Origin of the sequence: Pseudomonas nitroreducens TX1, assembly GCF_000313755.1 — a bacterium.
GTDB lineage: Bacteria > Pseudomonadota > Gammaproteobacteria > Pseudomonadales > Pseudomonadaceae > Pseudomonas > Pseudomonas nitroreducens_A.
In genome coordinates, this window is the sequence record NZ_AMZB01000100.1 from 1 (window position 1) to 56341 (window position 56341).

At 63.7% G+C, this 56341-nt stretch carries 56 protein-coding genes, 1 other RNA gene and 1 riboswitch (1 of these 58 cut by a window edge); of the genes, 13 read left to right on the top strand and 44 right to left on the bottom strand.

The genetic code is table 11. The features are described 5' to 3' along the window. Nucleotides 1-160 precede the first annotated feature (160 nt). The 12 genes from C167_RS0109650 to C167_RS0109705 form a co-directional block, all read right to left on the bottom strand. Nucleotides 161-1645 (bottom strand): helicase HerA-like domain-containing protein, encoded by a 1485-nt coding sequence (locus C167_RS0109650; protein WP_017518069.1) that lies wholly within the window; start codon nt 1643-1645, stop codon nt 161-163. A 78-nt stretch (nt 1646-1723) separates the two neighbouring features. Next, nucleotides 1724-2923, bottom strand: a complete 1200-nt coding sequence (gene pncB / locus C167_RS0109655; protein ID WP_017518070.1) for a nicotinate phosphoribosyltransferase — start codon at nt 2921-2923, stop codon at nt 1724-1726. Between the two features lie 89 nt (nt 2924-3012). Then, a complete protein-coding gene (locus C167_RS0109660; RefSeq protein ID WP_026078929.1) occupies nt 3013-3237 on the bottom strand; it encodes a hypothetical protein in 225 nt (74 codons plus the stop codon). Next, complete coding sequence (locus C167_RS0109665) at nt 3234-3938, bottom strand: lipopolysaccharide kinase InaA family protein (protein ID WP_017518072.1); 705 nt, start codon at nt 3936-3938, stop codon at nt 3234-3236. The genes C167_RS0109660 and C167_RS0109665 overlap by 4 nt, the downstream gene beginning before the upstream one ends. A 3-nt stretch (nt 3939-3941) precedes the next feature. Continuing rightward, complete coding sequence (locus C167_RS0109670; protein WP_017518073.1) at nt 3942-4613, bottom strand: class I SAM-dependent methyltransferase; 672 nt, start codon at nt 4611-4613, stop codon at nt 3942-3944. A gap of 81 nt (nt 4614-4694) precedes the next feature. Further along, entirely contained in the window at nt 4695-5969 is a 1275-nt protein-coding gene (locus tag C167_RS0109675; RefSeq protein WP_026078930.1) for a sensor histidine kinase, read from the bottom strand. Then, the gene (locus tag C167_RS0109680) at nt 5959-6642 is read right to left on the bottom strand and encodes a response regulator transcription factor (RefSeq protein WP_017518075.1); all 684 of its coding nucleotides are present in this window, start codon (nt 6640-6642) and stop codon (nt 5959-5961) included. Before C167_RS0109680 ends, C167_RS0109675 begins: the two co-directional genes overlap by 11 nt. Before the next feature lie 134 nt (nt 6643-6776). Further along, complete coding sequence (gene crcB / locus C167_RS0109685) at nt 6777-7160, bottom strand: fluoride efflux transporter CrcB (RefSeq protein ID WP_017518076.1); 384 nt, start codon at nt 7158-7160, stop codon at nt 6777-6779. A 65-nt stretch (nt 7161-7225) separates the two neighbouring features. After that, a riboswitch (Fluoride riboswitch) is annotated at nt 7226-7288 on the bottom strand. A gap of 64 nt (nt 7289-7352) precedes the next feature. Next, complete coding sequence (gene groL / locus C167_RS0109690) at nt 7353-8993, bottom strand: chaperonin GroEL (protein ID WP_017518077.1); 1641 nt, start codon at nt 8991-8993, stop codon at nt 7353-7355. Between the two features lie 49 nt (nt 8994-9042). Next, nucleotides 9043-9336, bottom strand: a complete 294-nt coding sequence (locus C167_RS0109695; protein WP_009617968.1) for a co-chaperone GroES — start codon at nt 9334-9336, stop codon at nt 9043-9045. 239 nt (nt 9337-9575) lie between these two features. Further along, complete coding sequence (locus C167_RS0109700; RefSeq protein WP_017518078.1) at nt 9576-10043, bottom strand: FxsA family protein; 468 nt, start codon at nt 10041-10043, stop codon at nt 9576-9578. 86 nt (nt 10044-10129) lie between these two features. Next, nucleotides 10130-10867 (bottom strand): HugZ family protein, encoded by a 738-nt coding sequence (locus tag C167_RS0109705; RefSeq protein ID WP_017518079.1) that lies wholly within the window; start codon nt 10865-10867, stop codon nt 10130-10132. Between the two features lie 107 nt (nt 10868-10974). On the opposite strand from C167_RS0109705, the gene C167_RS0109710 reads away from it, so the two are divergent. Continuing rightward, a complete protein-coding gene (locus C167_RS0109710; protein ID WP_017518080.1) occupies nt 10975-11733 on the top strand; it encodes an SDR family oxidoreductase in 759 nt (252 codons plus the stop codon). Nucleotides 11734-11874: 141 nt separating this feature from the next. On the opposite strand, the gene C167_RS0109715 is transcribed toward C167_RS0109710, so the two are convergent. Then, nucleotides 11875-12876 (bottom strand): DUF481 domain-containing protein, encoded by a 1002-nt coding sequence (locus C167_RS0109715; protein WP_026078931.1) that lies wholly within the window; start codon nt 12874-12876, stop codon nt 11875-11877. Nucleotides 12877-13069: 193 nt separating this feature from the next. Here C167_RS0109715 and C167_RS0109720 point away from each other — a divergent pair, with 193 nt between their 5' ends. Both C167_RS0109720 and C167_RS0109725 read left to right on the top strand, forming a co-directional pair. Further along, complete coding sequence (locus C167_RS0109720) at nt 13070-13444, top strand: MGMT family protein (protein ID WP_037006090.1); 375 nt, start codon at nt 13070-13072, stop codon at nt 13442-13444. Nucleotides 13445-13486: 42 nt separating this feature from the next. Further along, on the top strand, nt 13487-15295 hold the full coding sequence (locus C167_RS0109725; RefSeq protein WP_017518083.1) for an AmpG family muropeptide MFS transporter: 1809 nt from the start codon (nt 13487-13489) through the stop codon (nt 15293-15295). 69 nt (nt 15296-15364) lie between these two features. Here the strand turns inward: C167_RS0109725 and C167_RS0109730 are convergent, their stop codons facing one another. Together C167_RS0109730 and C167_RS0109735 are read right to left on the bottom strand one after the other, a co-directional pair. Continuing rightward, nucleotides 15365-16210, bottom strand: coding sequence for a mechanosensitive ion channel family protein (locus C167_RS0109730; protein ID WP_026078932.1), 846 nt, complete (start codon nt 16208-16210; stop codon nt 15365-15367). A 128-nt stretch (nt 16211-16338) separates the two neighbouring features. Beyond that, complete coding sequence (locus C167_RS0109735; protein ID WP_017518085.1) at nt 16339-16818, bottom strand: YajQ family cyclic di-GMP-binding protein; 480 nt, start codon at nt 16816-16818, stop codon at nt 16339-16341. A gap of 160 nt (nt 16819-16978) precedes the next feature. On the opposite strand from C167_RS0109735, the gene C167_RS0109740 reads away from it, so the two are divergent. The 4 genes from C167_RS0109740 to C167_RS0109755 are packed head-to-tail and all read left to right on the top strand — an operon-like array spanning nt 16979 to nt 21581. After that, complete coding sequence (locus C167_RS0109740) at nt 16979-17944, top strand: response regulator (protein WP_017518086.1); 966 nt, start codon at nt 16979-16981, stop codon at nt 17942-17944. Between the two features lie 37 nt (nt 17945-17981). Continuing rightward, nucleotides 17982-18893, top strand: coding sequence for a putative 2-dehydropantoate 2-reductase (locus tag C167_RS0109745; protein WP_017518087.1), 912 nt, complete (start codon nt 17982-17984; stop codon nt 18891-18893). A 60-nt stretch (nt 18894-18953) separates the two neighbouring features. Then, the gene (locus tag C167_RS0109750; protein WP_017518088.1) at nt 18954-21005 is read left to right on the top strand and encodes an ATP-binding protein; all 2052 of its coding nucleotides are present in this window, start codon (nt 18954-18956) and stop codon (nt 21003-21005) included. A gap of 3 nt (nt 21006-21008) precedes the next feature. Then, nucleotides 21009-21581: a cob(I)yrinic acid a,c-diamide adenosyltransferase gene (locus tag C167_RS0109755; RefSeq protein ID WP_017518089.1), complete on the top strand. Its 573-nt coding sequence runs from the start codon at nt 21009-21011 to the stop codon at nt 21579-21581. 4 nt (nt 21582-21585) lie between these two features. Here C167_RS0109755 and C167_RS0109760 read toward each other — a convergent pair whose 3' ends face one another. From C167_RS0109760 to secA, 4 genes are all read right to left on the bottom strand, one after another. After that, nucleotides 21586-22536 carry a Nudix family hydrolase gene (locus tag C167_RS0109760; protein ID WP_017518090.1) on the bottom strand — a complete coding sequence of 317 codons (951 nt, stop codon included), beginning with the start codon at nt 22534-22536 and terminating at the stop codon, nt 21586-21588. 71 nt (nt 22537-22607) lie between these two features. Continuing rightward, on the bottom strand, nt 22608-23237 hold the full coding sequence (locus C167_RS0109765; RefSeq protein WP_017518091.1) for a glutathione S-transferase family protein: 630 nt from the start codon (nt 23235-23237) through the stop codon (nt 22608-22610). A gap of 148 nt (nt 23238-23385) precedes the next feature. Next, complete coding sequence (gene argJ, locus C167_RS0109775) at nt 23386-24603, bottom strand: bifunctional glutamate N-acetyltransferase/amino-acid acetyltransferase ArgJ (RefSeq protein WP_026078933.1); 1218 nt, start codon at nt 24601-24603, stop codon at nt 23386-23388. Nucleotides 24604-24712: 109 nt separating this feature from the next. After that, nucleotides 24713-27463 (bottom strand): preprotein translocase subunit SecA, encoded by a 2751-nt coding sequence (secA, locus tag C167_RS0109780; protein ID WP_026078934.1) that lies wholly within the window; start codon nt 27461-27463, stop codon nt 24713-24715. Between the two features lie 290 nt (nt 27464-27753). Between secA and C167_RS0109785 the strand changes: the two genes are divergently transcribed. After that, nucleotides 27754-28221 (top strand): DUF721 domain-containing protein, encoded by a 468-nt coding sequence (locus tag C167_RS0109785; protein ID WP_017518094.1) that lies wholly within the window; start codon nt 27754-27756, stop codon nt 28219-28221. 70 nt (nt 28222-28291) lie between these two features. Here C167_RS0109785 and lpxC read toward each other — a convergent pair whose 3' ends face one another. From lpxC to rsmI, 18 genes are all read right to left on the bottom strand, one after another. Continuing rightward, on the bottom strand, nt 28292-29203 hold the full coding sequence (gene lpxC, locus C167_RS0109790) for a UDP-3-O-acyl-N-acetylglucosamine deacetylase (RefSeq protein ID WP_015475884.1): 912 nt from the start codon (nt 29201-29203) through the stop codon (nt 28292-28294). A gap of 112 nt (nt 29204-29315) precedes the next feature. Further along, entirely contained in the window at nt 29316-30500 is a 1185-nt protein-coding gene (gene ftsZ, locus C167_RS0109795; RefSeq protein WP_017518095.1) for a cell division protein FtsZ, read from the bottom strand. Nucleotides 30501-30553: 53 nt separating this feature from the next. Then, nucleotides 30554-31801, bottom strand: a complete 1248-nt coding sequence (gene ftsA, locus C167_RS0109800) for a cell division protein FtsA (protein ID WP_017518096.1) — start codon at nt 31799-31801, stop codon at nt 30554-30556. Between the two features lie 21 nt (nt 31802-31822). After that, entirely contained in the window at nt 31823-32686 is an 864-nt protein-coding gene (locus C167_RS0109805) for a cell division protein FtsQ/DivIB (RefSeq protein ID WP_017518097.1), read from the bottom strand. 3 nt (nt 32687-32689) lie between these two features. Further along, nucleotides 32690-33637, bottom strand: coding sequence for a D-alanine--D-alanine ligase (locus C167_RS0109810; RefSeq protein ID WP_017518098.1), 948 nt, complete (start codon nt 33635-33637; stop codon nt 32690-32692). Next, nucleotides 33634-35088: a UDP-N-acetylmuramate--L-alanine ligase gene (gene murC / locus C167_RS0109815; RefSeq protein ID WP_017518099.1), complete on the bottom strand. Its 1455-nt coding sequence runs from the start codon at nt 35086-35088 to the stop codon at nt 33634-33636. Before murC ends, C167_RS0109810 begins: the two co-directional genes overlap by 4 nt. Continuing rightward, nucleotides 35081-36154 carry an undecaprenyldiphospho-muramoylpentapeptide beta-N-acetylglucosaminyltransferase gene (gene murG, locus C167_RS0109820; RefSeq protein WP_017518100.1) on the bottom strand — a complete coding sequence of 358 codons (1074 nt, stop codon included), beginning with the start codon at nt 36152-36154 and terminating at the stop codon, nt 35081-35083. The genes murC and murG overlap by 8 nt, the downstream gene beginning before the upstream one ends. Then, on the bottom strand, nt 36144-37343 hold the full coding sequence (ftsW, locus tag C167_RS0109825) for a putative lipid II flippase FtsW (RefSeq protein ID WP_017518101.1): 1200 nt from the start codon (nt 37341-37343) through the stop codon (nt 36144-36146). Before ftsW ends, murG begins: the two co-directional genes overlap by 11 nt. After that, on the bottom strand, nt 37343-38689 hold the full coding sequence (murD, locus tag C167_RS0109830; protein ID WP_017518102.1) for a UDP-N-acetylmuramoyl-L-alanine--D-glutamate ligase: 1347 nt from the start codon (nt 38687-38689) through the stop codon (nt 37343-37345). The genes ftsW and murD overlap by 1 nt, the downstream gene beginning before the upstream one ends. A 13-nt stretch (nt 38690-38702) precedes the next feature. Beyond that, entirely contained in the window at nt 38703-39785 is a 1083-nt protein-coding gene (gene mraY, locus C167_RS0109835) for a phospho-N-acetylmuramoyl-pentapeptide-transferase (RefSeq protein WP_017518103.1), read from the bottom strand. Then, nucleotides 39786-41150, bottom strand: a complete 1365-nt coding sequence (locus C167_RS0109840) for a UDP-N-acetylmuramoyl-tripeptide--D-alanyl-D-alanine ligase (protein ID WP_017518104.1) — start codon at nt 41148-41150, stop codon at nt 39786-39788. Beyond that, on the bottom strand, nt 41143-42606 hold the full coding sequence (locus C167_RS0109845; RefSeq protein ID WP_017518105.1) for a UDP-N-acetylmuramoyl-L-alanyl-D-glutamate--2,6-diaminopimelate ligase: 1464 nt from the start codon (nt 42604-42606) through the stop codon (nt 41143-41145). Before C167_RS0109845 ends, C167_RS0109840 begins: the two co-directional genes overlap by 8 nt. After that, entirely contained in the window at nt 42606-44357 is a 1752-nt protein-coding gene (locus C167_RS0109850; protein ID WP_017518106.1) for a peptidoglycan D,D-transpeptidase FtsI family protein, read from the bottom strand. The genes C167_RS0109845 and C167_RS0109850 overlap by 1 nt, the downstream gene beginning before the upstream one ends. Next, nucleotides 44354-44647 (bottom strand): cell division protein FtsL, encoded by a 294-nt coding sequence (gene ftsL, locus C167_RS0109855; protein ID WP_017518107.1) that lies wholly within the window; start codon nt 44645-44647, stop codon nt 44354-44356. Before ftsL ends, C167_RS0109850 begins: the two co-directional genes overlap by 4 nt. Continuing rightward, on the bottom strand, nt 44644-45585 hold the full coding sequence (gene rsmH / locus C167_RS0109860) for a 16S rRNA (cytosine(1402)-N(4))-methyltransferase RsmH (RefSeq protein ID WP_026078935.1): 942 nt from the start codon (nt 45583-45585) through the stop codon (nt 44644-44646). The genes ftsL and rsmH overlap by 4 nt, the downstream gene beginning before the upstream one ends. Before the next feature lie 8 nt (nt 45586-45593). Further along, the gene (mraZ, locus tag C167_RS0109865) at nt 45594-46049 is read right to left on the bottom strand and encodes a division/cell wall cluster transcriptional repressor MraZ (RefSeq protein ID WP_026078936.1); all 456 of its coding nucleotides are present in this window, start codon (nt 46047-46049) and stop codon (nt 45594-45596) included. 307 nt (nt 46050-46356) lie between these two features. After that, nucleotides 46357-46713, bottom strand: an RNA gene (rnpB, locus tag C167_RS33255) — RNase P RNA component class A. A gap of 40 nt (nt 46714-46753) precedes the next feature. Beyond that, on the bottom strand, nt 46754-47602 hold the full coding sequence (rsmI, locus tag C167_RS0109870) for a 16S rRNA (cytidine(1402)-2'-O)-methyltransferase (protein WP_026078937.1): 849 nt from the start codon (nt 47600-47602) through the stop codon (nt 46754-46756). Nucleotides 47603-47728: 126 nt separating this feature from the next. Between rsmI and C167_RS0109875 the strand changes: the two genes are divergently transcribed. The 4 genes from C167_RS0109875 to C167_RS0109890 are packed head-to-tail and all read left to right on the top strand — an operon-like array spanning nt 47729 to nt 51114. Next, complete coding sequence (locus C167_RS0109875) at nt 47729-49543, top strand: penicillin-binding protein activator (protein ID WP_017518111.1); 1815 nt, start codon at nt 47729-47731, stop codon at nt 49541-49543. Beyond that, entirely contained in the window at nt 49540-49917 is a 378-nt protein-coding gene (locus C167_RS0109880) for a YraN family protein (RefSeq protein ID WP_017518112.1), read from the top strand. The genes C167_RS0109875 and C167_RS0109880 overlap by 4 nt, the downstream gene beginning before the upstream one ends. 28 nt (nt 49918-49945) lie before the next feature. After that, nucleotides 49946-50539: a phosphoheptose isomerase gene (locus tag C167_RS0109885; protein ID WP_017518113.1), complete on the top strand. Its 594-nt coding sequence runs from the start codon at nt 49946-49948 to the stop codon at nt 50537-50539. Further along, nucleotides 50536-51114: a BON domain-containing protein gene (locus tag C167_RS0109890; RefSeq protein ID WP_017518114.1), complete on the top strand. Its 579-nt coding sequence runs from the start codon at nt 50536-50538 to the stop codon at nt 51112-51114. The genes C167_RS0109885 and C167_RS0109890 overlap by 4 nt, the downstream gene beginning before the upstream one ends. Before the next feature lie 49 nt (nt 51115-51163). On the opposite strand, the gene C167_RS0109895 is transcribed toward C167_RS0109890, so the two are convergent. The 7 genes from C167_RS0109895 to rplM form a co-directional block, all read right to left on the bottom strand. Next, entirely contained in the window at nt 51164-51568 is a 405-nt protein-coding gene (locus C167_RS0109895) for a ClpXP protease specificity-enhancing factor (protein WP_017518115.1), read from the bottom strand. A gap of 11 nt (nt 51569-51579) precedes the next feature. Further along, nucleotides 51580-52197, bottom strand: coding sequence for a glutathione S-transferase N-terminal domain-containing protein (locus C167_RS0109900; RefSeq protein ID WP_017518116.1), 618 nt, complete (start codon nt 52195-52197; stop codon nt 51580-51582). A gap of 93 nt (nt 52198-52290) precedes the next feature. Continuing rightward, nucleotides 52291-53073, bottom strand: a complete 783-nt coding sequence (locus C167_RS0109905; protein ID WP_017518117.1) for a cytochrome c1 — start codon at nt 53071-53073, stop codon at nt 52291-52293. Then, on the bottom strand, nt 53073-54284 hold the full coding sequence (locus C167_RS0109910; protein ID WP_017518118.1) for a cytochrome b: 1212 nt from the start codon (nt 54282-54284) through the stop codon (nt 53073-53075). Before C167_RS0109910 ends, C167_RS0109905 begins: the two co-directional genes overlap by 1 nt. Then, nucleotides 54284-54874, bottom strand: a complete 591-nt coding sequence (gene petA / locus C167_RS0109915; protein ID WP_024764049.1) for a ubiquinol-cytochrome c reductase iron-sulfur subunit — start codon at nt 54872-54874, stop codon at nt 54284-54286. Before petA ends, C167_RS0109910 begins: the two co-directional genes overlap by 1 nt. A 249-nt stretch (nt 54875-55123) precedes the next feature. Beyond that, the gene (gene rpsI / locus C167_RS0109920) at nt 55124-55516 is read right to left on the bottom strand and encodes a 30S ribosomal protein S9 (RefSeq protein WP_017518120.1); all 393 of its coding nucleotides are present in this window, start codon (nt 55514-55516) and stop codon (nt 55124-55126) included. A gap of 14 nt (nt 55517-55530) precedes the next feature. Continuing rightward, complete coding sequence (rplM, locus tag C167_RS0109925; protein ID WP_015475857.1) at nt 55531-55959, bottom strand: 50S ribosomal protein L13; 429 nt, start codon at nt 55957-55959, stop codon at nt 55531-55533. Nucleotides 55960-56204: 245 nt separating this feature from the next. Between rplM and C167_RS0109930 the strand changes: the two genes are divergently transcribed. Beyond that, nucleotides 56205-56341: the start of an NADP(H)-dependent aldo-keto reductase gene (locus C167_RS0109930; RefSeq protein WP_017518121.1), read on the top strand. It continues 901 nt past the right edge of the window; 137 of the gene's 1038 nt are visible here — the first part of the coding sequence; the start codon lies at nt 56205-56207; its stop codon lies off the right edge, out of view.

The window sequence follows — 56341 nt, forward strand, 5'->3', positions numbered from 1 at the left end:
GGCGCCTTCGGGCGCCTTTTTTGTTCGTGAGCGAGCTTGCTCCTACGAAAAGCCGCGGTCCCCTGTAGGAGCGAGTTTGCTCGCGAACCACCCCCACACGGATTTCATCGCCGACCGGGTACGTAGGGCACGTAACCCTGGCGCTACGCGCCCCCGGCTTTCACCGCCGCTTGCTCCCGCCCAGCAGTGCCCCCATCAGACCGCGCACCAACTGCCGGCCGATCTGGTTCGCCGCCTGGCGTACCACGGTCTTGCTGACCTGGCTGGCCAGTGATCCCAGGATCTCGCCGGCAATCCCGCCAAAATCGGTACCGCTGCCCTTCGCGTCCTTCTGCTCGGTGGGCGCCATCTTGCCGTCAGCGCGACCGGTCAGCTTCTCGTAGGCGGACTCGCGGTCGATCGGCTGGTCGTAGCGACCGGCCAAAGGCGAACGACGGATGACATCCGCACGCTCGGCGTCGGTCAGCGGGCCGATGCGCGACTGCGGCGGCGCGACAGCCACGCGCTGGACCATCGCCGGCGTGCCTTTCTCTTCCAGCGTGCCGACCAGCGCCTCGCCAATGCCCAGTTCGGTGAGCACGTTCAGGGTGTCGAACGCCGGGTTGGGCCGGAAGCCATCCGCCACCGCACGCAAGGACTTCTGCTCCTTGGCGGTAAAGGCGCGCAGGCCGTGCTGGACGCGCAAACCCAGCTGCGCCAGCACGTCGTCAGGCAGATCGCCGGGCGACTGCGTGACGAAATAGACGCCAACGCCCTTGGAACGAATCAGCCGCACCACCTGTTCCAGGCGGTCCTGCAGGGCCTTGGGCGTGCCGTTGAAGAGCAGGTGCGCCTCGTCGAAGAACAGCGCGAGGATCGGTTTGTCGGCATCGCCGCGCTCGGGCAATTGCTCGAACAGCTCGGCCAGCAGCCAGAGCAGGAAGGTGGCGTAGACCTTGGGGGCGTCGTGCACCAACTTGCTGGCATCCAGCAGGTGGATGCGGCCGCGGCCGTCGGCTTCGGGGCGCAGCAGGTCTTCCAGTTGCAGCGCCGGCTCACCGAAGAAGTCCTCGGCGCCCTGCTGTTCCAGCAGGGCCAGGCGCCGCAGCAGCGCCTGGGACGAGGCGCTGGTGAACAAGGCACGGTCCTCGCCGAGGATGTCCGGATTTTCCTTGAAGTGATTGAGCAGCGCCTTGAGGTCTTTCAGGTCGAGCAACAACAGGCCTTCGCGGTCGGCCACCTTGAACGCGGCGAACAGCGCCGCCTGCTGGCTTTCGGTCAGCTCCAGCAGGTTGGCCAGCAGCAGCGGGCCCATCTCCGACAGCGTGGTGCGCAGCGGATGGCCGGTCTTCCCGGCCACGTCCCAGATGCTCACCGGGTAGGCCTGGGGCTTGTGGTTCAGCCACGGCATGCTCGCGATGCGCTCGGCCACCTTACCCTGCGGGTTGCCAGCGGCGGCGATGCCGCAAAGGTCGCCCTTGATGTCGGCGGCGAATACTGCGATGCCGGCATCGCTGAAGGATTCGGCGAGGTGTTGCAGCGTCACTGTCTTGCCGGTGCCGGTGGCACCGGCGATCAGGCCGTGGCGGTTGGCAAGTTTCCAGGACTGGCCGACGGGCTGCCCGTCGGGCCCTGCGCCGATGATGAGTTCGTTCGTGGTTGACATCCGTTGTTCCCCTTCAATGGGCGTGTCGCATTGGCTGCTTGAGCAAGAGTGGCCGGTCCCGCTGCGCTGTGCAATCGGCTAGCCCGGTACTTTGAAGACGTGCTTGAGGTAACGCAGGAAGTTCTCGTCCTTGCACTGGGTCTTGCCCGGCGCATCGGAGATCTTCGCCACCGGGTGCCCGTTGCAGGCGGTCATTTTCAGCACGATGTTCATCGGCTCCACGCCCGGCACATCACAGGTGAAATGGGTTCCGATGCCGAAGCTGACGTCGATGCGCTCGCGTAGCGCCCGGTAGATTTCCAGGGCACGCGGCAGGTTGAGACCGTCGGAGAACACCAGAGTCTTGGTCAGCGGATCGATGCCCAGGTGCTCATAATGCCGGATGGCCTTTTCCGCCCACTCCAGCGGGTCGCCCGAGTCATGGCGCAGGCCATCGAAAAGCTTGGCGAAGTACAGGTCGAAGTCCGCGAGGAAGGCATCCATGGTGATGCAATCGGTCAGCGCGATGCCTAACTGGCCGCGGTATTCGCGCACCCAGGCGTCCAGTGCGGCGGCCTGGCTGTCGATCAGGCGCGGACCGAGCTGCTGATGCGCCATCAGCCACTCGTGGGCCATGGTACCGAGCGGCTTCACCCCCAGCTCACGCGCCAGGTGCACGTTGCTGGTGCCAACGAACCGGCCGGGGAAACCATCGCGCAGGTCGCGTACCACTACTTCCTGCACCGGATAGGAGAAGCGCCGGCGGGTGCCGAAGTCGGCCATCTTGAAACCGGCCAGTTCTTCAGCGCTGGCTTCCTGGCGTAGCCAGTCGAACTTTTCCTGGAGGCGCTCGCGGACCATCGTCAGCGTCGTGCGCGGATGGCGATGCCGGTTGCGCACTTCGCTGATGGTCGCCAGCAGCGGCACCTCGAAGAGGATCACGTGCAGCCACGGGCCTTTCAGGCGCAGGAACAGCTCTTCGCTCTCCACGCCCAGTTGCACGTAGCAAGGATTGAAGCGGAACAGGCCGAGAAAGCGGATGAAGTCGGGTTTGAAAAACGGGATGCGTTCGAGGAAAGCCAGATCCTGGGGCGAGAAGCAAAGCTCTGCCAGACGCTCGATCTGCTCACGCAGCGGGTCCAGGTAGGCGCGCAGGTCCTCCTCGTTACGGCAGCGGAACTCCCACTCCACCTCGGTGTTGGGATAGTTGTGCAGCACCGCCTGCATCATGCTCAGCTTGTAGAAGTCGGTATCCAGCAGGTTCTGCACGATCCGCCGGGAAAATGCGCTGTCGCTCATGCTCATCTCATTGCAGGCTTGAATCGGCAGTCTAAACCCGTGGCCCACAAAAAACCCCGCCGAGGCGGGGTTTTGTCTGGAATCAGAAATCAGCGTGCTTTGCTCTGCGACATCCCGAACAGGAAAAGCAGCAGGTCGTCATCCGGACGGACGTCCTGTTGCTTGGCGCGCAGGTTGGGCGGGATGGGACAGCTGTCCAAGCCGCCTTTTCCGGAAATGACCGAAGGGCCCGGCTCATGCCAGGCCGCCGCCGCCAGGGTTGCTACCCCGAGCGCGCCGACGAGGAGCAAACCTCGCGTAATTTCTAACTTCATGTCTGCAACCCTTTGATGGCGCTGCCAAACGCCGCTTGGTAACCATAGACAAAGGCCTGCCATTGCGCCTCTGTCCACGACGAGCGGCGCTTCACTTGGCGAAGATCGTGACGCGCAGCACGCTGAGCGCTGAAACGCTGGCGGGCTTTTTCCATGTCGATGAGGGCCACTTCGATCTTGTCGCCGTCCACCTTCACGAACACGTGCTTGAGGTAGAGGCAGCCATGCTGCCAACGGCCGGCGTTAAGCTTGGCAAGGGTACTGCCGTAATGTTGCAGAATTCTTTGATGCAGCGCTTCACCCCATTTTTCCTGGTCGCCGCGGGCATAACAGTCTTCCAGGCTGCTGAAACCGTCCAGAGACTCAGTGACCAGCAGGGCCTGCCATTCGCCATCCACCTTGCGGCAACCGGCGTAGACCAGGGTGGGCACGCGCACGCCCAGCGCTTCGGCGGCCTTGAGCGCGTTACGCTCGCGAATGGCGGTGGGGTAGCCGAAGGGATGCAGCAGGTCACGGTAGATGTGACCCATCTGCTGCTTGCGATAGAGCATACGGCCGTCGGAGGTCAGGACTCGCTGCACGCCACTCTCACCGCCGCGCCGACGGTTGGGTTCTTCCACCCACTTGCCGGGCACCTGGAGCCAACGGTCGATGGCGTTCTCACCGGAAATTTGCTGCAGCGACGCCAGATCAACGGCCATCCATCACTCCTTACGCAGAATGTAGACCCGCCACATATGGATGAGCGGGACGAAATCAATGTGATCCTGAACCTTGAAACCAGCCTGGCGGAACTCCGCCTCGATGGTCTTGGCAGGAATCACGAAGCGGTTCTGGTAGGCGTGTTTCTTGCGAGTTGCCTCGGCGCGTGCACGTTTCCAGGACTTGAAGTTGCCATCGACCCACATCGACAGGATGACCGAATCGCGGGTTACGCGATGAAATTCGCGCAACATCGTCAGACGGTCATCGGATTCGCCGATGTGGTGCATCAGGCGCATCGAGAAGATGCTGTCGACAGCATTGTCGGGCAGATCAATGGCAAACGCGGAAGTCTGCAAAGGTCGGACGCGTTTTACAACCTCATTCGGCTGCCCGGCGCAGGCAACGGCAATCATGTCGGGCGAATTATCCGCGCCGATGATCACCCGGTTCTCCTTCTCAGCCAGCATCGGCCAGAAGCGACCGGCGCCGCACGGCAGGTCGAGCACCAGGTTGGGCTGGCCGGCGAGCTTGAGTGCCTGGCGGCCTATCTGGACATCGCGCCAGTGGGAAAGTTTCCGAGACAGACCGGCCTGGTGTTTACGCAGATAACGCTCTGCGTGCTGGCGGTCATACTTCTGGGAGAACTCCAGGTCGACGGATTTTTCAGTCATCGGATTATTACCTTCCCGAATTCAGGGCGAACGATACGAACCAGCCTGTCACAGCCGGGTCATGCACTTGTGAAGATTTTGTCAAACGACGGCTAGGCGAACTTCGAAGCGGCAACCGTGCGGTTCAGCTGGGCGCAGCGTGACATCCCAGCCCTCGGAAGCGCAGATCCGCTTGACCAGCGAAAGCCCCAGCCCAAGCCCCTCGCCACGCGGGTTCTGGCCGCGAACGAATGGCTGGAAGACGGCCTCGCGCTGTTCTTCCGGGATACCTGCACCGGTGTCCTCGACCCAGAATCCGTTGGGTCCAAGTTGTAAGCGGATGCTGCCGCTTTCGGTGTAATGCATGGCATTGCGCAATAAATTGCTCATCACCGAGCGCAAGAATGGCGCATTGAACTGCCCGGGCATTTCCTGGCTCGCGTCGTATTCCAGTGTCAGGCCTTTCGCTTCAATGGGGCCACGCCACTGCGCCACGAGTTCGTCACCAATCTGCCGCAACCCTGCCTGGGAAACGATCGCCATGTCCTTGCGCTGGGCGCGCGCCAGCATCAGGAAGGTCTGCACCAGATCGCGCATTTCCTCACATGCGCTGTTCATGCGCGCCAACTGGGCTTGCGCCCGAGGGCTGAGGCCCGGTTCTTCAGCCAGCAACTCGCAACTGGTGGCGATCACCATCAGCGGCGTCCGCAATTCATGGCTGACGTCGCTGGTAAAAAGCTTTTCCCGGGTCAGCACATCGTGCAGCCGACCCATGGCGTAATCGAATGCTGCCGCCAGTTCGCCCACTTCATCATTGGCGTAGTCAGGCGACATCGGCGGAGCCAGGTCGAGCAACTGGTCACGATGACGGACCTGCCGCGCCAGGCGCGACACGGGCTCCATGACCTTGCGCGACAGCAGCCAGCCCAGCAGCCCGGAGAGCGTCAGGCTGAGGACATAGCCCGTGACGACCGCAGCGTAGAGGATCTGCTCGCGCGCCTCGAAGTCGCTCTGGTCCTGCAGCAGGACGAAACGGCGGCCATCGATATCACGCGTCAGCGCATGGAACGACAGCTCACCGTCGAAGACCTCGTGGAAGCCAGTATCCAGACGGCGAAGCGCCGGCGGCATGGCATAAACACCGACACCATCGCTGATGAAGAAACGCATGCCTGGGTCGAGCTTGGGTGCCTGGCCGTTCCCCAGGTCCTCATTGATGATGCGATCCAGCTCGCCACCCAGGTCGCGGGAAATCAGGCGCTCTTCGACGACATGGACGACGCCGACGATTCCCACCGAGAACAGGCCGCCAACGGCGGCGGTCATGAGTACGAAGGCAAAGACAATCCGTCGGGAAAGGCTCTGCTTATACTCCATGCGCTTCCTCCGCCAGCTTGTAGCCGACGCCATGCACGGTGTGCAGCAGGGAGGAACCAAAGGGCTTGTCGATCACTTGGCGCAACTGGTGAACATGGCTGCGCAGGCTGTCGCTGTCGGGGCAGTCGTCGCCCCACACGGCTTCCTCGAGCACGTCGCGGCGTACCACGTGGGGGCTCTTCTGCATCAGTACCGCCAGCAGTTTGAGGCCGATGGGGTTGAGCTTGAGCGGCTTGCCGGCGCGGTTCACTTCGAGGGTATCGAGGTTGTAGCTCAGGTCGGCGACCTGCAGCTCGCGGCGCCCGCCGCCCTGGCTGCGGCGCAGCACGGCTTCGATGCGCGCGGCCAGCTCGGACAGGGCGAAGGGTTTGAGCAGGTAATCGTCGGCGCCGGAGCGGAAGCCTTGCAGGCGGTCGTCCAGCTGATCGCGGGCAGTGAGCATGATCACCGGGGTGTCGCGGCGCGCGTCTTCGCGCAGGCGGCGGCACAGGGTGAAGCCATCCAGGCCCGGGAGCATCACATCCAGCACGATCAGGTCGTAATGGGAAGTTGCCGCCAGGTGCAATCCGGACAGGCCGTCCTGGGCACAATCCACCGTGTAGCCCTTCAGCCCCAGGTAGTCGGCCATATTGGCCAGGATGTCCCGATTGTCTTCAACCAGCAAAATGCGCATAGGCTCTCCTCGAACGCGATGCATCCTAGCGTAACCAGCTTAAATGGAACTTAAGCGCCTTTGACGGAATTTTCACACTCTTCCGGTGAATCCCTCGTCACTGTATCGCGCCAGGCTTCGGTCCTTGCCCGGTCCTATCGCCCCATCAGCGCCTGGACCGACCAGAGCCCGGCCAGCGTCATCAACAGGGAGCCGGCCAGGTGCGTGGCGATGGTGCCCATCGCCCAGGCCAGGCGCCCTTGCTGCAGCAGCACGACGACTTCGGCGGAAAAGGTCGAGAAGGTAGTGAGGCCACCGCAGAAGCCAGTGATGATCAGCAACCGCCATTCTGGCGCCAGGCCCGGCGAGTTGGCGAAGAAGGCAATGGCCGCGCCGATGATGTAGCCGCCGAGCAGGTTGGCGACCACCGTACCCGGCGGCATGGAAGGCAGGAGAGTATTGAGCTTGAGCCCGAGCACCCAGCGCAGCAGTGCGCCGAGAGCAGCGCCGAGGGAAACGGCGAGAATGGATTTCCACATGGTCCTGTCCTGGAAGTGAGAAGTTTGGACAGGCTGCAGGCGAGCGCCTACGCGCCTTTCCAGGTCTATGCGTAGGCATCATCAGCCACGAGGGCGGTTGAAGGAGGAATGCCATCTCCTGCGGCGCAGTCTGGCATATCCGCCGCCCATGAAAAAGCCCCGCCTAGGCGGGGCTTTTTCGTACAGCAGGGGTTACATCATGCCGCCCATGCCGCCCATGCCGCCCATGTCCGGCATGGCCGGAGCAGCCTTGTCATCAACCACTTCAGCAACCATGGCCTCGGTGGTGACCATCAGGCCGCCGATGGAAGCAGCAGCTTGCAGAGCCGAGCGGGTGACTTTGGCCGGATCGAGGATACCCATCTCGATCATGTCGCCGTACACGCCGGTAGCAGCGTTGTAGCCGAAGTTGCCAGAACCCTGCTTGACCTTGTCGACCACGACGCTCGGCTCGTCGCCGGAGTTGGCAACGATCTGGCGCAGCGGAGCTTCAACGGCGCGACGCAGCAGAGCGATACCGACGTTCTGGTCTTCGTTGTCGCCCTTCAGGCCTTCGATGGCTTGCAGAGCACGAACCAGAGCGACGCCGCCGCCAGGAACCACGCCTTCTTCCACCGCAGCACGGGTAGCGTGCAGGGCGTCTTCAACGCGGGCTTTCTTCTCTTTCATCTCGACTTCGGTGGCAGCGCCAACCTTGATCACGGCAACACCGCCAGCCAGCTTGGCCAGACGCTCTTGCAGCTTCTCACGGTCGTAGTCGGAGGAAGTCTCTTCGACCTGCTTGCGGATCTGCAGGACGCGAGCTTCGATGTCGGCTTGAGCGCCAGCGCCATCGATGATGGTGGTGTTTTCCTTGCTCAGGACGACGCGCTTGGCGTTGCCCAGGTGCTCCAGGGTGGCGCCTTCCAGGCTCAGACCGACTTCTTCGGAGATGACGGTGCCGCCGGTCAGGATGGCGATGTCCTGCAGCATGGCCTTGCGGCGGTCGCCGAAGCCCGGCGCCTTGACGGCCGCGACCTTGACGATGCCACGCATGTTGTTGACGACCAGGGTAGCCAGGGCTTCGCCTTCGACGTCTTCAGCCACGATCAGCAGCGGACGGCCGGCTTTGGCAACGGCTTCCAGGACCGGCAGCATTTCGCGGATGTTGGAGATCTTCTTGTCGACCAGCAGCAGCAGCGGGCCGTCGAGCTCGGCCACCATGGTGTCCGGCTTGTTGATGAAGTAGGGGGACAGGTAGCCGCGATCGAACTGCATGCCTTCCACGACGGACAGTTCGTTTTCCAGGCCCGAGCCTTCTTCAACGGTGATCACGCCTTCTTTACCGACTTTTTCCATGGCTTCGGCAATGATGTTGCCGATGGAGTCGTCGGAGTTGGCGGAGATGGTGCCGACCTGGGCGATGGCCTTGGTGTCGGCGCACGGCTTGGCCAGGTCCTTAAGCTGGGCAACGATGGCCACGGTGGCCTTGTCGATGCCGCGCTTGAGGTCCATCGGGTTCATGCCGGCAGCGACGGCCTTCAGGCCTTCGTTGACGATGGCCTGAGCCAGAACGGTAGCGGTGGTGGTGCCGTCACCGGCAGCGTCGTTGGCCTTGGAGGCAACGTCTTTCACCAGCTGGGCGCCCATGTTCTCGAACTTGTCCTTGAGTTCGATTTCCTTGGCAACGGAAACGCCGTCCTTGGTGATGGTCGGAGCGCCGAAGCTCTTGTCCAGGATGACGTTACGGCCTTTCGGGCCCAGGGTGGCTTTGACGGCGTCGGCCAGGACGTTTACGCCGACCAGCATTTTCTTGCGGGCGGAATCGCCGAACTTAACTTCTTTAGCAGCCATGTTCTGTTTCCTCTAAATCGAATTCAGTGGGTTGGATAGGACGCGGGAATCAGTCTTCCAGGACAGCGAGGATCTCGGACTCGCCCATCACCAGCAGTTCTTCACCGTCGACCTTGATGGCGTTGCTGCCCGAGTACGGGCCGAAGACCACCTTGTCACCCACTTTCACGGCCAGGGCGCGAACTTCGCCGTTGTCCAGGACACGGCCGGCACCAACAGCAACCACTTCACCGCGGTTCGGTTTCTCGGCGGCGGAACCGGGCAGCACGATGCCGCCTGCGGTCTTGGTCTCTTCCTCGCTGCGACGGATGACGACGCGGTCATGCAGAGGACGAAGCTTCATAGTCGTAACTCTCCCAAACTGTGATTTCCAACGGCCGGATCGATGCCCGGCAGGTTTTATTGAATCCGGCGGTGCCGGTTTGCGACCCGACAGGCGAATCGCGAAATAGAGCAGCCTGTCGTACTGACAGGGACCTTGCGGTGACCGGTACATAAGGTCGCTACAAGGCATTTCAAGGGTGTGACGGAAAATTTTTTGCAGAAAGGTCGGAGCCATGGGCGATCGAAACCGCCCCGACCTCAATGCAGACGGTCGCGGTCTTCCTCGCGGCGCTGGTATTCGCCTTCGATCACGCTGGGGCCGCTGCGGTGCTGGGCGGCCGGATCGTCGGCAAAGGCGCGGCGGCGCTCGGCCTGCTCCTGCATACGCTGGCGCACACGGCCGAGCATCAGGCGGCGGGTGAAGGGGATCAGGCAGAGCAGACCGACGAAGTCGCTGATGAAGCCCGGCAGCATCAGCAGGCCACCGCCGAGGGCGATAACCAGCCCCTCGAGCATTTCCTGCTCGGGCAGCTCGCCGCGATTGAGCCGTTCGCGGGCACGCAGCGCAGTGGCGACACCGGCTACGCGCAGTACTGCGGCACCGATGAAGGCGCCGGCGATGATAAGCAGCAGGGTCCAGCCCACACCGATCACGCTGCCGACCTTGATCATCACGGCCAGCTCGATCAGCGGGAACAGAAGAATCAGAAACAGGGGAACTCGCATCGATGAATCCTTGGCGGGGTCGTTGCCCGGGTAGAAAGCTAGGTGGTGACGCCCCGCGTCCTTTTCAAGGGAAACGCCGAGGGCTGCTAGGCCTGGATCACTTCATTGCCCGGCCAGACATCCGCCTTGGCCAACTGCACCAGTGCCTGGCGCACCGCGCCGGGATTGCCGCACGGCGCGGGGAACGGCAGCCAGTGCAGGCCCTGGCCGATACGCAGGTGGAAACCTTCAGTATCAATTCCCGCCATCTGCGGGCCCTTGCCGGCAGGCAACCCGGCCAGTTCGACGTAGTGCTCGATGGCATTGGCGTGGTCGCTGTTCATGTGCTGGACCATGCTTTTTTCTGCCTCGCCGACGAAGGGGTTGGCCAGCGGCACGCTGTCCGCACCCAGCCAATGAATGTCGCCGAAGCCACCGATGAAACGCCACTGCACCGGCTCCAGCACCCAGAAATCGAAGTCGTGGACGATGTGGTAGTCCTGCGAACCTGGGAAATAGCGGTAGTAACGCTCGGCGGCGCCAGCGATGGCGTCGACGTCCTCGATCAGCAGCGCCTCGGCCAGCAGGGTCAGGCGACCGGCGGCCTGGATGTCATCGACACCGCGCTCGCCGATGAGCAGCGAGCACTTGCCGTCCATCTGCAGGTTATGGGTGTGCTGGGCAATGCGGCTGATCAGGATCAGCGGGCGCCCTGCCTCATCCACGCAGTAGGGCACAACGGAGCCAAAGGGGAACCCCGGCCACTTCTTCGAGTGGGTGGAGAGGACGCCGCGGTATTCCTTGAGCAGCAGTTCTCGGGCATGCTTGGCAGCTTTCACGCTCAACTTATGACTCCTCGCAAAGAATCCGTCGTAAACGGACGGGCAGGACTGACTCTGTGCACAGCTGCCGGCGGGGCCTTTCACCAGAAACTGTTCGTGGGGTTGTTCCGATGCAATTGAAAGACAAGGTCATCATCATCACCGGTGGCTGCCAGGGCCTGGGCCGCGCCATGGGCGAGTACCTCGCCGGCAAGGGCGCGCGCGTCGCGCTGGTTGACCTCAATGCCGAAAAACTGGACGAAGCCGTGACCGCCTGCAAGGCCGCTGGTGGTGACGCCCGCGCCTACATCTGCAACGTCGCCAATGAAGAACAGGTTACCCACATGGTGGCCCAGGTCGCCAGCGACTTCGGCGCCATCAATGGCCTGGTCAACAATGCCGGCATCCTGCGCGACGGTCTGACCATCAAGGTCAAGGACGGCGAGCTGAGCAAGATGAGCCTGGCTCAGTGGCAGGCGGTGATCGACGTCAACCTGACCGGCGTGTTCCTGTGCACCCGTGAAGTGGCGGCGAAGATGATCGAGCTGAAGAACGAAGGTGCGATCGTCAACATTTCCTCCATCTCCCGCGCTGGCAACATGGGCCAGGCCAACTATTCCGCGGCGAAGGCCGGCGTCGCCGCCGATACCGTGGTGTGGGCGAAGGAACTGGCACGCTACGGCATCCGCGTGGCAGGCGTGGCGCCAGGCTTCATCGAGACCGACATGGTCGCCAGCATGAAGCCCGAGGCCCTGGAGAAGATGACCTCGGGCATCCCGCTCAAGCGCCTGGGCAAGCCGCTGGAAATCGCCCACTCGGTGGCCTACATCCTCGAGAACGACTACTACACCGGTCGCGTGCTGGAGCTGGACGGCGGCCTGCGTCTGTAATCCGCCCGCCCATGAAAAAGCCCCGCCAGTGCGGGGCTTTTTTGTGCTTTTCGTAGGAGCGAGCTTGCTCGCGAACTCTTTCCCGGCGGCACCGGTGCCATGCGGTTCGCGAGCAAGCTCGCTCCTACACTCCGGGGCGGCTTACCAGCCCACACCCAGGCCCACGGTATAGCGACGCTCGTTGACGTCGCCGTCGTTGCCGCTGAGCTTGTCCCACTCGGCCTTCAGGCTCAGGGACGCCCAGGAGGTCAGCTTGTAGCGGATGCCTGCCTCGCTCTCCAGTTCGTACTCCACATTGGATTCCAACGGCTTGCTCACTTCGCCATTGGTGAACAGCTCGAACTGCTTGGCCAGCAGGTAGCGGTTGTAGTCCCACTTCAGACTGGTGCTATAGAAGTGCGACTTCTCATCGTCGACGAACTCGTAGTCGTTGCGATTGACCAGCGTGGCCAGGGAGAACGCCCCCAGTTCGTTGTCCCAGAACTGGTAGCCCGGACCGGTACCGATGGTGCGCTTCTTCTGCAGGTCTTCGATCCAGTCGCGCTTGTACTGGGCCTGCCCCTGCCAGAACCAGTGCTCGTCGAGGAAGCGGTCCAGGGCATACTGCGCCGAGTAGTTGTTGGTGCTGACCGCGTCATCCTTCTTTTCGCGGTTGTATTCGCCCTGAAGGTTATGGCGCCAGCGACCGTGGCGGGCGTTGGTCTTGAAGTCGATGTCGTAGTCTTCGACGTCGTTTTCAGCCTGTTTGTGATCCAGGGAAAAATCGACGTTGCCGGTCCATACCCAGTCTTCGAGGATCGGCTTGGGCGGCATCATCTGCTGGATCTGCGCCAGCTCCACCGTACGGGGCTGACCATTGACCAGTGTCACCTTGCCCTGTTCGGACGCTTTCAGCCCCTTGGAGTGCTCACCGGTTTCCTCGTCGTACTTCACCAGCAGATTCTGATCGGTTTCGAGCGTCTTGATCTTGTCCGACTTCAGCGTGATTTCTCCGCCGTAATCGGTCGCGAACAGGAGCTTGCCGCCGTCATACAACTTGATGGTGCCGGTGAGTCGGTCACCATTCTTCAACCAGACGGTATCGGCGAAAGCGGACAAGGAGCAGGATGCAAGGGCGACACAGAGCAGGTTTCTGGAAAACATGAGTCGAATTCAACTGGATTGAATGGGCAAAAAGCCGGGCATTATCCAGATACCCGACACTAGAGCAACGAGTGACAGACCCACGTGCAGAGAGTTCACAATGACTGACAGATGGGTCTGACAAAGAACCCAACTTGTCAGCTCGCCGCCAGCCGATATCCTGAGCGTCAGCCCCTCTATCGCGGTACCTTCGATGCCCAAGCCCAACCCCAGTGCCAGCGCACCAATGACCGACCTCGGAGTGGAAAGCCTGGAGGTAAGGCGTGAGGCAATTTACCTGGTCATCGCCCAAGTGCCCGAAGGCTGCGTCATCACCTATGGCGATGTCGCCCGCCTGGCTGGCCTGGGCCGTTCCGCGCGGCTGGTCGGGCGTATCCTCGGACAATTACCCGAAGACACCCGCCTGCCATGGCACCGGGTAATCGCCGCGGGCGGGCGCATCAGCCTGCCGCTGGGCACTGTCTCGGGTAACGAGCAGCGCGCACGATTGCGTGCGGAGGGTGTCAGAATCCATAACGATCGGGTGGACATACGTCGGCACGGCTGGCCTAGCGGCGAGCAGTCCTAGTAGAGTTCGCGTAATTTTTCGTCCTGCTGGAAAACACCCCCCATGAAAGAGCATTCCTGGCGAGAGGCATGGATTGCCTATAAGTCTCCCGCCAGCCTCGCGCTTTTGCTGCTGGGTTTCGCCGCCGGCCTGCCTTATATGCTGGTGCTCTCCACCCTCTCGGTGTGGTTGCGTGAAGCAGGCGTCGCTCGGGAAACCATTGGATTCGCCAGCTGGATCGGGCTGGTGTACGCCTTCAAATGGGTGTGGTCGCCCATGCTCGACCAGTGGCGCCTGCCCTTCATCGGTCGCCTGGGCCGCCGCCGCTCCTGGCTGGTGTTTTCCCAGGGGCTGATCGCCATCGGCCTGCTCGGCATGGCCCTGTGCAACCCGCAATCGCACCTGAACTGGCTGATCGCCCTGGCAATGGTGGTGGCTTTCGCCTCCGCCACCCAGGACATCGCCATCGACGCCTACCGCCTGGAAATCGCCGAAAACACCCGTCAGGCCGCGCTGGCTGCCTGCTATATGACCGGCTACCGGGTCGCCGTGCTGTTCGCTACCGCCGGGGTGCTGTTCCTCGCCGAATGGGCCGGCTCCAGCGCTCTGCACTACAGCCAGTCGGCCTGGGCGCTGACTTACGCGGTGTGCGCCCTGGCCATCCTGCCCGGGTTGATCACCACGCTGCTGATGAAAGAGCCGCCGGTGAACGTGCAGCCGCAGGCTGGCAGTTCGGCCTTCGCCTTCAACCACCAACTGCTCTCGGTGCTGACCCTGCTGGTACTGCTGATTTCCGTGCCGGCCATGCTGACTGCGCTGACCGCCCAGGCGTGGCCGCGCGCTGCGCTGTATGCGATCTTCATCGGCGTCTGCATGACACCCCACGGCCGCCGACAGATTCGCCCGGTACGCGAGCTGCTGTCGAAAGTACGCCGCCCGCTGCTGCTGGCCGTGCATGGCCGCGGCCTGCCGCAGTTCGACTTCGTCCACCAGGCCGTGTCGGTGATCGTGTTGATCATCCTGCTGGTAACCGGCACCGCGTTCATCAACATGACCGAGGCCGGCAAGTGGTGGCTCGCCATCCTCTACCTGCTGATCGCCCTGAGCTGTATCTCGGCGCCTGGTCGCCTGCTGATGGCGCCGGTGCTGACGCCGATTACCGAGTTTGTCCGCCGCTATCGCTGGCAGGCGCTGCTGCTGCTCGGGTTGATCTCCACCTATCGCATGTCGGACACCGTCATGGGCACCATGGCCAGCGTGTTCTATATCGACATGGGCTTCACCAAGGACACCATCGCCACCGTCAGCAAGCTGTTCGGGGTGATCATGACGCTGGTCGGCGCCGCGGCCGGCGGCGTGCTGATCGCCCGCTTCAGCATCCTGCCAATCCTTTTCATCGGCGGCGCGGCCTCGGCCGCGACCAACCTGCTGTTCGCCATGCTGGCGCAAATGGGGGCAATCGACGATCCGCACCTGATGGGCCAGAACGTGTTCGCCCTGCTCAAGGTGCTGGAGCCGCACGTCACCATGCTGGTGGTGACCATCATGCTCGACAACTTCAGCGGCGGCCTCGCCACCTCGGCCTTCGTCGCCTACCTGTCGAGCCTGACCAACCTGAAGTTCTCCGCGACCCAGTACGCCATGCTCAGCTCCACCATGCTGTTGCTGCCGCGCTTCATCGGTGGCTATTCCGGCGCCATGGTCGAGGGCATGGGCTACGAGCGGTTCTTCTTCTTCACCGCCCTGCTCGGCGTGCCCACGCTGCTGCTGATCGGCTGGCTGTGGCTGCAACGCAAGAACGACATGACCAATGGCGCCGCCGAACCTCCTGCGCAAACGCCAGCGCAGCAGCCGAGCGCCGAACGTCACTGACTTGCCGGTGAAACAGCGCTCATGAAAAAGGCCGGCAATTGCCGGCCTGTTTCATGGCGGTTGGTCAGATCAATCGGTGAGCACCGAGCCCTCTTCGCCCTTGACCACACGCACCACCTTGTTCGGCGCCAGGTCGATGCCGGCGTCGCGCAGACGCAGGCGCACCTGCTCGTTGAGCATGAAGGTGACGGCCCAGTAGTCGGAATTGGCAGTCCACAGGCGCAGCGACAGAGTCACCGAGTTTTCACCCAGGCCCGCGACCACCACCACTGGCGCCGGGGATTTGAGCACACGCGAATCCTCGGCGAGTTCCTTGAGAATCGCGCGGGCGCCATCCAGGTCGGCGTCGAAGGCCAGCTTCACGTCGAAGGTCACCTGACGGGTCGTCTGCGTCGAGGTGTTGGTGATGATGCCGTTGGACAGTGCACCGTTGGGCACGATCACCGTACGGTTGTCACCGGTGCGCAGCACGGTATGGAAGATCATGATGTTGTCCACGGTGCCGGACACGCCCTGGGCCTCGATCCAGTCGCCGATCTTGAACGGGCGGAACAGCAGGATCAGCACGCCGCCGGCAAAGTTCGACAGGCTGCCCTGCAGCGCAAGGCCGATGGCCAGGCCGGCGGCACCGATGGCTGCGACGAAACTGGTGGTCTGGATGCCGATCATCGACGCCACGCTGACCATCAGCAGGATCTTCAGGATGATGTTCACCATGCTGCCGATGAAGCCCTGCAGCGCCTTGTCCACGTGCTTGGTCGACAGGACGCCGCCCACGCGGCGGGTCAGCAGGTTGATCACCCACCAGCCGATCAGCAGGGTCAACAGCGCCAGCACGGCGTTGCCCAGGTAAGCCAGGACGACAGGCGCCCAGGCCTCCGCACTGTTGACGATGTGCTCGTAATTCATATCCATGGATGCAGGCCCCTTGTCTATTGCCATTGCTAAAAACAAAACCGCCATGGCAAGCCATGACGGTCGGGTGTTCGCCGAGCGACTCTTAATTGCGACGTCGCCCGGGCGACGAGGTTCCGCTGAAGGGGTCAGTCGCGGAAGTTGTTGAACTGCAGCGGCATGCCCAGGGACTCGCCACGCAGCAGCGCGATGGCTTCCTGCAGGTCGTCGCGCTTCTTGCCGGTGACACGTACCTGCTCGCCCTGGATGGCGGCCTGAACCTTGAGCTTCTTGTCCTTGATCAGGGCGACGATCTTCTTCGCCAGATCCTTGTCGATGCCCTCGCGGAAGTCGACTTCCTGCTTGACCACCTTGCCAGAGGCGAAGGAGTCCTTGACCTCCATGCACTGCGCGTCGATCTTGCGCTTGACCAGGCTGGAGCGAAGAATGTCGAGCATCTGCTCGAGCATGAAATCCGCCTCGGCGGTCAGGGTGATGGACTTGTCCTTGGCCTCGAAGCTGCACTTGCCCTTCAGGTCGAAACGGCGGTCCAGTTCCTTGGCAGCGTTATCCAGGGCGTTGGTCAGTTCGTGTTTGTCCAGTTCGGACACCACGTCGAACGAAGGCATGACATCTCTCCAGATGGACGGCGCGATGCGGTTCACAGTCAGCATCGAGCCTGGCTTGACGATAAAAATGCGCGGTCATTATAACTGACAGACAAGACCGCGCCCGGCCTCTGACAGTGAGAGTCGGCATTTCCCACCCGTTTGCGAGACATTCCTTTTCATGCCAACCAACCATCTCAGCATCCTGGTGGTCGACGACGCCAAGTTCTCCAGTGCCATGATCGGCCGCGCGCTGAGCCAGGCCGGCTACCAGAACGTGCGCTTCGCCAGCAGTGCCAGCGAGGCGCTCGAGCTGCTGGAAAAGGAGCCGGTGAGCGTCCTCCTCGCCGACTGGCTGATGCCCGAGATGGACGGCCTGGAGCTCACCGCCCGGGTGCGCCAGCTCGACGAGAGCGGCGACCACTACACCTACATCATCCTGCTCACCGGCAAGGAGGGCGACAACGCCCTGGCCGAGGCCTTCGACCGAGGCGTGGACGACTTCGTCAGCAAGTCCTCGATGAACGAGCAACTGGTGCCGCGCGTGCTGGCCGCGGACCGCCTGAGCAACACCCTGCAGCGCCTGCTGATGGAAAACCGCCTGCTCACCGAGAACATCACCAGCCTGGAGGAGCGCAACCTGGTGGACAGCGCCACCGGCCTGGGCAACCAGCGCTACCTCAAGCAGAAGATGGCCGACAGCATCCGCCAGGTGGAGTCCCGTGGTGGTGCGGTGTGCTACATGCTGATCGGCCTGCCGGAGCTGGCCGAACTGGGGCACAGGCACGGCCAGCCGTTCCAGAACGAACTGCTGCATGGCGTCGCCCGCCGACTGCAGCAACTGGTGCGCCCGCTGGACGTCCTGGCGCGCCTCGACAGCCAGCACTTCGCCCTGATCACCCTGCTCGAAGACCTGCAGGAATGCTCGCCCAGCAGTTTCCGCCGCCTGCATGAAGGCTTGAACCTCAAGGCGTTCAAGACCAGCGAAGGCTTCATCACCCTCAAGGCCGGCATCAGCCTGGTCGGCGTCGATGCCAAGGCGCTGCCCCTGGAGGTTGAACAAGTGATGCAGCAAGGCCGTGCGCTGCTGCCCGATGCCTTCGCCAGTGGGCGAATCAACGCCAGCCGGCTGACCGGCCTGCGCTAAACTTCGCGGTAAGCCCTCGACCCGCGAAGTTCTTCCCATGACCTGGACCATACTCGGCGCCGGTAGCCTCGGTTGCCTGTGGGCCGCGCGCCTTTTCCGCGCCGGCCTGCCGGTACGCCTGCTGCTGCGCGACCGCAAGCGCCTCAACGCCTACCGCGCTCTGGGTGGCGTCACCCTCGTGGAAAACGGCCGCGAGAGCCTTTACCCCATCCCGGCGGAGACTGCCGCCCAAGGCGCCCCGATCCAGCGCCTGCTGCTCGCCTGCAAGGCCTATGACGCCGAATCCGCCGCTGCCAGCGTAGCCGCACGGCTGGCCCCCGGCGCCGAGCTCGTCCTGTTGCAGAACGGCCTGGGCAGCCAGCAGGCGGTCAGCTCCCACCTGCCGCGCGCCCGCTGCCTGTACGCATCCAGCACCGAAGGCGCATTCCGCGAGGCCGACTTCCGCGTAGTCTTCGCCGGCCAGGGCCAGACCTGGCTGGGCGACGAACAAGGTGGTACCGAACCCGACTGGTTGTCCGATCTGCGTCAGGCCGGGATCCCCGTGCAATGGAGCGCCGACATCCTCGAACGTCTGTGGCGCAAGCTCGCGCTGAACTGCGCCATCAATCCGCTCACCGTGCTGCATCAGTGCCGCAACGGCGAGTTGGCGGGCCATCCCAGCGAAGTCGCCGGGCTTTGCGACGAGCTGGGCCAGTTGCTGCATGCCGTCGGCTATCCCGTCGCCGCCAGGGAGCTGCAAAGCGACGTGGAGCGGGTGATTGCCGCCACCGCGGCGAACTTCTCCTCGATGTACCAGGACATCGCCAAGGGCCGGCGCAGCGAGATTGCCTATCTGCTTGGCCACGCCTGTCGCGAGGGGGATCGCCTGCACCTGGCGCTGCCGCTGCTGCGCGCCCTGCACGAGCGCCTGCGCAGCGACCTGGTGGCGCGCGGATTGCCCGACAACTGATGGCGGGCTACCCTGGCCGCTTCCCCTGTTTTTCTCTTTGACGCGCCCATGCCTTCTCCCATGAACCTGCGCCAGCGCCTGGAAGACCTGCCGGTCGGCCAGAAGATCCTCGCCGCCCTGCTGGTGCTGCTGGCGACCGTGATGCTGGTGGCCAACCTGGCCTTCATCAGCGCGGCCTACTGGATTTCCCAGGACAGCGTCGCGCCCCAGGCCCTGCAGACCATCGGCAGGCTGATCGCCAATCCGGCGCTCAGCGAGCCGGCGCTGTCCTCGCCGACCCAGGCCCAGGTGCTGCTGCGCCAGCTCGACGACTACCAGCCGCTGCGCGCCGCCGCGCTCTATGACAGCAATGGCGAGCGCATCGCACAGACGCCGAGCAATGGGCCGGTGGCCCTGCCCGAGCGCCTGGACCACTTGGAGCGCTGGCGCCAGCACGAATATCGCCTCAACGCACTGTTCGAGCTGCCCCAGGCCGGCCGCAACAGTGGCTACCTGCTACTGGTGGCCAGTAGCGAGCTGCCCGGCGCCTTCTACACCGGTACGCTGACGGCCAGCCTGGTAATCCTCTCCGTTTCGGTACTGCTCTGGCTGCTCATCGCCCAGCAGATCCGCCGCCTGATCACGCGGCCGATCCGCAGCCTGGAGGAGCTGTCGCGCCAGGTCACCCGCGAGGAGAACTACGCCCTGCGCGCCGAGCGCGGCAATGCCGACGAGATCGGTCGCCTCGCCGACGCATTCAACACCATGCTGACCCGTATCGAGGCCCGCGAGCAGCAGCTCAAGCGCGCCCGCGACGATGCCCAGGAGGCCGTCGAGCAGGCCCAGTCGCTGGCCGAGGAAACCCGTCGCTCGAACCGCAAGCTGGAGCTGGAAGTCCAGGTGCGCGGCAAGATCGAGAAGAAGCTCACCGGTTTCCAGCACTACCTCAACAGCATCATCGACTCCATGCCCTCGGCGCTGATCGCGGTGGACGAGCAACTCTACGTCACCCAGTGGAACCAGGAAGCCAGCCAGCTTTCCGGTACCAGCCTGGACGACGCGGTGAACCAGCCGGTGTTCCTCGCCTTCCCCTCGCTCAAGCCCTTCCTGCCGCAGCTCACCCGCGCCGCCGAGCAGCACAAGGTCGAACGCGTCGAACGGGTTACCTGGGCCCTCACCGACGCCCCGCGCCACTATGCCCTGACCTTCTACCCGCTGATGGGCGGTACCGGCCGTGGCGCGGTGATCCGTATCGACGACATCACCGACCGCCTGGGGATGGAAGAGATGATGGTGCAGTCGGAGAAGATGCTCTCCGTCGGCGGTCTCGCCGCCGGCATGGCCCATGAGATCAACAACCCGCTGGGCGCGATCCTGCACAACGTGCAGAACATCCGCCGGCGCCTGTCGCCGGACCTGCCGAAGAACCTCGAGGTAGCCGCTGAAGTGGGCGTGCGCCTGGACGACCTCAACCACTACCTGGAGGCGCGGGAGATTCCCAAGCTGATGGACGGCATTCAGTACGCCGGCTCCCGCGCGGCGAAGATCGTCACCCACATGCTCTCCTTCAGCCGCCGCAGCCATCGCCAGATGGCCGCCTGCGAGTTGCCGGCACTGCTGGAACAGGCCGTGGAGATCGCCGGCAATGACTTCGACCTCACCGGCGGCTTCGACTTCAAGTCGCTGCAGATCGTCCACGAGTATGACCAGCGCCTGGGGCCGGTACCGGTGATCGCCAACGAAATCGAACAGGTCCTGCTCAACCTGTTGAAGAACGCCGCCCAGGCCATCCACCTTCGCGACGACGAAGAAGAAGGCGAATTCGGCCGCATCATCCTGCGCACCCGGCTCAATCCGCCGTGGGCGGAAATCCAGGTGGAGGACAATGGCTGCGGCATGCCGGAGAAGGTGCGCAAACGCATCTTCGAGCCTTTCTTCACCACCAAGGAAGTCGGCCAGGGTACGGGCCTGGGCCTGTCGGTCTCGTACTTCATCGTCACCAACAACCACAAGGGGCAGATGGAGGTACAGTCCGAGCTGGGTCAAGGCACCTGCTTCACCCTGCGCCTGCCGCTGACCACCGAAGTTTCCCCGCCCTTGCCGCTATTGGCGCAAGGCGACAAGGAGCATTGAGCCATGGGCAATCGCCTGTCGAAGATCTACACCCGCACCGGCGATGCCGGAGAAACCGGCCTGGCCGACGGACGCCGGGTACCCAAGCATCATCCGCGGGTGGAGGCCATGGGCGCGGTGGACGAACTGAACAGCCACCTCGGCCTGCTGCTGGCCGGGCTGCACGAAGCGCGCAGCAGTGCGCTGGAAGAAGTGATGGGTGTGTTGGCGCCGATCCAGCACCGCCTGTTCGACCTGGGCGGCGAGCTGGCGATGCCGGAATACCGCGCGCTGAACGATGCCGAAGTAGAACGTCTGGAGCAGGTGATCGACCGCTGGAACGAGGAGCTCGGGCCGCTGAAGAACTTCATCCTGCCGGGCGGCTCGCGTCTGGTCGCCCTCGCCCATCTGTGCCGCGCGCAGGCGCGCAACGCCGAGCGCCGCTGCCAACAGCTCAATGCCGAGGAGCCGCTGGCAGGCGCGGGCCTGCGCTACCTGAATCGCCTGTCCGACCTGCTGTTCGTCGCCGCACGCTTCATCGCCCGCCGTCAGGGCGTGGAAGAGATTCTCTGGCAAGCCGCGGAAAAGCCCGCCTGATCTGTCAGCCTTCGTTTTTCGGCCAGAACGCCCGAATACCCGCCACGCCCTGCGCACCGGCCTGCCAGGCACGCTCGACGTCCTGCGGACCGACGCCGCCGAGCAGGAACACCGGCTGGTTGAAGCCATCGATCAGCTCTGCCGCCGTCTCCCAGCCCAGCGCCGGTTCCCCCGGATGGCTCTCGGTGGGCTGCACCGGCGACAGGGTGACGAAGTCCACACCCATGCGCGCCGCCAGTTCCAGTTCCTCGGCGCTATGGCAGGAAGCCGCCAGCAGGCGCTCGCGGGGGAACGGCCGGCCATTGGGCGCGTACTTGCGCAGTTGCTCGGAAGTCAGGTGCCAGCCGGCCGCCGGGAAATCGCCCAGCCATTCCAGCGGGCCCTTGAGCATCAGCTGCGCCTTGCCGGCGCACAGGCCTTGTACGTCGACAGCGAGGTCGCGGTACTCGGGGCTGTACATGTTCGGCGCGCGCAGCTGGATCAGGCGGATGCCACTGGCGATAGCCGCACGAACGCCCTGCACCAGTTGCGGGATTTCCAGCCCATCGGGCGTGATCAAGTAGCGATCAGGCAGGCGCGCGGCCTGCACGATAGGCTCGTTGGCGGCCGGGAAGTCGTAATCCGGCAGGTCGCGCGGGGAGACCCAGGCCAGCGGCTGGCCCTCGGCACCATGGGGCGCGCCGGAGAAGACGGAGACCTCCCACACATCCAGCAGTACATGCTTGTCGCTGTAGTCGTGCTGCACGCGGATCAGCGGGCGCGCCTGCTCGACGTCGATGCCGAGTTCTTCCTTCAGCTCGCGGGCCAGGGCGACCTGCACCGCTTCGCCCTCTTCCACCTTGCCACCGGGAAACTCCCAGAGACCGCCCTGGTGCTTGTCGTCCGGACGGCGGGCGATCAGCACCCGGCCATCGAGTCCGCGAATCACGGCGGCGGCGACATGTACTCGTTTCACAGTGCTACTCCTCAATCCGATTCAGGCAGGGCCCGCGCAGACGGGCATTCTACCGTCATTGCCGGCCGGATTCAGGCGCGTTCGACCATCGCCGCGTCCAGCCAGGGGCGGAAGGCCGGCCAGGCGTAGATCGCATCCACGTAGTTCTGGGCCTCGATGGGCAGCATCACGCAGTAACTGCGCAAGCGCGTGGCAATGGGTGCATAGAAGGCATCGGCGATGCTCGCGTGGCCGAACAGGAACGGGCCGTCCTGACCGAACTGACCGCGGCACAGCGCCCAGAGCTCGACGATGCGGGCGATGTCCGCCTCCACCGCTTCGGGCACTTCGGCCAACGGCTGGTTGCGTTGGATGTCCATTGGCATATGCGAGCGCAGCGCCATGAAGCCGCTGTGCATCTCGGCGCAGACTGATCGGGCCAGCGCTCGCGCCGCTTCGCCACGCGGCCAGAGGTGCGCCTCGGGGAAGCGCTCGGCGAGGTATTCGGCAATTGCCAGGGAATCCCAGATCAGCCCGTGCTCGCACTTGAGCGCCGGCACCTTGCCGCTGGGCGAGTGCTCGCGGATACGCCGTGCGGTGTCCAGGCCACCCAGGGGAATGAGGATTTCCTCGAACTCGGCCCCGGTGAGTTGCATGGCAAGCCAGCCGCGCAGGGACCAGGAGGAGAGATTCTTGCTGCCGATGATCAGGGTAAGGGACATGGAGGCGATGCTCTTGAGGGTCAGTCAGGAGACCTTAGAGCGCGGCAGCCATGAAAACAAATTCCCGATTTTCATCCATCGATGAAAATCGGGAATGCGAGCGGAACGAGACGCAGGGCCTGGGCGGGCCCCTGCGTCTTAGCGTCGATCAGGTGCGGTACTCAGCGTTGATCTTCACGTACTCGTGGGACAGGTCGGTGGTCCAGATGGTCTCGCTGCAGGTGCCACGGCCGAGATCGATGCGGATGGTGATCTCTTCCTGGGCCATGACCCTCGCCCCCTGGTCCTCGGTGTAGCTGGCCGCGCGGCAACCACGGCTGGCGATGGCAACGTCATCCAGGAATACGTCGATCAGACTCACATCCAGGTCTGGCACGCCGGCACGACCGACGGCGGCGAGGATACGGCCCCAGTTCGGGTCGGACGCGAACAACGCGGTCTTGATCAGCGGCGAGTGGGAGACGGCGTACCCGACATCCAGGCACTCCTGGTGCGTCGCGCCGCCGTTTACCTGCACGGTAACGAATTTGGTGGCGCCTTCGCCGTCACGCACGATGGCCTGCGCCAGCTCCATGGATACATCCAGCACGGCCTGCTTCAGCGCGGCGAACAGCGCGCCGGAGGCGGCGGTGATTTCCGGCAGCGCAGCCTGGCCGGTGGCAACCAGCATGCAGCAGTCGTTGGTGGAGGTGTCCCCGTCGATGGTGATGCGGTTGAAGGACTTGTTCGATGCGTCGCGCAGCAGGTCCTGCAGCACGCCCTGGGCAACCTTGGCGTCGGTGGCGATATAACCGAGCATGGTGGCCATGTTCGGTTTGATCATGCCGGCGCCCTTGCTGATGCCAGTGACGGTGATGGTCACGCCGTCGTGCTGGAACTGGCGGCTGGCCCCCTTGGGCAGGGTGTCGGTGGTCATGATGCCGGCGGCTGCGTCGGCCCAGTTATCCACCGACAGGTTGGCCAGCGCGGCGGGCAGAGCGGCTTCGATCTTCTCGACCGGCAGCGGCTCGCCGATCACCCCGGTGGAGTATGGCAGCACGGCGTTTTCCGGAACGCCGGCCAGTTCGGCCAGCTTGGCGCAGGTACGGGTGGCATTGGCCAGGCCCGGCTCGCCGGTGCCGGCGTTGGCGTTGCCGGTATTGGTCAGCAGGTAGCGCACCGGCCCCAGGAAGCGCTTGCGCGCCAGGATCACCGGGGCGGCGCAGAAGGCGTTGGTAGTGAACACACCGGCTACGGTGGAACCTTCGGCGCAACGCATCACCACGATGTCCTTGCGGCCGGGTCGCTTGATGCCGGCGGAGGCGATGCCGAGTTCGAAACCGGGGACCGGGTGCAGGGTGGACATGGGGCCGAGACCAACAGCCATGTGGCGCGCTCCTATCTAGTCAGTGAACCATCTAATCAGTGGATCAAAGGAGAAAAACGCCGCGAGCGGCAGGGCCGGTCGCGGCGTGGGGTATCAGGGTCGGGAAGAGTTATTCCACCTGACCGTGGCAGTGCTTGTACTTCTTGCCCGAACCGCAGGGGCACGGCTCGTTGCGGCCGATCTTCGGTTCGTTGCGGATGGGCTCCATCGGCACCACGTTGTCAGCCGGTACTTCGCCCTCTTCTTCAGGCTCGGCAGTGACCTGCTCCATGGACGGAGCAGCGGCGTGCTGGAACTGCATGCGCTTGGCCATTTCCTCGGCCTCGCGGCGCAGGCGGGCTTCTTCTTCGGCCGGATCTTCGCGGCGAACCTGGACGAAGGACAGCACGCGGATGGTGTCGCGCTTGATGGAATTCAGCAGGTCCTGGAACAGGTTGAAGGACTCGCGCTTGTATTCCTGCTTCGGGTTCTTCTGCGCGTAGCCGCGCAGGTGAATGCCATGACGCAGGTGATCCATGGTGGACAGGTGGTCCTTCCACAGGTCGTCCAGCACGCGCAGCAGCATCTGCTTCTCGAAGGTGCGCAGGGCTTCTTCGCCGGCGAGCTCCTCCTTCTCGTGGTAGGCAGCGACCAGCTCGGCAAGGATCTTCTCGCGCAGGGTTTCTTCGTAGAGCTTCTCGTCGTCGTCCAGCCACTGCTGGATCGGCAGTTTGAGGCCGAAATCGCTGTACAGCGCAGCTTCCAGACCGGCGACGTCCCACTGCTCGGGCAGCGACTGCGGCGGAATGTGCTCGCTGACGGTGTTGTTCAGGGTCTCTTCACGGAACTCGGTGATGGTCTCGCCGATGTTGTCGGCCGCGAGCAGGGTGTTGCGCATGTGGTAGATCACCTTGCGCTGCTCGTTGGCGACGTCATCGAACTCCAGCAGTTGTTTACGAATATCGAAGTTGCGGCCTTCGACCTTGCGCTGGGCCTTTTCGATGGCATTGGTCACCATGCGGTGCTCGATCGCCTCGCCCGGCTGCATCCCCAAGGCTTTCATGAAGTTCTTCACCCGGTCGGAGGCGAAGATGCGCATCAGGTGGTCTTCCAGGGACAGGTAGAAGCGGCTGGAGCCCGGGTCGCCCTGACGGCCGGCACGGCCACGCAGCTGGTTGTCGATACGGCGGGATTCGTGACGCTCGGAGGCGATCACGTGCAGGCCGCCTGCCTCGATGACCTGCTGGTGACGCTTCTGCCAGTCGGCCTTGATCTGTGCCACCTGTTCGTCGGTGGGGTTCTCCAGCGCGGCGACTTCCACTTCCCAGTTGCCGCCCAGCAGGATGTCGGTACCACGACCGGCCATGTTGGTGGCGATGGTGACCGAGCCCGGACGACCGGCCTGGGCGATGATCTCGGCTTCCTTCTCGTGGTACTTGGCGTTCAGAACCTTGTGCTCGATGCCGGCGTTCTGCAGCAACTGCGAGACGTATTCGGAGGTTTCGACCGAGGCGGTACCCACGAGGATCGGACGGCCCAGCGCCTGGCACTGCTGCACATCGGTGATGATGGCGGCGTACTTCTCGTCCTGGGTCAGGTAGACCAGGTCGTTGAAGTCCTTACGGGCAACCGGACGGTGGGTCGGAATCACCACCACGTCGAGGCCGTAGGTCTGGCGGAATTCGAAGGCCTCGGTGTCGGCGGTGCCGGTCATGCCGGCCAGCTTGGTGTAGAGGCGGAAGTAGTTCTGGAAGGTGGTCGAGGCCAGGGTCTGGCTCTCGGCCTGGATCGGCAGGTTTTCCTTGGCCTCGATGGCCTGGTGCAGGCCCTCGGAGAGGCGACGGCCCGGCATGGTACGGCCAGTGTGCTCGTCGATCAGCAGGACCTGGTCGCCCTGGACGATGTATTCCACGTTGCGGTGGAACAGGGTGTGGGCGCGCAGCGCGGCGTAGACGTGGGTCAGCAGGCTCAGGTTGTGCGCCGAGTAGAGGCTCTCGCCCTCGGCCAGCAGGCCGTTCTGGGTCAGCAGCTCTTCAACGTAGGCATGGCCCTGCTCGTTGAGTTCGACCTGACGGGTCTTCTCGTCGATGCTGTAGTGGCCCTGCTGGGTCACCTGGCCTTCGACTTCCTCGACATGACGCTTCAGGCGCGGGATCAGCTTGTTGATCTTGATGTACAGCTCGGAGCTGTCTTCGGCCTGGCCGGAAATGATCAGCGGAGTCCGCGCCTCGTCGATGAGGATGGAGTCCACTTCGTCGACCACGGCGAAGTTCAGTTCGCGCTGGAACTTGTCTTCCAGGCTGAACGCCATGTTGTCGCGCAGGTAGTCGAAGCCGAATTCGTTGTTGGTGCCGTAGGTGATGTCGGCAGCATAGGCCGCGCGCTTCTCTTCCGGCGGCTGGAACGGGCTGACGATGCCAACGGTCAGGCCGAGGAATTCATACAGCGGACGCATCCAGTTGGCGTCGCGGCGGGCCAGGTAGTCGTTCACGGTGACCACGTGCACACCCTTGCCGGACAGGGCGTTCAGGTAGACGGCCAGGGTGCCCACGAGGGTCTTGCCCTCACCGGTACGCATCTCGGCGATCTTGCCTTCGTGCAGGGTCATGCCGCCGATGAGCTGGACGTCGAAGTGACGCATGCCCATGACGCGCTTGCCGGCCTCGCGGGCAACGGCGAAGGCTTCGGGCAGGATCTGGTCGAGGCTCTCGCCCTTGGCGACACGCGCCTTGAACTCTTCGGTCTTGGCCTTCAGTTGCTCATCGGAAAGCGGGACCATCTGGGGCTCGAGTGCATTGATGGCCTGGACCTGCTTGGCCATGCGCTTCACTTCGCGCTCGTTCTTGCTTCCAAAGAGTTTTTTCAACAAAGGCGCAAACATATCGACTGGGTCATCCGAACTGGAGAATTGGAGGGCTGCCCGACTGGCTGGCCGCGGCGCGGAACGGCAATGAAGCGGGCATTCTACCCGGAAACTTCCGGGAAAAAAGTGCCGGAGTCATCCTCCGAAGCTTCGCATTCCGCGAGCTTGGGGGCAATGCATGGGCGGACAACTTTGCATCCGAGTGGGTGATATGGTGACGCAGCCGTGCATATTCAAGGGCGGACGGTGGCATCTGGCCCTGAGCGCATCTGTTACCATCGCTCTTTATTCACTCCCGGTTGCTCCTCATGGCCTTCCGCCCCCTGCCCGCCAAGGCGATGACCAAGTTGCTGCGCGAAGCCAAGCCGCTGCACTCGCTGTTCGTCCAGGCGCAGCGCCTCTCGCGCTTGCAGGAACTGCTCGATTCGCAATTGCAGCCCGCCGCGCGCCCTTTCTGCCGCGTCGCCTCCTGGCGTGAAGGCAGCCTGCTGCTGGTGGTCACCGACGGGCACTGGGCCACGCGCCTGCGTTACCAGCAGAACCGCCTGCTGCGGCAACTGGCCACGTTCGAGGAGTTCAGCGGACTCACGCGCATCCTGTTCAAGGTGCAACCAGCAATCCAGGCGCCTGTCCGCGTGAACACCAACCGCATCAGCGAATCCGCTTCGGCCACCCTGCATGCAGCGGCCGAAGGCATCAGCAATCCGCACCTCAAGGCCGCTCTCGAACGCCTCGCCAGCCGCAGCCGCAAACCACCGGAAGCAGACCAGGAATAAAGCGAAGACATAAAAAAAAAGGCCACCCGAGGGTGGCCTTTGAAGTTGTAGCTGAAAGGAGGAGGTTTCCTTATACGGCCGCAGCGGGTCGCATATAGGAGATCGGCGCGGTCTTGGCGTCCTCGAAGGTCACCACTTCCCAAGCGTCCTTGTCTGCGATGAGGGTACGCAGGAGACGGTTGTTCAGGGCGTGACCGGACTTGTAGCCGATGAACTCGCCGATAAGGCTGTTACCCAGCAGGTACAGGTCACCAATGGCGTCCAGGATCTTGTGCTTGACGAACTCGTCCTCATAACGAAGACCGTCTTCGTTGAGCACTCGATACTCGTCGACCACGATGGCGTTCTCCACGCTGCCACCCAGAGCCAGGTTCTGGGAACGCAGCATCTCGATGTCGCGCATGAACCCGAAGGTACGGGCGCGGCTCACTTCCTTGACGAAGGAAGTGCTGGAGAAATCCACCACGGCTTTCTGGGTGCGACCACGGAAGACCGGGTGATCGAAATCGATCTCGAAGCTCACCTTGAAGCCGTCGAACGGAACGAAGGTGGCGCGCTTGTCGCCCTCTTCCACCGTTACCTCGCGCTTGATGCGGATGAACTTCTTGGCCGCTTCCTGCTCTTGCAGGCCCGCGGACTGGATCAGGAATACGAAAGGACCTGCGCTGCCGTCCATGATCGGTACTTCCGATGCGGACAGTTCGACATAGGCGTTGTCGATACCCAGGCCGGCCATGGCCGAAAGCAGATGCTCCACGGTATCCACTTTGACGTCACCCTTGATCAGGGTGGTCGACATTGTGGTTTCGCCGACGTTCGAGGCCCGGGCGGGAATTTCCACCACAGGGTCGAGGTCAGCCCGGCAGAACACGATGCCAGTATCGACGGGAGCCGGCTTCAGGGTCAGGTAAACCTTCTCCCCGGAATGCAGGCCGACACCGGTCGCCCGGATGATGTTCTTCAAGGTGCGTTGTCTGATCATGGCTTTGGCCGCTTTCGCGCAAGTTGCGAACTGTTGTCAACAATGGGCGGCGATGATAGCAGAACCGCCCTTTGCTGAACACCAATCACATTGATACTCCTGATAAATCGACTCAATCGGCCTGACGACGCAGGAAGGCCGGGATATCCAGGTAGTCCAGATCGTCCTGCGGATTCAGCTTGGCCGCGGTGGCAGCGCCGCCGTGGTTCTGGTTGCGCATGACGGTCGGACGGTCCAGGTCACGGTAGTTCACCGACTGCTGCTCGCGCTGAACCGGAGCCTGGGTGCTGACGGCCTGGGTCTGAACGGTGTTGTCGACGACCTTGACCGGCTTCTCCAGGCGAGCGCCCAGACCGGTGGCGACTACGGTGACGTGCAGCTCGTCGCGCATGTCCGGATCGATCACGGTGCCCACTTTCACGGTGGCGTGCTCGGAAGCGAACTGCTCGATGATGTTGCCCACGTCGGAGTATTCGCCCAGGGACAGGTCCGGACCGGCGGTGATGTTGACCAGGATGCCGCGGGCGCCCTGCAGGTTGACGTCTTCCAGCAGCGGGTTGCGGATCGCGGCTTCGGTAGCCTCGCGAGCGCGGTTCGGGCCGCTGGCGCAGCCGGTGCCCATCATGGCCATGCCCATTTCGCTCATGACGGTTTTCACGTCGGCGAAGTCGACGTTGATCATGCCCGGGCGCTTGATGATGTCGGAGATACCGCGAACGGCACCGGCAAGCACATCGTCAGCCTTGGCGAAGGCGGCCAGCAGGCTCGCATCCTTGCCCAGGATGGTCAGCAGTTTTTCGTTCGGAATGGTGATCAGCGAGTCAACGCTTTCTGCCAGCGAGCGGATGCCTTCGTCGGCGATCTGCATGCGCTTGCGGCCTTCGAACGGGAACGGACGGGTGACCACGGCCACAGTGAGGATGCCCATTTCCTTGGCAACCTCGGCGATGATCGGCGCAGCACCGGTACCGGTACCGCCACCCATGCCGGTGGTGATGAAGACCATGTCGGCGCCTTCCAGGACTTCGGCGATACGCTCGCGGTCCTCGATGGCGGCCTGACGGCCCACTTCAGGGTTGGCGCCAGCGCCCAGGCCCTTGGTCACACCCGGGCCGAGTTGCAGAACGGTGCGTGCGGCGATGTTCTTCAGCGCCTGCGCATCAGTGTTGGCGCAAATGAATTCGACGCCATCAACGTTGTTCTTGGCCATGTGGTTGACGGCGTTGCCGCCACCACCACCTACGCCGATAACCTTGATGACTGCTGTTTGCGGGACGTTATCTACCAGTTCAAACATTTCCCCTCTCCTTCCTTTCTAGTTGTGTTGCCTACGTTTACCGCGGTGGTAAATCAGAAATTGCCCTGGACCCAGCGTTTAAGCTTTTCCAGTACCGGTGTCTTGGGTTCGTCGCTGCTGAAACTGCTGCCGGACAGGGAGATGCCGTCGGACTGCTTTTGCAGTCCGTACAGGAGCAGCCCCACACCGGTGGAATAGATTGGATTGCGCACGACGTCGGCCAGTCCCTTGACGCTGTGCGGTACGCCCAGGCGCACCGGCATGTGGAAGATCTCTTCGGCCAGCTCGACGGCGCCTTCCATCTTGGAAGTGCCACCGGTCAGGACGATCCCGGCCGGAATCAGGTCCTCATAGCCACTGCGACGCAGCTCTGCCTGAACCAGGGTGAAGAGCTCGTCGTAACGAGGCTCGACCACTTCGGCAAGCGCTTGGCGCGACAGTTCCCGCGGCGGACGATCGCCGACGCTGGGCACCTTGATGGTTTCGCCGGGGCCGGCCAGTTTGGCCAGTGCACAGGCGTAGCGAATCTTGATTTCCTCAGCGTACTGAGTCGGGGTGCGCAACGCCATGGCGATGTCGTTGGTGACCTGGTCGCCGGCGATCGGGATCACCGCCGTATGGCGAATGGCGCCTTCGGTGAAAATGGCGATATCGGTGGTGCCGCCGCCGATGTCCACCAGGCACACGCCCAGTTCCTTCTCGTCCTCGGTGAGCACGGAGTAGGCCGAAGCCAGTTGCTCGAGGATGATGTCGTCCACTTCCAGGCCGCAGCGGCGCACGCACTTCTCGATGTTCTGCGCGGCGTTCACCGCGCAGGTCACGACGTGCACCTTGGCTTCCAGGCGTACGCCGGACATGCCCAGCGGCTCGCGCACGCCTTCCTGGTTATCGATCACATAGTCCTGGGCCAGGGTGTGCAGCACACGCTGGTCGGCCGGGATGGCCACGGCCTGGGCCGCGTCCAGCACGCGCTCGATGTCCGCGCCGCTGACTTCGCGGTCGCGGATGGCCACGATGCCGTGGGAGTTCAGGCTGCGGATATGGTTGCCGGCGATGCCGACGAAGGCCGAGTGGATACGGCAGCCCGCCATCTGCTGGGCTTCATCGATGGCGCGCTGGATCGATTGCACGGTGGACTCGATGTTCACCACCACACCTTTCTTCAGGCCGCGCGAAGGGTGCGTCCCGATGCCGACGATTTCCAGCTTGCCATCGGCCGCCACCTCGCCCACCAGCGCCACCACCTTGGAGGTGCCGATATCCAGGCCGACGACCATTTTGCCGCTCTGCACGCTTGCCATGTTTATAGAAGTCTCCTCAACTCACTGCGCGGCGGTGGTCTGTGCCACCGTCGCTTCCGGCACCGGATCGCGCCACGCCACGGCCAGGCCGTTGGGGTAACGCATGTCGATGCGGGCGATTTTCGTAATCTGGTCTTTCAGCGCCTTGTCGTAGATGGTCACGAACCGGCGAATCTGTTCTACCGCGTGATCGCGGCCCAGCATGATCTCCACTCCCTGCGCGGTCCCCAGGGTCCAGGCGCCGCGAGAACTCATGTCCAGGCTGGCGATGGTGAAGCCCAGCGGGCGGAGCATCTGGCTGAGAATCTGGTACTGCTGCATCACTTGCTGCTGAGCGCGCTGCGGGCCGGACAGGCGCGGCAGGTGCTCGTAGTTGGCCACTTCACGCGGGGCGAAAGCCTGCCCCTGGTTGTTCAGCAGGGCCTCGTCACCCCAGCGGGCGATGGGCAATTGCTCGTCCAGTCGAACCACCACCTGGTCGGGCCATACGCGGCGCACTTCGGCGTGGGCGATCCAGGGCATCTGTTCCAGCTCCTGGCGCATGCCGGCCAGATCGATGGTGAAGAAGCTGGCCGAGACATAGGGGCTGATCCGCTGCTGCACCGCCGCCTGGCTGATGTAGCTGAGGTCGCCCTCTACGCTGACCTTGGCAATCGGGCGGTCGGCATAGGGCAGCACGTATTGCGCGCCGTAGTAAGCACCGCCGCCCAGTACGCCCAGCACCAGAGGCCACAGCAGCACCTTCAGGAAGCCGAAGCTGGGCTTGGGCATGCGAGCGCTGAGCGGCTCCTTGGCCACCAGACGGCTGGCGCCGCGCGGCACCGGCTTGCGTGCGGGAGCACGGCCGATTCCGGGATTCTGGTGACGAAGCTGCGCGCCGTTCATGACTTACCCCCTTGCCTCGACGCTGTCGGCGAGGATCGCCAGCACCAGTTGCTGGAAATCCAGGCCGGCCGCGCGCGCGGCCATGGGCACCAGGCTGTGGTCGGTCATGCCCGGTGCCGTGTTCACTTCCAACAGCCAGAAGCGCCCCTGGGCGTCCTGCATCACATCGGTCCGCCCCCAACCCTGGATGCCGAGGGCATCGCAGGCGCGCGCGGTCAGGTCCTTGAGCTCCTGTTCCTTGTCGGCATCGAGGCCGCAGGGAATCTGGTACTGGGTATCGTTGGCCAGGTACTTCGCGTCATAGTCGTAGAAGGTGTGCGGCGTGCCCAGGCGAATGGGCGGCAGCACCTGGCCACGGAGGATCGCGACGGTGTATTCAGGGCCGCTGATCCACTGCTCGACGAGCACTTGTGGATCGAATTTCGCAGCGGCAGCCCAGGCCGCGATCAGCTCGTCAATGCTGTTCACCTTGGCCATGCCGATGCTCGAACCCTCACTGGCCGGCTTTACGATCAGCGGGAAACCGAGTTTTGCCGCAGCGGCACGGCAATCGTCCTCGCTGGCGAGGACAGCGTGGTCCGGCGTCGGCAGGCCCAGGCTCAGCCACACGCGCTTGGTGCGCAGCTTGTCCATCGCCAGCGCGGAGGCAAGCACGCCGCTGCCGGTGTAGGGAATGCCGGCGATTTCCAGCAGCCCCTGCATGGTGCCGTCTTCACCGCCACGACCGTGGAGGATGATGAAGGCGCGGTCGATCTTCTCGCGAGTCAGACGCTCCAGCAGGTCATCGCCCACATCGATGCCGAAGGCGTCCACACCGGCGCCCTGCAAGGCCTGCAGAACCATGGCGCCGGATTTCAGCGACACCTCGCGCTCGGCGCTCTTGCCGCCGTACAGCACGGCGACGCGACCGAAGGCGCGGGGCTCGAGGGCGGATTTGAGGGCGTCACTCATTGTTTCTTCCCCTCGGCGCCAGCAGCGGCGGCGCCGAACATCGGATTCTTGATCAGTTGCGGAGCCAGCCCGCCGATATCGCCGGCGCCCTGGCAGAGCAGGATGTCGCCGGGACGCAACAGCGGCTTCAGCAGCGAAGCGAGGTCACCGCCACGCTCCAGGTAGATCGGGTCGAGCTGGCCGCGCTGGCGGATGCTGTGGCAAAGGTGACGGCTGTCGGCGCCAGGGATCGGCTCTTCGCCGGCCGGGTAGACCTCCATCAGCATCAGCACGTTGGCCTCGCCCAGCACCTGCACGAAGTCGTCGTACAGGTCGCGGGTGCGGCTGAAGCGGTGCGGTTGATACACCATCACCAGACGACGATCCGGCCAGCCACCGCGCACGGCCTTGATCACCGCCGCGACTTCGCGCGGGTGGTGGCCGTAGTCGTCGACCAGCATCACGCTGCCGCCTTCCACCTGCAGGTCGCCATAGACCTGGAAGCGACGGCCGACGCCCTGGAAGCCGGACAGGCCCTGGACGATGGCTTCGTCGGAGATACCTTCGTCAGTGGCGATGACGATGGTCGCCAGGGAGTTCAGCACGTTGTGCAGGCCGGGCATGTTCACCGAGACGTCCAGCGGCTCGCGCTCGGGGCGCAGCACGGTGAAGTAGGTGCGCATGCCTTCCTGGCGGATATTGATGGCGCGGACGTCGGCGTCCTCGCTCAGGCCGTAGGTCACGGTCGGACGCGCCACCTGCGGCAGGATCTCACGCACCACCGGGTCGTCCACGCAGACCACGGCCAGGCCGTAGAACGGCAGGTTGTGCAGGAAGTCGACAAAGGTGCGCTTGAGTTTGTTGAAGTCGCCGCCATAGGTACTCATGTGGTCGGCGTCAATGTTGGTGACCACCGAGACCATCGGCTGCAGGTGCAGGAAGCTGGCGTCACTCTCGTCGGCCTCGGCCACCAGGTAACGGCTGGTGCCCAGCTGCGCGTTGGTGCCAGCAGCGTTCAGGCGGCCGCCAATGACGAAGGTCGGGTCCAGGCCGCCGGCAGCGAACACCGAGGCGATCAGGCTGGTGGTGGTGGTCTTGCCGTGGGTGCCGGCGACGGCAATGCCGTGGCGGTAACGCATCAGCTCGGCGAGCATCTCGGCGCGCGGCACGACCGGCACGCGGCGATCCAGCGCGGCGGCGACTTCCGGGTTCGACTTGTTCACCGCGCTGGAAACCACCAGCACGTCGGCGCCGTCGGAGTTCTCCGCGCGGTGGCCAATGAAGATTTCCGCACCGAAGTTCTCCAGGCGCTCGGTGACCGGCGACGCCTTGAGGTCGGAGCCGGAGACTTCGTAGCCGAGGTTGAGCAGCACTTCCGCGATACCACACATGCCCACGCCACCGATGCCGACGAAGTGGATGCGGCGGATGCGCCGCATGGTGCGGGTGACGCCGGTGGGTTCTTTAACCACGGGCCACCTCCAGGCAGGCATCGACTACCGTGCGGGTAGCCTCGGGCTTGGCCAGGCTGCGTGCGCGAGCGGCCATGCGGGTCAGGGAATCGGGATGCATCAATACCTCGGACAACTGCGCGGCCAGTTCGGCGGCGCTGGTAGATTTCTGTGGCAGCAGGAGGGCCGCGCCCTCGCGCACCAGGAATTCGGCATTCTTGGTCTGGTGGTCGTCGATCGCGTGGGGCAGCGGCACCAGGAAGGACGGCAGGCCGGCGGCGGTCAGCTCGCTCACGGTCAGCGCTCCGGCGCGGCAGATCACCAGATCGGCCCAGGCGTAGGCAGCAGCCATGTCGGCGATGAACGGAGCTACGTCCGCTTCGACACCGGCGGCGCGGTAACGCTCCGCAGTCACTTCGTCATGCTGACGACCGGCCTGATGGCGAATGGCCGGGCGAATCTCGGCCGGCACCTGCGCCAGCGCTTCGGGCAGCAGCTTGTTCAGCGGCTCGGCGCCCAGGCTGCCGCCCAGCACCAGCAGGTTGACGCGACGGCCGCTCAACGGCGCGCGGGCACCCTCTTCCAGGAACAGCTCGACGCGCACCGGGTTGCCAGTGGTCAATCGCTTGGCGCTGCTGTCGAAGGTGTCCGGGAAGGCTTCGCAGACCCGCTTGGCCAGCGGCGCGAGGCTGCGGTTGGCGGTGCCGGCGACGGCGTTCTGTTCATGGATCACCAGGGGAACACCGGACAGCTTGGCAGCCAGGCCGCCCGGGCCGGTGACGTAGCCACCCAGGCCGAGCACGCAGACCGGCTTGAGCTGGCGAACCACGCCGATGGCCTGGAACAGCGACTTGAGCAGATCGAACGGCGCACGCAGCAGCGATTTGATGCCCTTGCCACGCAGGCCGCTGACGTTGATCAGGTGCAGCGGCAGGCCGGCCTTGGGTACCAGATCGTTTTCGATGCCGCGCGGGGTGCCCAGCCAGTGCACGCTGTAGCCGCGCGCCTGGAACTCACGGGCGCAGGCCAAGGCCGGGAACACGTGTCCGCCGGTGCCGCCCGCCATGATCAGGACGTTACCTTTCATCGGCAAAGTCCTCTTCGCTGAATTCATATTCCTCGCTGCCCATCACGGTGCGGCGCTCCCATTCGATGCGCAGCAGCATCCCCAGCTGGGCACAGCAGATCACCAGGGAACTGCCGCCGTAGCTGAGGAACGGCAGGGTCAGGCCCTTGGTCGGCAGCAGGCCGACGTTCACACCCACGTTGATCAGGAACTGGCCGATCCAAAGGAATGCCAGCCCGTAGGCTACGTAGGCGGAGAAGTACTGTTTCGACTGCTCGGCCCAGATACCGATGTACAGCGCGCGCAGGCTGACGAAGACGAACAGGGCCACGGTGGCCATCGCACCGACGATACCCAGCTCTTCGGCGAGGACCGCGAACACGAAGTCGGTGTGCGCCTCGGGCAGGTAGAACTGCTTCTGGATGCTGTTGCCCAGGCCCATACCGGTCCAGCCACCGCGGCCGAAGGCAATCAGCGCCTGGCTGAGCTGGTAGCCCGCGCCGAACTGGTCGGCCCAGGGATCGGTGAAGTTGGTCAGGCGGGCCATCCGGTAAGGCTGGGTCTGGATCAGCAGCACCACGGCGCCGACCGCCAGTGCGACCATCAGGCCGAAGCGGAACAGGCCCACGCCGCCGAGGAACAGCATCGCCGCGGCCGCCCCCATCATCACTACGGTGGCGCCGAAGTCCGGCTCGCGCAGCAGCAGGCCGGCCATGGGCAGCAGCACCACGAACGGCTTGAAGAAGCCCAGCCAGCTTTCGCGTACCTCCTCCTGGCGGCGAACCAGGTAGCCAGCCATGAAGATCACCACGAAGACCTTGGCGATCTCCGAGGGCTGGATGTTGAAGAGGCCGAAGCCGATCCAGCGCATGGAACCGTTCACCTCGCGACCGATGCCGGGGGTGATCACCATCACCAGCAGCACAAAGGCCACGGCCAGCAGCTTCCAGCCCCAGCGCTGCCAGGTTTCCATCGGCACCATCATGGTCACCCCGCAGGCGACGAAGCCGATGGCGAGGTAGATCAGGTGGCGGACCGAGAAGTACAGCGGATTGCCGGACTGCGCCGCGGCGACTTCGGAAGATGCCGAAGTGACCATCACCAGGCCGAGGCCGAGCAGCGCCAGACAGCCCGCGAGCAGCGGGAAGTCGATGTCGATGCCGTTGCGGCTGATCAGCGGGGACGGATAGGGGCGCAGGAAGGAGAACATCAGGCGAGCTCCTCCACGGCCTTGGCGAACAGGCGTCCGCGTTCCTCGTAGTTCCTGAACATGTCCAGGCTCGCGCAGGCCGGCGACAGCAGCACGGCGTCTCCCGGCAGAGCCAGGTCGGCGGCGTGCTCGACGGCTTCGTCGAGAGTATTCACGCGGACCTTGGGCACCACGTTGCCAAGGGCGGCGCTCACCAACTCGGCGTCACGACCCAGCAACACCACGGCGCGGCAATGCTTCGCAACCGGATCACGCAGGTCATGGAAGTCGGCGCCCTTGCCGTCGCCACCGGCGATCAGCACCAGCTTGCCGTCGATGTCCGCTCCCAGGCCTTCGATAGCAGCCAGGGCGGCGCCGACGTTGGTGGCCTTGGAGTCGTCGTAGTAGTTCACGCCGTTGCGCTCGCGCACCCACTGGCAGCGGTGAGCAAGACCGGCGAATTCACGCAGGGTCTGCAGCATCGGCTCGAACGGCAGACCGACGGCGTGCCCCAGCGCCAGCGCCGCCAGGGCATTGGACTGGTTGTGCGCGCCACGGATCTTCAGCTCGCGGGCGGGCATCAGCTTGTCGAACTGGAAGGCCAGCCACTTCTCGCCGTCCTCTTCGATGAGACCGAAGGCCTTGAAGTCCGGCTTGTTGATGCCGAAGGTCCAGCACGGCACGTTGTCAGCGATCAGCGGACGGCTCAGGGCGTCGGCACGGTTCACCACGACCTGTTTGGCGCCACGGAAGATGCGGTGCTTGGCCAGGTGATAATCGGCCATGCCGTCATAGCGGTCCATGTGGTCTTCGCTGACGTTCAGGCAGGTGGCGACCTCGGCGTTCAGGCGTTCGCAGGTTTCCAGCTGGAAGCTGGAAAGCTCTACCACGTACAGCTCGACGTCGTCGGCGAGCAGGTCCAGCGCCGGGGTACCGAGGTTGCCGCCAACGGCGACACGCTTGCCAGCGGCCTTGGCCATATCGCCCACCAGGGTGGTGACGGTGCTCTTGGCGTTGGAGCCGGTAATGGCGACGATCGGCGCCTTCGCGTGACGCGCGAACAGGTCCACGTCGCCGGACATGCGCACGCCACGGGCGGCCGCTTCCACCAGTGCGGGAACGCGCAGCGACAAGCCGGGGCTCACGTAGAGCTCCTGGGCGCGGCAGAGGAAATCGGCATCGAGGTCGCCGCAGCGGACCTCGACCTGCGGGTACTGCTCGCGCAGGGTCGCCAGCTCCGGCGGATTCGCGCGCGTATCGGCCACGGCAAAGGGCACGCCCTGGCGCGCCAGGTAGCGCACCAGGGACATGCCGCTCTTGCCGAGGCCGACAACGATGCGGAATTGGTCGGAAGCGATCAGGCTCATGCTCGATCAGTCCTCAACGCAGTTTCAACGTAGCCAGGCCGATCAGCACGAGAATCACCGTGATGATCCAGAAGCGCACGATCACGCGCGGCTCCGGCCAGCCCTTGAGTTCGAAGTGGTGGTGGATCGGCGCCATGCGGAACACCCGCTTGCCGGTCAGCTTGAAGGAGGCGACCTGGATCACCACCGACAGGGTTTCCATGACGAACACGCCGCCCATGATGAACAGCACGATCTCCTGGCGGACGATCACCGCGATGGTGCCCAGCGCGGCGCCCAGTGCCAGCGCACCGACGTCACCCATGAAGACCTGCGCCGGATAGGTGTTGAACCAGAGGAAGCCCAGGCCCGCGCCGACGATGGCACCGCAGAAGATGATCAACTCGCCCGCCCCCGGAACGCTCGGGATGAACAGGTATTCGGCGAATTTGATGTTGCCCGACAGGTAGCAGAAGATCCCCAGCGCGCCACCGACCATCACGGTGGGCATGATGGCCAGGCCGTCGAGACCGTCGGTCAGGTTCACTGCGTTGCTCGAGCCGACGATCACGAAGTAGGTCAGCACCACGAAGAAGATGCCCAGGGGGATCTCCACGTTCTTCAGCATCGGCACGATCAGGGTAGTCTCGACCGGCGTCTCGGCAGTCATATAAAGGAAGACCGCAGCGCCCAGGCCGAACACCGATTGCCAGAAGTACTTCCAGCGGCTCGGCAGGCCGCGGGAATTCTTCTCGATCACCTTGCGGTAGTCGTCCACCCAGCCGATGGCGCCGAACAGCAGGGTCACGGCGAGCACGACCCACACGTAGCGGTTCGACCAGTCGGACCACAGCAGGGTACTGATGGCGATGGCGGTGAGGATCAGCGCGCCGCCCATGGTCGGCGTGCCTTTCTTGGACAGGTGCGATTGCGGGCCGTCGTTGCGCACGGCCTGGCCGATCTGGCGGATCTGCAGGGTGCGGATCATCCACGGGCCCAGCCAGAGCGACAGGGCGAGCGCGGTCAATACGCTCAGGATGCCGCGCAGGGTCAGGTACTGGAAGACGCCGAAGCCCTTGTAGAACTGTTGCAGGTACTCGGCGAGCAGCAGCAGCATTTAGTGACTCTCCTCGGAGGAACCACAGAGCGCCGCGACGACTTTGTCCATCGCCGCGCTGCGGGAACCCTTGATCAGAATGGTGGTTGTCGAAGCTTCGTCGGCCAGGGCACTGATCAGGCTGGCCTGATCGGCGAAGTGCCGGCCCGCGGAACCGAACGCCTGCACGGCGTGGCTCATCAACGGTCCGACGGCATAGAGCGCGGTGACTTTGCCAATGGCATAGGTTCCCACTTCGCGGTGGGAAGACTCCGCCCAGGCACCCAGCTCGCCCATGTCCCCGAGGACCAGGACGGTCCGGCCGGAAAAGCCGGCGAGTATATCAATCGCCGCGCAGATTGAAGCCGGATTGGCGTTGTAGCTGTCGTCGATCACCCGCATGCCATTCGTCGCCAACTGAGCTACGGCGCGTCCCTTGACCGGCTGCAGGTTCTGCAGGCCGGAAACGATCCCGACCAGCGGCACGCCCAGGGCGTGTGCGGCGGCGGCGGCGGCCAGCGCATTCGCGACGTTGTGCTCGCCCAGAAGATTCAGCTGAACGGCTGCCTCGCCAGCCGGCCCCTGCAGGGTGAAACACGGGCAACCGCGGGCATCGCGCTTCACATCACCGGCGCGGAAATCGGCGCGCGCATCGTGCAGGCCGAAGCTGGAAACACGGCGACCGGAAGCGCGGGCCTGCCAGATATCGAAGGCCTTGTCGTCGCGGTTGAGGATGGCCACGCCGTCGGCGGCCAGCCCCTCGAGAATCTCGCCCTTGGCCAGGACAATCTTGTCCTGCCCGCCGAACTCGCCGACATGGGCGGTACCGGCGTTGGTGATGATGGCGACCTGTGGGCGGGTCAGCGCGACGGTGTAGGCGATCTCGCCCACACGGTTGGCGCCCAGTTCGATGACTGCGCTTTTGTGCTCCGGGGCCAGCTGCAGCAGGGTCAGCGGCGCACCCAGATCGTTGTTCAGGTTGCCGCGGGTCGCCAGGACTTCGCCCTGGGTCCGCAGGATGCTGGCGAGCATCTCCTTCACGGTGGTCTTGCCGCTGGAGCCGGTCACTGCGGCAACGCGGCCGGTGAAGGCGGCACGGTTCAACGCTCCGAGCTGGCCCAGCGCGATGCGGGTATCTTTCACCACCAGCTGCGGCAGCGGCGCGCCAGCGACTTCACGTTCCACCAGAGCCGCGACCGCGCCCTTGGCAGCGGCGTCGGTCAGGTAGTCGTGGCCGTCGAAACGCGGGCCGGTCAGGGCAATGAACAGCTGGCCGGGCGCGATGGCACGGCTGTCGGTGCTCACGGCGTCGAAACTGACGTCCTCGCCGACCACACGGCCTTGCAGCGCAGCAGCGACTTCGTTGAGCGAAAGGGGCTTAAGCACGCTTCACCTCCCAGGCAGCCAGCGCCTTGGCGGCTTGTTCCAGATCGGAGAAGGGATGGCGAACACCATCGATCTCCTGGTAATCCTCATGCCCCTTGCCGGCCAGCAGCACGACGTCGTCCCTACCGGCAGAGGCGATCAGTCGGGCGATGGCCTCACCGCGACCGGGAACGAACTCGACCGCGTCAGGCCTGGCGAAACCGGCCCGGATGTCGGCGATGATCGCCTCGCTCTTCTCGGTGCGCGGGTTGTCGTCGGTGACCAGCACGCGGTCGGCATGCTGTTCGGCGATCTGCGCCATGATCGGGCGCTTGCCGCTGTCACGGTCGCCGCCGCAGCCGAACAGGCACAGCAGTTGGCCATGCACGTGAGGACGCAAGGCGAGCAGCACTTTTTCCAGCGCGTCCGGGGTGTGGGCGTAATCCACGACCACCAGCGGCTTCTCACCGCCGCCCAGGCGCTGCATGCGGCCGATCGGACCTTCCAGTTGCGGCAGCACCTTGAGTACGTCGCCCAGCGGGTAGTCCAGGCCGAGCAGCGCGCCAACCACGGCGAGCAGGTTGCTCAGGTTGAATTTGCCCAGCAGCGAGCTGCGCAACAGGCCTTCACCCTGTGGGGTAACGATCTGCGCTTGTACGCCGGCGTCGCTGAAGGTGGCTTCGCGGCAATAGATGTACGCCGACGGGTCGAGCAGGCTGTAACCCATCAGGCGGGATTCGTGGGGCTCGTCGGCCAGCTGGCGACCGAAATCGTCGTCCAGGTTGATCACCCGGCAACGCAGCCCCTGCCAGGCGAACAGCTTGGCTTTGGCCGCGCCGTAGGCTTGCATCGAGCCGTGATAGTCCAGGTGGTCACGGGACAGGTTGGTGAATACCGCCACGTCGAAGCCCAGCGCCGCGACGCGGCCCTGCTCGAGGCCGTGGGAAGACACTTCCATCGCCACGGCCTTGGCACCGGCCTGCTTCAGGCGTGCGAGGGTCGCCTGCACGGCGAGCGGGTCAGGCGTGGTGTGGCGACCGCTTTCCAGCGCACCATAGAAACCGGTGCCGAGGGTGCCGACGATGCCGCAGCGCTCGCCGAGCAGGTCAAGGGCCTGGGCGACCAATTGGCTGACGCTGGTCTTGCCATTGGTGCCGGTCACGCCGACCAGCTCGACGCCTCGGCTTGGCTCGCCATAGAAGCGTCCGGCGATAGCGGACAGCTGCTTGGCGAGGCCCTTGATGGCGATCATCGGCACATCGCTGGGCGGCAGGTCGACAGCGCCTTCCGCTTCATAAGCGACGGCGGCGGCGCCCTGGGCGAGCGCGGCAGCGATGTGCGCGCGGCCATCCTGGCGACCTCCCGGCACGGCGAGGAACAGGTCGCCGGGCTTGACGGTGCGACTGTCCAGGGTGAGTTCACGGATCAGTTCGCCGCTTTCGGCCTGTGGCAGCAGTTGATTCAGGCTCATCGGCATCAGCCACGCCCTCCTTTGGCAGCGGGCGCAGCATCGGCTTGTTGCTGCGGAGTCGCCGTCGGCAGGTTATCCGGCGGCACGTTCATCAGGCGCAGCGTGCCGGACATCACCTTGCTGAACACCGGCGCGGAGACCAGGCCACCGAAGTAACCGGCCTTGCTGGGCTCATCAATGACCACGACAGCGACATAACGGGGATTGCTCATCGGCGCGAAGCCGGCGAACAGGGAGCGATAGGAGTTCTCGGCATAGCCCTTGGCGCCGGTCGCGGTCTTGCGCGCGGTACCGGACTTGCCCGCCACGTGATACCCCGGAACCTGGGCGCGGTATACCCCGTTCGGCGCTTCGATCACCTGCTGCAGCATGCCCTGCATGGTCTTGGCGACCGACTCGGGGATGACCTGCGTGGCGTCCGGCTGGCGATCGGCACGGACCATGGTCAGCGGCACGCTGCGGCCGTTGTTGGCCAGCGCTGCATAGGCATGAGCCAGCTGGATGGCGGTGACGGACAGGCCGTAGCCGTAGGACAGCGTGGCGGTCTCCGCCTTGCGCCATTCCCGGTAATTCGGCAGGTTGCCGACACGCTCGCCGGGGAAACCCAGGCCGGTGTCCTGGCCGAGACCGACCTTCTGCATCAGGCTGTAGATGGCCTCGCCGCCGATATCGAAGGCAACCTTGCTCATGCCCACGTTACTGGAGCGGATCAGGATGCCGGTCAGGTCCAGCACCGGACCTTCGGTGCGGGATACGTCGCGAATGGTATAGCGGCCGATCTGCAGGGTGCCGGGGTAGACCTCGACCTTGTCGGTGGGCTTCCAGCGGCCGGTTTCCAGCGCCGCGCTCATGGAGAACGGCTTCATGGTCGAGCCCGGCTCGAACACGTCGATCATGGCGCGGTTGCGCATCATCGCCGGCTGCAGGTTGCGGCGGTTGTTCGGGTTGTAGGTCGGCTGATTGGCCATCGCCAGCACTTCGCCGGTCTTCACGTCGAGGATCACCAGGCTGCCGGCCTTCGCGCCGTTCTCCACCAGCGCATTACGCAGCTCACGGTTGGCGAGGTACTGCAGGCGCAGGTCGATGGACAGGGCCAGGGTCTTGCCGGCCTTGGCGTTGCGGGTGACCTGCACGTCGCGGATCAGGTGACCGCGGCGATCCTTGAGCACCTGACGCTTGCCCGGCACGCCGGCCAGCCAGCTGTCGAAGGCCAGCTCCACGCCTTCACGGCCGCGGTCGTCGACGTCGGTAAAGCCCACCACCTGCGCGGCGACTTCGCCGGACGGGTAGAAGCGGCGAAACTCCTCGACGGAATAGACGCCGGGGATGCGATGGGTCTTCACCTGGGCCATCACGGCCTCGCCCTGCTCCGGGGTCAGCCCCCGAACCAGGTAGATGAATTCCTTGTCGGCGTTCGCTTCCAGGCGCTCGGACAGCGCCGCCTTGGGCTGACCCAGGGCATCGGCGAGGAAGCCCCACTTCTCGCGTTCGAGCACCAGCTCCTTCGGGTTGGCCCAAAGGGTGGCGACCGGGGTACTGACAGCCAGCGGCTCGCCGTTGCGGTCGGTGATCAGGCCACGGTGCGCGGGAATGGTGATATGCCGCACGCTGCGGGCATCGCCCTGCCCCTTGAGGAAATCGTGATCGATGACATGCAGGTCGACGATCCGCCAGGCAATCGCCGCCACCATCGCCAGCAGCAGGGCGATGACGACGCGGAAGCGCCAGGGATAACGAGCGCCGGCCAGGTCTTTCATGGCGCCACCATGATGATTTCGGTCGGGTCGGGCACGCGCATCTTCAACTGGTCGGTCGCCAGGGCCTCGATGCGGCTGTGGGCCGTCCAGGTGCTCTGTTCGAGAATCAGACGACCGTATTCGGCCTGCGCCTTGTCACGCACGTTGAGCTCGGTGTACAGCGAGTTGAGCAACTGGCGGTTCCAGTAGGCACTGTAGGAGACCGAAATGGCCGACAGCAGCACGCCAATGAACAGCAACAGCATGAAGAAGCTGCCGGCAGGCAGGCGCTTGGAGAAGAGCCGGCTCATCTGAGCTTCTCCGCGATGCGCATGACCGCGCTGCGCGAGCGCGGGTTGGCCTTGAGCTCGGCTTCGGAGGCGTAGACCGGCTTGCCGATCAGCTTCATACGCGGCTCGAAGGGTTTGACCTGGATCGGCAGATTGCGCGGCAGGTTGTCCGCCTCGCCCTTGACTTGCTTGCGCATGAATTGTTTGACGATGCGGTCTTCCAGCGAGTGGAAGCTGATCACCACGAGACGGCCGCCCACGGCCAGACCTTCCAGCGCGGCCTCAAGGCCACGCTCCAGATCACCCAGCTCGTTGTTGATGAAGATGCGCAGCCCCTGGAAAGCCCGGGTAGCCGGGTTCTTGCCCTTCTCCCAGGCCGGGTTGGCCTCGGTGATCACGGCGGCCAGATCGGCGGTACGTTCGAAGGGCGCTTCCGCCCGGCGCTGCACGATGGCGCGGGCCATGCGCTTTGCAAAACGCTCCTCGCCGTAATCCTTGAACACACGGGCGATCTCGTCTTCCGCAGCGGTGGCGATCCATTGCGCGGCGCTGACGCCTTGGTCCGGGTTCATGCGCATGTCCAACGGACCGTCATTGAGGAAGCTGAAGCCTCGCTCGGGATCATCCAACTGCGGCGAGGACACGCCCAGGTCCAGCAGAACGCCGTTCACGCTGCCTTGCAGACCGCGCACGGAGAACTCCTCACCCATCTCGGCGAAGGACCTTTGCACAATGACGAAGCGGCCGTCTTCGGCCGCCAGTGTTTTTCCCGTCGCAATCGCCTGGGGATCCTTGTCGAACCCGAGCAGCTGACCGCCCGGGCCGAGCCTGCCGAGCAAGGCCCGGCTGTGCCCTCCCCTTCCGAAGGTTCCGTCCACATAGCGGCCGCCCTCCAGGGGGGCCAGCGCTTCGACGGCCTCCTCGAGCAGAACGGTGATGTGTTGGAAGGTACTGGTCACAGGCAGGCTCACAGAATAAGGTCGCGCAATTCGTCCGGCAGACCGCCGGGTTCTTTGATGGCTGCGAGGTCGGCCTCGGCAAGCGCATTCCACTTGTCTTCGTCCCACAACTGGAACTTGTTCAGCTGGCCGACCAGCATCGCTTTCTTGTCCAGGCCGGCGTACTCGCGCAGGCGCGGCGGAACGAGAAAACGCCCGGCGCTATCGAGCTCCAGGTCAACGGCATTACCAATCAGCAAACGCTGCAGGCGCCGCGTTTCCTCGCGCAGCGAGGGCAATTCGCGCAGCTTGGCTTCGATGAGTTCCCATTCAGGGAGGGGGTAAACGGTGAGGCAGGTGTCGACGGCATCGATGGTGACGATGAGCTGGCCATTGCAACGCGAAACGAGCTCGTCACGATACCGACTCGGCATCGCGAGGCGCCCTTTGGCGTCAAGACTTACGGCGTTAGCTCCGCGAAACACGTCAGCGCTTCCCCTGTGGTTGGCTATCCATGCCTGTTGATCCCACTTTTACCCACTTCGTACCACTTCCGCACACTATAGAAATCCGCGCTCCCCACCGTCAAGGTAAGCCAGAGGGGAAAAATCCTTACAGGACCGAGATTTAGCGTGCTTTTGCGAGGTGGAGGGAGGGAATTTGACGCGCCAGAAAAGAGAAAAGCCCAGTGTTTTCAAAACACTGGGCTTTCATACTTAAAGTGATTTCTTAAGTTCGCCACTTCTTCCGGTCAGCGACAAATGGTCATGTGGGAAGAAGTGGAGGAAAAGTGGTGAGAGTCGATCTGTAAGCCGGGTTCTGTCGAGGACAGCCATTCCTCTGGGACATACATCACTGCATGCCTCAAGCGATCTACCCGAACCCAACGCGGGCCGCGCCAATGGGTTCCTATTTGATCTTGCTCCGAGTGGGGTTTACCTAGCCACGAACTGTTGCCAGCCGTGCGGTGCGCTCTTACCGCACCTTTTCACCCTTACCGGCGCTTGCGCGCTTAGGCGGTTATTTTCTGTGGCACTTTCCGTAGACTCGCGCCTCCCAGGCGTTACCTGGCACTCTGCCCTGTGGAGCCCGGACTTTCCTCCATCCCGTGGTGGAACACCACGAAACAGCGACTGTCCAATCGACTCTCAGCTCGCAAGGTTAGCGGCTGACGACGCCCAGGACAAGCTCAAGTCTTGCCCTGGCGCTCCAGCGCGATCTGATAGAGCTGGTTCTTGCGGGCCCCGGTGATCTCCGCGGCGAGCGCTGCGGCGCGCTTGACCGGCAGCTCCGCCAGCAGCAGATCGAGCACCCGCAGCGTTTGCGCATCCACCGCCTCATCACCCTCGGGCGCCGGCTTGCCCGCCACCAACAGCACGCACTCGCCGCGCTGCTGGTTGCTATCGGCCGCCACGAATTCGCGCAACGCTCCCAGCGGCAACCCCTTGAGGGTTTCGAACGTCTTGGTCAATTCACGCGCCAGCAAAGCGGGCCGTTCGTCGCCGAAGATCGCCGCCATGTCCTCGATGCATTCCAGCACGCGGTGCGGCGCCTCATAGAAGATCAGCGTGCGCGGCTCATCCAGCAACGCCTCAAGGCGACCGCGCCGCCCAGCCGCCTTGGCCGGGAGGAAGCCCTCGAAAACGAAGCGATCCGACGGCAGCCCCGCCGCAGACAGCGCCGCGATCAGCGCACAGGCCCCCGGCACGGGCACCACCGGGACACCCGCCGCGCGCGCCTGGCGCACGAGATGGTAACCGGGGTCGGAAATCAGTGGCGTCCCCGCATCGGAGATCAGCGCAACGTCTTCGCCAGCCAGAAGCTTGATCAGAAAACGCCCACCCTGCTCTCGCTCATTGTGCTCATGGCACGCCGCCAGCGGCGTCTGGATGCCGAAATGCTGCAGCAGACGCACCGAGTGCCGAGTGTCTTCGGCGGCGATAAGCGACACATCGGCCAGCACCTTGAGCGCCCGAGCACTGATGTCGTCCAGGTTTCCGATGGGAGTAGCCACTACATACAGAGTGCCAAGGGTCACGCGCCAACCTCGCCGGAAGTATCTGAAAAAGCCGCATTGTATCCCGATTCCGCCACCCGCCATCGCTTCACCCTCGTCGCTTGGGTACAATCGGCAGCTCTTTGAATGCGTCACGAGAAGCCCGATATGATCGCTCGCCTGCGCCCGCTACCCGCTCTGTTCCTGGCCGGCATGCTCGCCGCCTGTGCGTCCTCCCCGTCGTCCAATCTCGGCGAACTGCCGCGCACGCCGGACGCCAGCATCGAACAGTTGCTGCAGCAGGCCTCCACCGCCAAGCCGGATGAAGCAGCCGTCCTGCGCCTCTCCGCCGCCGATCTGGCCTACAAGCAGAAAGATATCGGGCGCTCCACGCAGATCCTCGATCAAATCCCGATGGACAGCCTGAAGCCCGCCCAGCAGGTCTTCGCCAGCACCCTCCGCGCCCAGTTGGAACTGGCTCGCAACAAGGCGAAGGCGGCCCTGAAGGCGTTCGACAACCCCAGTTTCCAGCGCCTGGGCGAAATGCCAGTGGACCTCCAGGCTCGCGCCGGCATGGTCAAGTCGCTGGCCCTGGCTGCCGACGGCCAGGCCCTGAGCGCGGCCCGCGAGCGGGTGTTCATCGACCCACTGCTCAATGCCGAGGCCAGCAAGGCCAACCACGAGGAAATCTGGAAACTGGTTTCCAGCCTGCCCCTGGATCAGATGCAGGCCAGCAGCAATGAAGGCGACTTGAACGGCTGGCTGGAACTGGCGCGCATCACCAAGTCCTCCTCGAGCCTGAAGGAACAGCAGTCGAATATCGACAACTGGGTCGCGCAGAACCCGGATCACCCGGCCGCCAAGCAACTGCCGGATGCCCTGACCAAACTGAAATCCCTGGCCGCCCAGCCACTGAACAAGATCGGCTTGCTGCTGCCGCAACAAGGCCAGCTCGCCTCCGTCGCCCGCGCCCTGCAGGACGGCTTCCTGGCCGCCCACTACCAAGCACAGCAGAGCGGCCAGGCGCAGCCAGCGATCAAGCTCTACGACAGCACCCAGTTGCGCTCGCTGGATGAGTTCTATCGCCAGGCCCAGGCCGACGGCGTGCAACTGGTCGTAGGCCCGCTGGAGAAGAACCTGGTCAAGCAGATGAGCAGCCAGCCACAACTGCCGATCACCACCCTGGCCCTGAACTACGCCGACGGCAACCAGGAAGCTCCGGCCCAGCTGTTCCAGTTCGGCCTGTCTGCCGAGGATGAAGCACGCGAAGTCGCCAACCGCGCCTGGAGCGATGGCATGCGCCGCGCCGTGGCACTGGTGCCGCGCGGCGAGTGGGGCGACCGCGTACTCGCCTCCTTTACCCGCAACTGGCAAGCCGCCGGCGGCACCCTGATCGCCGCCGAACATGTCGACCAGCCGGTAGAACTGGCCCGCCAGATCGCCGACCTGCTGCAACTGCGCCAGAGCGAAGGCCGCGCCAAGCGCCTGCAGGGCGTGCTCGACAGCAGTGTCGACACCCAGCCCTCGCGTCGCCAGGACATCGACTTCATCTTCCTCGCCGCCACCCCGCAGCAGGCCCGCCAGATCAAGCCGACCCTGGCCTTCCAGTACGCCGGCGACCTGCCGGTCTACGCCACTTCCAACCTGTACACCGGCGTGAACAACCCGGCGCAGGACCAGGACCTGAACGGTATTCGCTTCTGCGAAACCCCGTGGCTACTGAACCCGAACAATGCCTTGCGCCAGCAGGTCAGCGCCCAATGGCCGGCCGCCAACGGCAGCCTTGGCCGCCTGTACGCCATGGGCGCCGACGCCTACCAACTGGCCCCGCGCCTGCCGGAACTCAAGGCCGTGCCGAGCATGCAGGTGGACGGCCTGACCGGCACCCTGAGCGTCAGCGCCGGCCAACGCGTAGAACGCCGCCTGCCCTGGGCCGAGTTCAAGAATGGCCAGGTCCAACCGCTGGAGAACAGCGGTATTTGATCGGCAGCAGCCCTACCCAGAAGGCCGGGCGACAGGCCGAAGCCGCCGCCCTGGCCCACCTGGAACAGCATGGATTGCGCCTCCTGGCGCAGAACTGGACGTGCCGCCGAGGCGAGCTCGATCTGGTCATGCTGGACGGCGATACAGTAGTATTCGTCGAAGTTCGCTCCCGCCGGCACTCCGCCTGGGGAGGAGCACTGGAAAGCGTGGACTGGCGCAAGCGTGAGCGCCTGACGATCTCCGCCGAACTCTTCCTGCAACAGAACGCCCGCTGGAACAACCATCCCTGCCGGTTCGACATCGTCGCTATCGATGCTCGCACCCCAGGCTCCGCAGGGCGTTTGAATTGGATTCCCAACGCTTTTGACACCTGATCAGACGCCCGACGAAAGGTCACACCTGATGGACATGCAATCCCGTATCCGCCAGCTCTTCCATGCCAGCATCGAGACCAAGCAACAGGCCACCGAGGTGCTCATCCCGCATATCGAGCAGGCCAGCATGGTCATGGTCAATGCCCTGCTGAACGAGGGCAAGATCCTCTCCTGCGGCAACGGCGGCTCGGCCGGCGATGCGCAGCACTTCTCCTCAGAATTGCTGAACCGCTTCGAGCGCGAGCGCCCGAGCCTGCCGGCAGTAGCCCTGACCACCGACAGCTCCACCATCACCTCGATCGCCAACGACTACAGCTACAACGAAGTCTTCTCCAAGCAGATCCGCGCCCTCGGCCAACCGGGCGACGTACTTCTGGCGATTTCCACCAGCGGCAACTCGGCGAACGTCATTCAGGCGATCCAGGCCGCACATGATCGTGAAATGGTTGTCGTAGCTCTGACCGGCCGCGACGGCGGCAACATGGCATCGTTGCTGCTGCCCGAAGACGTGGAGATCCGCGTCCCGGCCAAGGTCACCGCACGCATTCAGGAAGTCCACCTGCTGGTCATCCATTGCCTGTGCGACCTCATCGACCGTCAACTGTTCGGGAGTGAAGAATGACCCGTACCCCTCTGATCGCAGCCGCATTGGCCGTGACCATGGCACTGGGTGGCTGCAGCAGCTTCGTCAGCGCCACCCGCGACAAGCCGATCGACGATGACAAGGGCACCCGCACCCTTGGCAGCAAGATCGACGACTCGCTGATCGAAACCAAGGTGGCGGTCAACGTCGCCAAGGCCGATCCGGACCTCGACCGCAATTCCCACATCGTGGTGATCAGCTACAACGGCGTGGTACTGCTGGCCGGCCAGACCCCACGTGCCGACCTGAAGAACAAGGCCGAGCAGGCCGCCAAGGAAGTGCAGAAGGTCAAGACCGTGCACAACGAGCTGCAGATCCTGCAGCCCTCCTCCCTGGCCGCGCGCAGCAACGACACCTGGCTGACCACCAAGATCAAGAGCCAGATGCTTGCTGACGCCAACGTGCCTTCCACGCGCATCAAGGTCCTGACCGAGAACGGTATCGTCTACATGCTTGGGCTGGTTACCCGCAAGGAAGGCGATCTGGCCACCCAGGTGGTCCAGGGCGTGGACGGCGTGCAGAAGATTGTCCGCCTGTTCGAGTACATCGACTGACCACTCAACGGCGAGCATGAAAAAGGCGGCCCTCGGGCCGCCTTTTTTATTACTTCACCACCTTGAGGCTCGGTCGGCCACTGGGGCGCGGCGGCTCGTCGGAGGGGCCGTCATCCGGCAGATCCTCGTCATCGGTGGGTACCGGCGGCTCCAGATCGAAGACCATGCCCTGACCGTTCTCCCGCGCGTAAATGGCCATGACGGCCTGTGACGGAATGTACAGGCCCTGTGCAACGCCACCGAAACGGCCCTCGAAACTGACCGCCTCGTTGTCCATTTGCAGATGGCGCACCGCCGTCGGCGAGACGTTGAGCACGATCTGGCCATCGCTGGCATAACCCGGCGGCACCCGCACGCCCGGGTACTCGGAGTTCACCAGGATATGCGGCGTGCAGCCGTTGTCGACGATCCACTCATAGAGGGCTCGCACGAGGTAGGGACGACTGGAGTTCATCATCAGGCTCCTTAGCGCATATCACGTTCGATAGAGGACAGGCTCGCACGGAAAGTTTCCCGTGCAAACTGTCGCTCCATGTAATCCAGCAGAGGCTTCGCCGGCCGCGGCAGCTCGATACCCAGGATCGGCAGGCGCCAGAGGATCGGCAGAAGGCAGCAATCCACCAGGCTCAGCTCGTCACTGAGGAAGAACGCCTTGTCGGCGAACAGCGGCGACACTCCGGTCAGGCTCTCACGCAACTCCTTGCGCGCCAAGGCTCGTTCAGCCTCCTTGCGGCGGGTATCGAGGATACGATCTACCAGACTGCACCAGTCGCGCTGAATGCGGTGCATCAGCAGGCGGCTGTTGGCGCGAGCCACCGGATAGACCGGAAGCAGCGGCGGATGTGGATAACGCTCATCAAGGTACTCCATGACCACCGTCGATTCGTAGAGCGCGAGATCGCGATCCACCAGGGTCGGCAGGCTGCCATAGGGGTTCACTTCGGCGAGTTTGGCCGGGATGCTGCCGGCGGGGACGTCGATGATATCGGCGACGACGCTCTTCTCGGCCAGTACCAGGCGCACGCGATGGCTGTAATGGCAGGAAGGGTCGGAGAAGCAGGTGAGCTTATTGATTGCGGCCATGCCGCGCGCCTCCTCGCAGGATCTTCTTGTGGGAGGTAGAAAAACGCACGCGCGCCCCGTAGGGCGCGCGCTTGTTACTACGACTGGTGGTGCTTAGTGCACGTCCTTCCAGTATTCACGCTTGAGCAGGTAGGCGAATACGAAGAAGAAGGCCAGGAACAGCAGGACGTAGGTGCCGATACGGTGAGAGTCCAGCTTGTTCGGGTCAGCCGAATAAGCCAGGAAGGTCACCAGGTTCTTCACCTTCTCGTCGAACTGGGCTTCGGTCAGCTGGCCGGACTTCGGCACGATGGTCAGCTGGTCGCAGGCTTCGTGGGTCAGCGGGGTACCGGTCAGAGGATCGTACTGCTTCTTGCCATCCTCGACGACCTGAACCTGCTTGCAACCGATGACCTGGCGGCCTTGCAGGCTGACCAGAACGTTCGGCATGCCGACGTTGGGGAAGACCTTGTTGTTCACGCCCCACGGACGCTTGGGATCTTCGTAGAACGAACGCAGGTAGGTGTACAGCCAGTCGGTGCCACGTACACGGGCCACCAGGGTCAGATCCGGCGGTGCAGCACCGAACCATACCTTGGCGTCAGCCGGCTTCATGCCGATATCCATGTGGTCGCCGATCTTCGCACCGGTGAACACCAGGTGACTCATCATCAGCTCTTCCGGGATACCCAGATCGCGGCCGACACGCTCATAACGCTGGAACTTGGCGCTGTGGCAGCCCATGCAATAGTTGGCAAAGGTACGCGCGCCATCTTGCATGGCGGCCTTGTCGGTCAGGTCGATATCGACGCGATCCAGTTCCGGCCCTGCCTCGGAAGCGGCAAACCCAAATAGCGGAACGAAAGCCAGAATCAATGCTGCGAATTGCTTTTTCATCAGCCAGTCACCCTTTCCGGAACCGGTTTGGTTTTCTCCATCCGGGTGTAGAACGGCATCAGGATGAAGAAGGCGAAATACAGAATGGTGCACAGGCGCGACAGCGTGGTACCCAGCGGCGACGGGGCTTGCGAGCCGTAGTAGCCCAGAACCACGAAGGAAACCGCGAAGATCACCAGCCAGATCTTGCTCAGCCAGCCCTTGTAGCGAATCGAACGAACCGGACTGCGATCCAGCCACGGCAGTACGAACAGCACGGCGATGGAAGCCCCCATAGCAACGACACCCATCAACTTGTCCGGAACGGCGCGCAGGATGGCGTAGAACGGCGTGAAGTACCAGACCGGGGCAATGTGCGGCGGGGTCTTGAATTGGTTCGCCATCTCGAAGTTGGGCTTCTCGAGGAAGAATCCGCCCATTTCCGGGAAGAAGAAGATCACGGTGCAGAAGACGAACAGGAAGACCACGACACCGACAATATCCTTCACGGTGTAGTACGGGTGGAACGGAATGCCATCCAGCGGGATACCGTTCTCGTCCTTCTTCTTCTTGATGTCCACGCCGTCGGGGTTGTTCGAGCCGACTTCGTGCAGCGCCAGGATGTGCAACACGACCAGGCCGAGCAGGACGATCGGCAGGGCGATCACGTGCAGGGCGAAGAAGCGGTTCAGGGTGATGCCGGAGATCAGGAAGTCACCACGGATCCACTGGGCCAGGTCTTCGCCGACGACCGGAATGGCACCGAACAGCGAGATGATCACCTGGGCGCCCCAGTAGGACATCTGGCCCCAGGGCAGCAGGTAGCCCATGAAGGCCTCGGCCATCAGGGCGAGGTAGATCAGCATGCCGAAGATCCACACCAGCTCGCGCGGCTTCTGGTACGAACCGTACAGCAGGCCACGGAACATGTGCAGGTAGACGACCACGAAGAACGCCGATGCACCGGTGGAGTGCATGTAGCGGATAATCCAGCCGTAATCTACATCTCGCATGATGTACTCGACGGACGCGAAAGCTTCTTCGGCCGACGGGGTGAAGCTCATGGTCAGCCAGATGCCGGTGAGGATCTGGTTAACCAGGACGAGCAGCGCGAGGGAGCCGAAGAAGTACCAGAAGTTGAAGTTCTTCGGGGCGTAGTACTTGCTCAGATGGTCTTCCCACATCTTGGTCGCGGGGAAGCGGGCATCGACCCAAGCCATGAACTTGTTCATCAGGCTTTCTCCTGGTCCACACCGATGGTCAACTCATCACCATCCAGCGTATAGGGCGGAATCGGCAGGTTCAGGGGCGCGGGCTGCCCCTTGTAAACGCGGCCGGCGAGGTCGTAATGGGAGCCGTGACACGGGCAGAAGTAGCCACCCTTCCAGTCCGGACCGAGGTCCGCGGGAGCGACTTCCGGGCGGAAGGTCGGCGAGCAGCCCAGGTGGGTACAGATACCCACGATCACGGCCAGCTCGGGCTTGATCGAGCGCACCTTGGGATCGACGTAGGCTGGTTGTTCCGATGCCTTCGACTCGGGGTCGGCCAGTTGCCCTTCGAGAGTCGGCAGCGCGTCCAGCATCTCCTTGGTGCGATGCACCAGGAACACCGGCTTGCCCCGCCACTCAGCCACAACCTGCTGGCCCGGCTCGATCTTCCCTACGTTGACCTTCACCGGCGCGCCAGCGGCCTTCGCCTTGGCACTGGGGAACCATGACCCCACGAACGGGACCGCAGCTCCGACCGCTCCTGCCGCACCAACCACCGAAGTGGCCGCGACAAGGAAGCGACGCCGGCCTGCATTCACGCCGTCATTACTCATTCAGTCGTCTCCCATCAGCTTCAAGCCTGTTCAAATCAGGCTTTTAAGTAAAAATTCGAGCCGCGCAAAAAATTCGCCAAATGGTAAAGAAAAGCCCTTGTGATGACAAGGTAATAGCCTGTTACGGAACCCCCGGAACCCTTGCACTGCGCGGCCTGCGCGGATGCGACACCTTGCCGCACGGATTTATTGAAGACATAAAAAAACGCCCAGTCCAAAGGATCTGGGCGTTTTTTTCGAAGCGTCGTATTAACGCTTGGAGTACTGCGGACGCTTACGCGCTTTACGCAGACCGACTTTCTTACGTTCAACTTCACGAGCGTCGCGAGTAACGTAGCCGGCTTTACGCAGCGGGCTGCGCAGAGTCTCATCGTACTCGATCAGAGCGCGGGTGATACCATGACGGATCGCACCAGCCTGACCGCTTACGCCACCGCCGACGACGGTTACGTAGATATCGAACTTCTCGGTGTTCTCGGTCAGCTCGAGCGGCTGACGGACAACCATGCGAGCGGTCTCACGACCGAAGAACTGCTCGATGGAGCGGTTGTTGATGGAGATCTTGCCAGTGCCCGGACGCAGGAAGACGCGAGCGGTAGCGGTCTTACGACGGCCAGTGCCGTAATTTTGAGTCGCCGACATAATGAGCTATCCCGTTAAATCTTCAGTTCTTGAGGCTGCTGAGCGGTGTGCGGGTGGTTGGCACCCTTGTACACTTTCAGCTTGCGGTACATGTCGCGGCCCAGCGGGTTCTTCGGCAGCATGCCTTTGACGGCAGTCTCGATAACACGCTCAGGAGCCTTGGCGATCAGCTTCTCGAAGTTGATCGACTTGATACCGCCCGGGAAGCCCGAGTGATGGTAGTACATCTTGTCGGTAGCTTTGGCGCCAGTGACACGAACCTGTTCGGCGTTGATGACGACGATGTAGTCGCCAGTGTCAACGTGCGGGGTGTATTCCGGCTTGTGCTTGCCGCGCAGGCGGGTAGCAATTTCGGTAGCCAGACGACCCAGGGTCAGGCCAGCAGCGTCGACGACGAACCAGTCGCGCTTAACAGTTTCTGGTTTCGCGGTATAAGTTTTCATTCGTTATAGCCTCAGGGGCCGCCTGAAAATAAGACGGCGAATCTTACTGGACAGTGGTTGCCTTGACAAGTCAAGGACAGCCGAAGACAGACACGAATTGGGGCTCGGGTCAGTGTGCGTCCGTAACGACTAGATGTATCGATCGGCAGGCTTGGCATCCCCCACCGATGAAAGGCTGCGGAATTATGCAGATTCCGGCAGAATTTTCAACTGTATGACGCACTTGTTTTCATGAGGAGACCTGCATGGAGTACCGCCCGCTCGGCCGCACCGAATTGAAAGTCAGCGCCCTCTGCCTGGGGACCATGACCTGGGGCGAGCAGAACACCCAGGACGAAGCTTTTGCCCAGATCGAGCGGGCCAAGGCCGCCGGTCTGAATTT

Coding starts and splice junctions, on each gene's coding strand:
- C167_RS0109700 (WP_017518078.1), bottom strand. CDS start 10,043: ATGCGAGTTCCCCTGTTTCTGATTCTTCTGTTCCCGCTGATCGAGCTG.
- C167_RS0109805 (WP_017518097.1), bottom strand. CDS start 32,686: ATGAACGGCGCGCAGCTTCGTCACCAGAATCCCGGAATCGGCCGTGCT.
- C167_RS0109845 (WP_017518105.1), bottom strand. CDS start 42,606: ATGCCGATGAGCCTGAATCAACTGCTGCCACAGGCCGAAAGCGGCGAA.
- C167_RS0109720 (WP_037006090.1), top strand. CDS start 13,070: ATGCCCAAGCCCAACCCCAGTGCCAGCGCACCAATGACCGACCTCGGA.
- C167_RS0109895 (WP_017518115.1), bottom strand. CDS start 51,568: ATGAACTCCAGTCGTCCCTACCTCGTGCGAGCCCTCTATGAGTGGATC.
- C167_RS0109650 (WP_017518069.1), bottom strand. CDS start 1,645: ATGTCAACCACGAACGAACTCATCATCGGCGCAGGGCCCGACGGGCAG.
- C167_RS0109725 (WP_017518083.1), top strand. CDS start 13,487: ATGAAAGAGCATTCCTGGCGAGAGGCATGGATTGCCTATAAGTCTCCC.
- C167_RS0109765 (WP_017518091.1), bottom strand. CDS start 23,237: ATGTCCCTTACCCTGATCATCGGCAGCAAGAATCTCTCCTCCTGGTCC.
- murD (WP_017518102.1), bottom strand. CDS start 38,689: ATGAGCCTGATCGCTTCCGACCAATTCCGCATCGTTGTCGGCCTCGGC.
- argJ (WP_026078933.1), bottom strand. CDS start 24,603: ATGGCTGTTGGTCTCGGCCCCATGTCCACCCTGCACCCGGTCCCCGGT.
- C167_RS0109785 (WP_017518094.1), top strand. CDS start 27,754: ATGGCCTTCCGCCCCCTGCCCGCCAAGGCGATGACCAAGTTGCTGCGC.
- murG (WP_017518100.1), bottom strand. CDS start 36,154: ATGAAAGGTAACGTCCTGATCATGGCGGGCGGCACCGGCGGACACGTG.
- petA (WP_024764049.1), bottom strand. CDS start 54,874: ATGAGTAATGACGGCGTGAATGCAGGCCGGCGTCGCTTCCTTGTCGCG.
- rplM (WP_015475857.1), bottom strand. CDS start 55,959: ATGAAAACTTATACCGCGAAACCAGAAACTGTTAAGCGCGACTGGTTC.
- C167_RS0109670 (WP_017518073.1), bottom strand. CDS start 4,613: ATGACTGAAAAATCCGTCGACCTGGAGTTCTCCCAGAAGTATGACCGC.
- C167_RS0109905 (WP_017518117.1), bottom strand. CDS start 53,073: ATGAAAAAGCAATTCGCAGCATTGATTCTGGCTTTCGTTCCGCTATTT.
- C167_RS0109910 (WP_017518118.1), bottom strand. CDS start 54,284: ATGAACAAGTTCATGGCTTGGGTCGATGCCCGCTTCCCCGCGACCAAG.
- ftsA (WP_017518096.1), bottom strand. CDS start 31,801: ATGGCAAGCGTGCAGAGCGGCAAAATGGTCGTCGGCCTGGATATCGGC.
- C167_RS0109745 (WP_017518087.1), top strand. CDS start 17,982: ATGACCTGGACCATACTCGGCGCCGGTAGCCTCGGTTGCCTGTGGGCC.
- C167_RS0109695 (WP_009617968.1), bottom strand. CDS start 9,336: ATGAAGCTTCGTCCTCTGCATGACCGCGTCGTCATCCGTCGCAGCGAG.
- C167_RS0109900 (WP_017518116.1), bottom strand. CDS start 52,197: ATGGCCGCAATCAATAAGCTCACCTGCTTCTCCGACCCTTCCTGCCAT.
- C167_RS0109665 (WP_017518072.1), bottom strand. CDS start 3,938: ATGGCCGTTGATCTGGCGTCGCTGCAGCAAATTTCCGGTGAGAACGCC.
- C167_RS0109810 (WP_017518098.1), bottom strand. CDS start 33,637: ATGAGTGACGCCCTCAAATCCGCCCTCGAGCCCCGCGCCTTCGGTCGC.
- C167_RS0109730 (WP_026078932.1), bottom strand. CDS start 16,210: ATGGATATGAATTACGAGCACATCGTCAACAGTGCGGAGGCCTGGGCG.
- C167_RS0109875 (WP_017518111.1), top strand. CDS start 47,729: ATGATCGCTCGCCTGCGCCCGCTACCCGCTCTGTTCCTGGCCGGCATG.
- C167_RS0109735 (WP_017518085.1), bottom strand. CDS start 16,818: ATGCCTTCGTTCGACGTGGTGTCCGAACTGGACAAACACGAACTGACC.
- secA (WP_026078934.1), bottom strand. CDS start 27,463: ATGTTTGCGCCTTTGTTGAAAAAACTCTTTGGAAGCAAGAACGAGCGC.
- C167_RS0109890 (WP_017518114.1), top strand. CDS start 50,536: ATGACCCGTACCCCTCTGATCGCAGCCGCATTGGCCGTGACCATGGCA.
- C167_RS0109715 (WP_026078931.1), bottom strand. CDS start 12,876: ATGTTTTCCAGAAACCTGCTCTGTGTCGCCCTTGCATCCTGCTCCTTG.
- lpxC (WP_015475884.1), bottom strand. CDS start 29,203: ATGATCAGACAACGCACCTTGAAGAACATCATCCGGGCGACCGGTGTC.
- groL (WP_017518077.1), bottom strand. CDS start 8,993: ATGGCTGCTAAAGAAGTTAAGTTCGGCGATTCCGCCCGCAAGAAAATG.
- rpsI (WP_017518120.1), bottom strand. CDS start 55,516: ATGTCGGCGACTCAAAATTACGGCACTGGCCGTCGTAAGACCGCTACC.
- pncB (WP_017518070.1), bottom strand. CDS start 2,923: ATGAGCGACAGCGCATTTTCCCGGCGGATCGTGCAGAACCTGCTGGAT.
- C167_RS0109755 (WP_017518089.1), top strand. CDS start 21,009: ATGGGCAATCGCCTGTCGAAGATCTACACCCGCACCGGCGATGCCGGA.
- ftsZ (WP_017518095.1), bottom strand. CDS start 30,500: ATGTTTGAACTGGTAGATAACGTCCCGCAAACAGCAGTCATCAAGGTT.
- C167_RS0109740 (WP_017518086.1), top strand. CDS start 16,979: ATGCCAACCAACCATCTCAGCATCCTGGTGGTCGACGACGCCAAGTTC.
- ftsL (WP_017518107.1), bottom strand. CDS start 44,647: ATGAGCCGGCTCTTCTCCAAGCGCCTGCCTGCCGGCAGCTTCTTCATG.
- C167_RS0109660 (WP_026078929.1), bottom strand. CDS start 3,237: ATGAAGTTAGAAATTACGCGAGGTTTGCTCCTCGTCGGCGCGCTCGGG.
- C167_RS0109750 (WP_017518088.1), top strand. CDS start 18,954: ATGAACCTGCGCCAGCGCCTGGAAGACCTGCCGGTCGGCCAGAAGATC.
- C167_RS0109850 (WP_017518106.1), bottom strand. CDS start 44,357: ATGAAAGACCTGGCCGGCGCTCGTTATCCCTGGCGCTTCCGCGTCGTC.
- ftsW (WP_017518101.1), bottom strand. CDS start 37,343: ATGTTCTCCTTCCTGCGCCCCTATCCGTCCCCGCTGATCAGCCGCAAC.
- C167_RS0109710 (WP_017518080.1), top strand. CDS start 10,975: ATGCAATTGAAAGACAAGGTCATCATCATCACCGGTGGCTGCCAGGGC.
- crcB (WP_017518076.1), bottom strand. CDS start 7,160: ATGTGGAAATCCATTCTCGCCGTTTCCCTCGGCGCTGCTCTCGGCGCA.
- mraY (WP_017518103.1), bottom strand. CDS start 39,785: ATGCTGCTGCTGCTCGCCGAGTACCTGCAACAGTTCTACAAGGGCTTC.
- C167_RS0109680 (WP_017518075.1), bottom strand. CDS start 6,642: ATGCGCATTTTGCTGGTTGAAGACAATCGGGACATCCTGGCCAATATG.
- C167_RS0109885 (WP_017518113.1), top strand. CDS start 49,946: ATGGACATGCAATCCCGTATCCGCCAGCTCTTCCATGCCAGCATCGAG.
- C167_RS0109675 (WP_026078930.1), bottom strand. CDS start 5,969: ATGGAGTATAAGCAGAGCCTTTCCCGACGGATTGTCTTTGCCTTCGTA.